Below are 55717 nucleotides of genomic sequence, written 5' to 3' on the forward strand. Positions count from 1 at the left end.
TCGCAAACCCATCCCGCACTCGGCACCGCCCCGCTACACTCCCCACACCCAAGCCGTTGACCAGGCAGTACATCAAAGTCCGGCTGGAGTACTAGGCCTCGGTGGCCGGTACGACCTCGTACTGGGGGCACGGGGCGGCGAAGCACTCCTTCGGGGCGGGCACGCAGACGTAACCCGGCGGAGTCTCCACGTTGAAACAGGGGTCGGCGTCGAGGGCGGGCGTCGGAAGCGGCATCGGCGCGGCGTGCGCCGAGGGTGCGGCGAGCAGCAGCGGTGCCACGAGCAGCGGCAGCGCGGCGGCGACGCGGGCGAGGGGCCGGAGGGGCAGGGCGGTACGGGAGAGAGACATGAGCCGCAGCCAAGCACCTGCGGTACCGGGCGTGGGGCAACCCGCCCGAGGATCACCCGAAGGAGGACGGAGCGGGCCGGGAGCGGTCCGGAGGGTGGCGCGCCGCCCCCCACCGGACCGCAGGGGCGGCAGCCGCGTCACGGCTCAGGCGCGGTCCGGCAGGAGGCTGTCGTGCACGGTGGTCAGGTCGGCGAGGCCGGAGATGGTCAGGACCGGCGTGAGCAGCGCGGTCGCCACCAGCGTGACGTGGTCGGCGTGCGCGAACAGCACGCTCAGGCCCGCGCTGTCCAGGTACTCGACCGCGGTCAGGTCGAGGACGAGCGGGCGGCCCGCCGTGCCGTCCAGGGCTGCGGCGAGGGCGGCGCAGTTGCTCATGTCGACCTCGCCCGTGGCCGTCAGGAGGGCGGTGCCGTCCGGGCAGTGGCCGGGAGTGAGAGTGAGCGGTGTCGTCATCAGGGAATCCTCGCGTGCATTTCGACGGTGGTGCCGGACGGGCCGGGGGTGATGGTGACCTGCTGCATCATGGCGCGCATCAGCGTCACGCCACGACCCCGGTGGGCGTTCGCCTCCGGGCGGGGCGTCTTCCAGCGGCCCGAGTCGGAGACGCTCAGACGCAGGGTGTCGACCAGCGCCTCGGCGCGGAGTCTGACCGTGTCGCCGGGGGTGTCGTGATGCCCGTGCCCGTGCTCGACGGCGTTGGCGCAGGCCTCCCCGGCGGCGACCAGGACGCCCTGGAGCATCTGCGGGGGCAGCTCGCACGCGGTGAGCCAACTGCGCAACGCCTTGCGCACCGGGGCCAGTTGGGAGGACTCGGCGGGGAAGGTCATCTCCAGCGGGGCGGGGTGGCGGTACAGCAGGAGCGCCACGTCGTCGTCGTAACCCCCGGCGGGGGCGAGACGCGACATGACCTGGGAGGCGAGGTCGTCGACTGCGGTGTCCCGGCCCTCCTGGACGGCCGCCCCGGCCTGGTGGATGCCGTCCATGAGCGGGCGGCGCCGCCGCTCGACCAGGCCGTCGGTGTACAGGAGCAGGGTGGACCGGGCGGGCATCGTGCAGTCCGCCTCGGGGCGCGGATGCCCCGGGCGCACGGCGAGCGGGGTGGAGCGGCCCGCGTCCAGGAGGTGGGTGTCGCCGTCCGGGTGGGCCAGGATGCCCGGCGGGTGCCCGGCGCTGGAGTAGGTGAGGCGGCCGGTCTCCGGGTCGAGCACACCGCAGAAGACGGTCGTGCACAGGGCGCCCGGGATTCCGGCGGCGAAGTGGTCCAGCGCCATGAGCGTACGCGAGGGATTGGCGTCCTGGAGCAGCAACGCCCGGCAGGCACTGCGGAGTTGACCCATGACGGCGGCCGCCTGGAGGCCTCGGCCCACGCAGTCGCCGACCACGATGCCGATGCGCCCGTCGGGCAGGGCGACCGTGTCGTACCAGTCGCCGCCGACCTCCAGCGGCCGGGTCGCGGGCTCGTACCGTACGGCGAAACCGTCGGGGAGCCGGGACGGGCCGAGGATGGCCCGTTGCAGCTCGATGGCCGTCTCGCGCTGCTGGTCGATCTGGTGCACCCGGGACAGGCCCTGCGCCAGCCGCCCGGCGAGCAGCGACAGCAGCAGCTCGTCCTCGCCGGTGAACTGGCGGCGGCCGCCCAGGTCGATCCACAGGGCCAGCGGCCCCTCCGGGTGCTCCAGCAGGATGCCCGCCCCGGCCCGGTCGGCGACCGGCGACAGCAGGGGGCGGTCGCACAGGTCGGTGAGGGCGCTGCGGCGGTCGGTCGTCAGGTGCTCCCAGCCCGCGACCTGCCCGGTGGCGGTGAGCGCGGGCACCTCGCCCCCGGTGAAGACCGCGGCCAGCACCTCCTCGGCCCGCCACAGGTCGCGCATCTCCCGCAGCGCGCCCGCGAGCGCGTCCGGCAGGCTCGCGGCCTGCGCCAGGCAGGTGCTCAGCGAGCCGAGCGCGCTCTCGCGCTGGATGGCGTAGTGCTCGGCGGTGACGTCGCGGAAGGTGCCGACGGTGACGCGCTTGCCCGAGTCGGGGTCCTGTGCGTGGTTGAAGGTCGCGGTGACCCACAGCCGGTGCCCGTCACGGTGGTTGACGGGGATGGTGTAGGTGCCCTTCGGCTGCCCGATCAGGGTGTCGAAGGCCTCCGCGACCTGCCGGTACGCCTCGGGATCGACGTCCAGGTCGGGCCACCACGGGTGGATCGGCTCGTACGGCAGACCCGACGGACCGTAGCCGAGGATGTCGGCGAACGCCGCGTTGATCTCGATCACCGCGCCGTCCTCGTCGCAGACGAAGAACGCCTCCTGGAGCGAGTCCACGAGCGCGGTGCGCCAGCGCGCGTGGTGGGTGCGCATCCGCGCCAGCTCCACGTTCGCCCGGACCCGCGCGAGCAGTTCGGCCGCCGCGAACGGCTTGACCAGGTAGTCGTCGGCCCCCGACTCCAGGCCCTCGATGGACGCCTCCTGGCCCGCCCGCGCGGACAGCAGGAGTACCGGCACGGCCGCCGTGCGGGGCTCGCCGCGCAGCGCCCTGACCAGGGCGAGGCCGTCCAGGCGGGGCATCATCACATCGCTGACCACCAGGTCGGGCTGGGTCTTCGTGACGGCCTGGAGGGCTTCCATGCCGTCACCCACCGCGCTCACCCGGTATCCGGCCCCGCGCAGCAGCCGCGTCAGGTAGTCGCGCATGTCGGCGTTGTCGTCGGCGACCAGCACCCGGGCGGGGGCGGGACCGTCGGCGGAGGCGGGCGCGGTGCGGGCGAGGGGGGCGCTCGCCGGCCCCTGGTCGCCGTCGTCCTCCGTCGGCAGCCAGCGCTGGGCCTCTTGCAGGTACGGGTCGGCGGCGGTGGACGGCCCGTCGGCGGCCGGGGCGGGCGCGAGGGCGTCCGCGGGCAGGTGGGCGCTGCCGAACGGCATCCGCAGGGTGAAGCAGGTGCCCGAGCCCTCGGTGCTCTCGGCGGTGATCGTGCCGCCGTGCAGTGCGACCAGCTCCCTGACCAGGGCGAGGCCGATGCCGCTGCCCTCGTTGGAGCGGGCGCGGGCGTTCTCGATGCGGTGGAAGCGCTCGAACAGCTTGGGCACCTCGGCGGCCGGGACGCCGATCCCGGTGTCGGTGACCGTGACCACCGCGTGCCCGCCCTCGGCGCGCACCCGTACCGCGATCGCACCGTCGAAGGTGAACTTCAGCGCGTTGCTGAGCAGATTGAGGACGACCTTCTCCCACAGGCCCCGGTCCAGGTGCACCGGCTCGTCCAGCGGCGGACAGTCGACGTCGAAGCGCAGCCCCGCCCGCTCCACCGCCGACCGGAACAGGCTCGACAGCTCCGCCGTGACGGCCGCCAGGTCGACCGGCGCGTACCGGGCCTGCATGCGCCCGGCCTCGATGCGGGAGAAGTCCAGCAGCGTGTTGACCAGCTTGCTCAGCCGCAGCCCGTTGCGGTGTACGGCGTCCAGCTCCTCCCGCACCTGCGGCTCGGCCTGCGCCAGCTGGCCGCGCAGCTCCTCCACCGGGCCCATGATCAGGGTCAGCGGGGTGCGGAACTCATGGCTGATGTTGGAGAAGAAGGTGGTCTTGGCCCGGTCCAGCTCGGCCAGTTCTTCGGCCCGCCGCTGCTGCGCCTGGTAGCTGCGGGCCCCGGCTATGCCCGCCGCGACGTGCCCGGCGACCAGTTCCACGAACGCCCGGTAGTCGCCGTCCAGCGGCCGGTACCGGTTCAGCGCCGCCACCAGGAAGCCGTACGGGGCGCCACCCTGCTGCAACAGCGGTGTCACCAGGGCCTGTTGGGGCGGCTGCGGCCACACTCCGGCCGGCAGACCGGTCAGCGGCGGACTGCCCAGCGCCACCACCTCCGACTCTCCCCGGGCGGGCGCGGCCACCGGCCACACCGGGTCCGGGTCGTCGGCCGGTACGACGGGCGGCGCCGCCGGATGACCGGCCCCGATGCCCGTCGCCCCGGCCAGCCGCGCCGACCCGTCCTCGGCGAAGAGGTACGTCAGCGTGAACGGGAGGTCGTGCAGGTTCCGGCCGAGCTGCCCGCCGATGAAGGCCAGCATCTCCTGCTCGGTGCGGGCCACGCTGGGGTCGGAGCCCAGGTCGCGCAGGGTGGCCATCTGGCGTTCGCCGATGACCCGCTCGGTGTCCTCGCTGACCACGCAGAGCATGCCGACGACACTGCCGTCGTCATTGCGCAGCGGGCTGTAGGAGAAGGTGTGGTACGACTCCTCCGGAAAGCCCGACCGCTCCAGGACCAGCATCAGCGCCTCGTCCCAGGTCGCCTGCCCGGTGGCCATGACCGTGTCGATCCGGGGCCCGATGTCGTCCCAGATCTCCGCCCACACCTCGCTGGCCGGGCGGCCGAGCGCCCAGGGGTACTTGCTGCCCAGGGTGTTCTTCCGGTAGGCGGCGTTGCAGAAGAAGGTCAGCTCGGGGCCCCACGCCATCCACATGGAGAACCGGGACGACAGCAGGATGCTCACCGCCGTGCGCAGACTCTGCGGCCAGGTCTCGGGCGGGCCGACCGCGGTCGCCGTCCAGTCCACCGCCGCGAGGTCGCGCCCCACCTCGTCGTCGGCCGCGAAGACGCCGGGGCCGTGACCGTCGGAGGCGTGGGGGGAGTCGGGGCGGTCCGGGGCGGGACCTTCGCTGTGCGTCACCGGGCACTCCTCTTTCTCCAACGGAGCTCGGCTTCCCCACGATAGGAGAAATTCGCACGCCGTACCGGAAGATGTGAGGATACTGCGAACACCGATCGGCGGTGCAGGGAGGTGGGGGGAGACCAGGTCGGACCGTGCGGCCCGCACATTTCTCACCGAACCGGGTAAGGGAGTCAGCGACGACGCCGCGCTCCTCGCCCCGTCCGCCCCACCCCACGTCGTGCCCGCACAGGAGAACAGGTGAAAAACTCCGCCCTGACCGTCACCCGAACCCCCCACGCCTCCGGCGCCACGGTGCTCACGGTGGCCGGGGAGCTCGACCACCACACCGCGAGCGAGCTCACGGACACCCTGCGGCACACGCCGTTCGGGCCCGCCGCCCCCGTGGTGATCGACCTCGCCGAGCTGGTCTACTGCGACTCGACCGGGATCACGGTGCTCATCCGCGCCTACAACCAGGCCAACGCGACCGGCTCACGCCTCTTCCTCACCGGCCTGCGCCCCGACCTGGCCCACGTCTTCGGCATCGTCGGCCTGGACCAGGTGTTCACGTTCCGTCCGACGGTGGAAGAGGCACTGGCGGCGCTGGCCTCATGACGGAACGCGCACGGAGTTTCGGGGCCGCGGCGGCTGCCTACGAGCGCTTCCGGCCGGGGTATCCGGCCGAGCTGTTCGAACTGGTGGCCGCTTACGCGGGGAGGCCGCCGCGTACCGCACTGGAGATCGGCGCGGGCACCGGCAAGGCCACCCGCCTGTTCGCGGGGCGCGGCGTCGCGGTCACCGCGACCGACCCCGACCCCGCCATGCTCGCCGAACTGCGCACCCACGTACCGGACGGGGTACGGACCGTCTGCGCGGCGTACGAGGACGTGCCGACGGACCAGCGGTACGACCTGGTCTACGCGGCGGCCGCGCTGCACTGGACAACCCCGGAGGGCCGCTGGGAGCGGACGGCGGCGCTGCTGGAGCCGGGCGGGGTCTTCACGTCCTTCGGCGGCCAGTTCCACCTGGCCGATCCGGCGGTGGAGGAGGCCGTACGCAGCGCGCAGGCGCCGTACCTGGACAGCGCCGACGTGCTGCCGCCGGGCGAGCACGAGCCGGAGCCGGGAGGCATGGCGTGGCCCGGCCCGGAGCTCCGGCGGGCACGGTGGTTCACGGACGTGCGGCAGCACACCGTCGAGCGCCGCCCGACGCTGGACGCGGGTGCGTACGTCGACCACCTCTCGACCGTCTCGGCCTACCTGGTGCTGCCCGCCGCCGAGCGGGCCGAGGTGTTCCGCCGGGTCCGGGCGGTGCTGCCGGGGACGGTGGGGCTGGTGGCGGACATCACCGTCCACCTGGCGCGGCGGAGCACGGACGGAAGCGGATGACCGGCTGAAGGGCCCCGGGGGCGATCGGGCGATCATGGTTGTTAGCCTCGGAGGATGACTGCCACGTTCGACGAAGCTGTCCGCGCCCGCCTGAAGGACCCTCACATCTGGTACGTCGGCACGGTGTTCGCCGACGGGGCGCCCCAAGTCAGCCCCATGTGGGTGGACTTGGAGGGTGAGAACGAGCTCTCCTTCAACACCTCCGTGGGCCGCGTCAAGGAGGAGAACCTCCGCCGCGACCCCCGCGTCTACCTCTCCCACGCCGACGCCGACAACCCCTTCGACCGCGTCCAGATCAGCGGCGAGGTCGTCCGCTTCGTGGAGGGGCAGGCGGCCCACGACCATATGGACGGGCTGGCGCGGAAGTACCTGGGCAGCGACCGCTTCGAGTGGACCATGCCGGGGGAGGAGCGCGTCGCGGTGATCGTGCGCCCGCTCAAGGTCCGCCACATCGTGGGCGTCGAGCGCTTCCGCCCCGGCGGTCCTGTTCCCGCCTAGCCCAGGGTCACCCGCGGGGGGCGACCAGCCCCGACTCGTACGCCGCGATCACCGCCTGCGCCCGGTCCCGCACGGCCAGCTTGTCGAAGATGCCGGTGATGTGGTTCTTGACCGTGGACAGGCTGAGGCCCAGGGCGCGGGAGATCTCCGTGTTGTCCAGGCCGGTGGCCATCAGCCGCCACACCTCCGCCTCCCGGGGCGTGAGCCCGTCGCGTCCCGCGCCACCGGGAGCCGGCGACGCTGCGCCGCGCGGTCCCCGTACGTACGTGGAGATCAGCCGTGTGAGCAGGCGCGGGGCGACGACCGCCTCCCCGGCGTGCACGGTGCGGATCGCGGCGGCCAGGTCCTCCGGGGAACTGTCCTTGGGCAGGAAGCCGCAGGCCCCGGCGCGCAGCGCGCCCACCACGTACGCGTCCATGTCGAAGGTGCTCAGGGCCAGCACCCGGCAGCCGGGCAGTTCGGCGGCGAGCCGCGCCGTGGCGGCGACACCGTCCAGGACGGGCATCCGGATGTCCATCACCACGACGTCCGGCCGCAGCCGGTGGGCGAGCGCGACGGCCCGCTCGCCGTCCTCGGCCTCGCCGACCACCTCGAAGCCGGGGTCGGGGGAGAGGATCAGCGACAGCCCGCGCCGCACCAGCGGCTGGTCGTCCGCGATCAGGACGGTGACGGGTGGCGTGGTCATGAATGCGGCTCCTGCTGAGAGGTGGTCAGTTCGTCTGTGGTGTACGGGAGTTGGACGAGCACGCCGAAGCCTTCCGTGCTTCGCGGCCCCGCGCTCAGGCTGCCGCCGTGCAGGGCGACCCGCTCACGCATCCCGACGAGCCCGTAGCCCGGCGCCCCGCCGCGCGTCGTCTCACCCGCTCCGTCGTCCCGTACCTCCACCACGACCGCATCCCGCCGATACGTCAGCCGTACGGTCGCCCGTGAAGCCCCCGCGTGCTTACGGGTGTTGGTGAGCGCCTCCTGTACGACGCGGAACAGCGTCAGGGCGACCGTCGGCGGCAGCGGGCGCGGCGGCCCGTCGGTCGTGAAGTCGGTGGCCAGCCCGGCGGCGCGGGAAGCGTCGACCAGGCCCGCGATGTCCGCGACGCCCGGCTGGGGCAGGGGCGGCGTCGACCTGGGCGCTGACTCGGGCCCTGGATCGGGCCCTGGGCCGGGTCCTGGCCCGGGCTCGTCGTCGGCGCGCAGGACGTCCAGGAGCTGGCGCATCTCGTTCAGCGCGAGCCGCCCGGAGGACTCCAGCGTGATGAGGGCGTCACGGGCCACCTCGGGCCGGGCGAGGTTGGCGCGGGCCCCGCCCGCCATGAGCTGCATGGTGGTGAGGTGGTGGGCCACGATGTCGTGCAACTCCCGCGCGATGCGGCGGCGTTCCTCGGCGACGGCCCGGTCGGCGAGGAGCCGCCGGTTGGCCGCGACCTCCCGCTGCCAGCGGTTTACCACGAGCGCGGTCCCGACGACGAGCAGGACGGTCAGGGGCGGGGAGACGACCTGCTGCCACTCCGGAAGCCGGGGCAGGCGGCCGCCGTTCTGGCTTCCCAGTGTCGCCGCCACGATCGCGACGGCTGTCCACGCGGTCGGCCACCCCGGGCGCGCCCGGGCGACGGTGTAGAGGGCGACCACCAGGACCGCCCCGAAGTGATGGGGCAGCGGTACGGCCACGGCCGCCGTCGCGTCGAGCACCAGCACGGCGGCGAAGGCCGCGACCGGGTGCCGCCGCCGGGCGAGCAGGGGCAGGGCCCCGAGGGCGACGAGCAGGAATCCCACCGCGTTCACACGGTGCGCGGTGCCCGGGGCGTCGCCGGGGGCGTCGAAGAACACGTAGCTCAGCAGGTTCATGACGCACGCCCCGCCGGTCACGAGGGCGTCGGTGCGGGACCACAGGCCGGGTGCGGGCTCGTCGCTACGGGGCCACGGGCCGGTCGCGAGTGGGTCGTTGCGGGGCCGCGGCTGATCGGCGTCCTCGGGCTCGGGTGGCGGCCCGGCCTCCGTCGAGGCCATGCCCCCGGGTTGGTTCCTCGGCACGGCCATATCCCCCCAGCGTCCGCCCCTCGGGGCTCCCCGGCACAGGGTCGCACAGCGCGGTGCCGGGCCCCTGACCAGGGCCGGGAGCGGCCCCGGCCGACCGGTCGTGCCACCCGCAGGCGGGGTGGACGGTGATCATCCCAAAAGGGAGGGGCGGGCGTTCCCCGGTGAGGGCTACCGTGTGCGGGCCGATCAAGGGGAGAGGGATCACGATGAGGGTTGCGGAGAGAGCGCGGGCGGTGGCGGCGGCCGTGGAGATCGCCGCGTCGCTGGGGCTGGAGGCCGAGGACGTGACCGTACTCAGCGACTCGAACAAGCTCGCGCTGCGGCTGCTGCCGAGTGACGTGATGGCCCGGGTGGCGCCGGTGCAGGAGCAGGTCGCGGAGTTCGAGGTCGATCTGGCGGTGCGGCTCGGGGCGGCCGGCGCACCGGTGGCGATGCCCGATCCGAGGGCGGAGCCTCGGGTCTACGAGAAGGACGGGTTCGTCGTGACGCTGTGGAGGTACTACGAGGACACGGGGGTGCACTCCCCGGACTCGTACGCCGACGCGCTCGCGCGGCTGCATGCGGGCATGCGGGCGGTGGAGGCGGAGGCGCCGCACTTCACGGACCGGGTCGCGGAGGCCCTGGGGGTCGTGGAGGACCGGGAGCGCAGTCCGGAACTCCCTGAGGAGGGAAGGGAGTTGCTGGTCGGGGTGTTGCGGGGCGTGGATCGGGGTGCTGGTGGGACGGATCAGCTGCTGCACGGGGAGCCGCATCCGGGGAACGTGCTGAACGCGGAGGACGGGGTCGTCTTCATCGACCTGGAGACATGCTGCCGAGGCCCCGTCGAGTTCGACCTCGCCCACGCGCCCGAGGAGGTCGCCGCCGGGTACCCGGGGGTGGACGCCGAACTGCTGCGGCAGTGCCGGGTGTTGGTGCTGGCGATGGTCACGGCGTGGCGGTGGGACCGGCACGACCAGTTCCCCGACGGGCGGCGGATGGGGAGGGAATGGCTGGAGCGGGTGCGGGAGGCTGTGGAGGCGGGGTCCGCGTAGGGGCGGGCCCCTGTGTCAGGCGCGCCTGTGTCAGGCGCGCAGGAAGGCCAGGGCGGCGAGGACGCGGCGGTGGCCGTCCGTGTTCGCCGGGAGGTCCAGCTTGGTGAAGATGTTGCCGATGTGTTTGTTGACCGCCGCGTCGCTGACGAACAGCCGGGCGGCGATGGTGGAGTTGGAGCGGCCCTCCGCGACCAGCCCGAGCACCTCGCGCTCGCGCGGGCTGAGCCGTTCCAGGGGGTCCTTCCTCAGCCGTACGAGCTGCTGGATCACCTCGGGGTCGACGACCGTGCCACCGGCGGCGATCCGGTCGATCGTGTCCATGAAGTCGGCGACCGCACCGACCCGCTCCTTGAGCAGGTAGCCGACGCCCGTACCGCCGCCGGAGTCCAACAGGCCCAGTGCGTACGACCGTTCCACGTACTGGCTGAGGACGAGCACTGGGAGGCCGGGTATCTCCTCGCGCAGCCGCACCGCCGACTTGAGCCCGTCGTCGGTCAGGGTCGGCGGCATGCGGACGTCCGTGACGACGAGGTCGGGGCGTTCCGCGCGTACGGCCGCCTCCAGTGCGCCCGCGTCGCCCACCGACGCCACCACCTGGTGACCGACCCGCTGCAACAAGCCCACCAGGCCCTCGCGCAGCAGGACGGCGTCATCCGCCACGATCAGGCGAAGCGACAAGGGACCTCCACGTGCAGCAGGGTGGGACCACCGACCGGACTCGACACCCGCATCCGGCCCCGGAGCGCCGAGACCCGGTCGGCGAGCCCGGTGACGCCGGTGCCCGCCTCGGGGTCCAGGCCGCCGTGGCCGTCGTCGGAGATGTCGAGGATCAACACGTCGGCATGGTAACGGCCGTGCACGCGGGCGCTGGTGGCGCCGCTGTGTTTGGCGATGTTCGTCATGGCCTCGTTGATCAGGTAGTAGAGGGGCGCCTCCAGCTTCCGGGGCAGGCGTCCGGGAAGGCTCAGGTCGATGGTGACGGGTATCGGGAAGCGCCCCGCGTAGTCCTCGATCGCGGCGATCAGACCGTGGTCGGCCAGGACGGGCGGATTGAGGCCGCGAATGAGGGCCCGCAACTCCTGGTGCGCGGTGGCGAGTTGCTGCTCCGCCTGGCTGAGCAGCTCGGACTGCGGGGAGCCGTCCGGGGTGTCGAGGCGGAGCATGCCGAGGGTCATGCCGAGCGAGACGAGGTGCTGCTGCGCGCCGTCGTGCAGGTCGCGTTCGATGCGTACCCGCTCGGCGTCCAGCGAGTCCAGCAGCCGGGCCTGCGAGGCGCGCACCTCGCGCAGTTCCTCGCCCAGCTCCTGGTCGCGCGGGGCGAGGAAGGTGCGGGTCATGGCGGCCCGCGCACCCGCCCAGGAGGTGACCGTGTAGGGGGAGGCCAGCAGGACGAGGGCGCCGAAGACCGTCCAGGGCCAGGTCTGTCCGTCCGTCGCCTCGAACAGCACACCGGGCAGGCCGAAGGAGAACCCCAGCACCAGCAGGTCCAGCCACCACAGGGCGGTGGCCGAGATCAGCGTGAACGCCAGCTCCCGCCACGTGGCCCGCTCCGTCAGCCGGTGGGCCGCCCAGGCCCGGAATCCGGTGCCCTCCGGGCGGCGGTGCGGATCGGGTACGGGGTCGAGGTCGACCAGGCGCAGCCGCCGCCGTTCCATCGACGCCACCGAGGTCGAGGCCAGCACCAGGCCCGCCAGGACCACCACGCCGACCAGCGCCATCAGCAGCACGAGCCCGGAGGCGAGCGCCAGACCGAAGCCCGCGACGACGACCGCCCCGAACAGCACGCCGCCCACCAGGTACGCCAGGGACCGCCACGGCCAGGCCGAGGTCAGAAAGCTCACGGGGCGCTGCGCCATGGCGTGCCAGGCGGTGGTGGGTCGCATGCGATCACGGTAGTCCGGCGGCACCCGGCGCACCCTCGCGGGGCAAGGACCTTACCTCCCACGGCACTTGCGAGGCTGTGGGCCATGGGCACGTGCCGCGCAGCCACAGGGCGGAATCGGCACCGCCGGGCGGTCCGCACCGGCGCCTGCCGACGCCGCGAGGCCAGGTCGGGCGGCCGGGCCGCCTCGCCCGTGGGGGTTCCGCCGTGATGCGGTCCGCGCGGAAGCCGCGTGCGGACCGGCGGCGCGGTGCCGTTCGCGACAGCCCCCGCCGTTCGCGACAGCCTCCGCCGTCCGCGACAGCCCCCCCGCCGTCCGCGACAGCCCCCGCCGTTCGCGACAGCCCCCCGTCACCCTTGGGACGCGGGCTGCCTCGCACCGGACGGTTTCTCCCTGCCCGTGACGTACTCCGTCCAGATGCGCTGCGGGAAGACGTTCCCGCGACCCGAGTCCGGGCCGCCCACGCCCTGCATGCCCAGGAGTTGGGGCGTGTTTGGCTTGGTGCGGAACATCGTGACGGCCGTCGTCACGTCCTGCGCGTGGCCCACGAACCAGGCCGACCGCATCCGGTCCTCCACGCCCGTCGCACCTGCCGAGATGCCGAGCATCGTCGCGCTGGACAGGGCGTCGATCTGGCGGTCCCCGGTCAGCGCGTTCCAGGCGACCGCGCCCAGGGCGGCGTTGACGTCGCTCGCCACCGAGGCGTCCATCGCGCGCTGCGGCACCGGCCTCTCGAAGCCCTCGACCTCCTCGCCGTCCCGGGTCACCCCGGTCACCGCGTACGGCTCGGCCCGCATGCCCCGGTTCGCGAAGGCGGTGTACGCGTTCGCCATCCGCACCGCGCTCGGTGTGGACGTGCCCAGCGGGAAGGACTTGTCCAGGCGGGCCAGGCTGGACTCGTGCAGGCCCGCCCGGACCGCGAGTTCCTTCACCTTCTTCAGCCCGACGTGCTTGCCCAGCTGGGTGAAGGTGGCGTTGCCCTGCTTCTGGAGGGCGTCGTAGAAGGTCGTGGGCCGCGCGCCCCGGTCGGCGCGGACACCCGGAGTGTCCACGGGCACCCCGCCCACGGCGACCTTCACCAGCCGTCCCGAGGTGTCGAAGCCGCTCTCCAGGGTGACCGCGTCGTCGTACTGGAGGCCCGCCGCGAGCACGAACGGCTTGAAGGCCGAGCCGACCGGCACGCCCGCCGTGTCCGCGTTGTTCACGAAGTGCGTGACCGCGTCGGCCCCGCCGTACACCGCGACCACCGCCCCGTCCACCCGCACGGACGCCGCGCCGACCTCGACATGCTGGTCCTCGGTGCGTTTCTTCGGGTCGAGGTCGCGCTCGCGCACCTTGCGCACCGCGTGCTCCAGCGTCCGTACCTTTGCCTTGTCGAACGTCGTGTGCACCTTGTACCCGCCCCGGGCGAGGTCCTTGTCGGTCAGGCCCGAACGCTTCTTGACGTACTTGTTCGCGATGTCGACCAGATAGCCGGTCTGCCCGCCGAGACTGGTCGGCTTGGCGGTCCTGCGGGGCTCCGGGAACTCCTTGTACGTGGCCCGCTCGGCCCGCGTCATCGCCCCGGTCTCCACCTGCCGGTCCAGAATCCACTCCCAGCGGGCCACCGCCCGGGCGTGATTGCCGCCGCCGCCCGCCGGGTCGTACTCCTCGGCGCCCTTCAGCAGTGCGGCCAGCAGCGCGGCCTGGCTGGGGTTGAGGTCCTTCGCGGGAATGCCGTAGTACGCGTGGGCGGCGGCCTGGACGCCGTTGGCGCCGCGCCCGAACCAACTGGTGTTCAGGTACCCCTGGAGGATCTCCTCCTTGCTGCGCTGGTTGCTGAGCTTCAGCGCGATGAAGAACTCCCGGACCTTCCGCTTCGCCGACTGCTCCTGGCTGAGGTAGGTGTTCTTCACGTACTGCTGCGTGATGGTGGAACCGCCCTGCGTGTCACCGCCCTTGACGATGCTCACGGCGGCGCGGCCGATGCCCGTCAGGGACACCCCGGAGTCCTCGTAGAAGGTCTCGTTCTCGGCGGCGACGACCGCGTGCTCCACCGAGTCGGGTATGTCGGCGAGCGTGACATTCTGCCGGTTGACCGCGCCGACGCTCACCATCTGGCTGCCGTCCGCCCAGTAGTAGACGGTGCCCTGCTGCCGGGCCTCGGCGTTCTCGTCCGGAATCTCCACGGACACGTACACCACCACGAACGCCCCCGCCAGCACCACGCACGCGCCCAGGACCGTGCCGCCCGTCTGCCGCCACGAGGGCGCCCAACGGCGCCAACCGCTCTTGCCCTTGCGGGGGTAGTCGACACGCGGAACACGAAGGCGGGCGGGGCGTCGAACCATGCGGGGGGTCAGCTCCTCGTTCACGGTCCCGCACCGAGGCGGTGCGGGCTTGTGAGAGGAGATGTTCCGTTTCCCGATCCGGTTGTCTCACAAGACCGGTTTCTCGGAGGGGTGTTCGGTACGTTCCGCAGGCTCGGGCCCGTCCGGACGGGGCCGTGTTGCCGAGGGCCGGCCCGGGGCGAGCCACTCCTGCGGCCGCCGGCCCGCCTCGCCGGGGTGTCAGAGGCCGTCCAGCATCTACCGGGAGTGACGAGCTTGAGGGTGCTGTCCGCGGCGCAGTGGTCCTTGGGTGGTGCCGCGCCGGAGATCGAGCCGATCCGTGGGTGGGGCGGTCACCTGCGGGTTCATGAGGGCGGGCAGCGGGTCGAGGAGTCTCTCCAACTGTTCGCGGAGGAGGTGGGGATGCCGTTGTCGCCGGTACGCGCGGACGTACGGGCAGGTGGCGGCGAAGTGGCGGGCCGGGCACCGGGTGACGGGGGGGCGACGAGATGCTCGGTCACCCCGCGGAGCCGGGCGGCCTTAACGGCTGCGGCGTAGGCCGAGCCGGCCACGTCCGAGACCTGACCCCACGAGGTGCGGTCCGGGTGCGCGCGGCCACCAAAGGAGCATGGCCGGCCCGGGACGCTCTGCGGGGCTGCCTGGAGCGGCCTCGGGCCTGGCACAAGGGCCGCTCCGGCGCAAAGCCTCGCAGGCGTCCGCAGCGCATACGGGACAGTGTGCGGGCTTCAGTGACGTGCGACCCGATCGGCGTTGCCGTGGGTGTCTGGTGTCACCCGGAGCAGCACGGTCCCGTGGGCAGGGACCTTCGCCGTCAGGATGTCCTTCGTGCGGCCGGTCGTCTTGCGCCACAGGTCGCGTACCCGGTAGCTCTGGGCCGCGGGCAGACCGACCGCCCTGGCCGTGGTCGAGATGCGCTGCGGTCCGGCGGTCTCGTTGAAGAGCGCCACGGCACGGCTGCCGTCCGCCATCTCCTTGGCGACGACCCACCGACCGCCCTCGGACGTCACCACCACGCCCTGCTTGCCGAGTTTGTCCTGGTCGACCGCGACCACCTCCTTGTTGGACAGGATGGTGAAGGTCTCCGGGGTGGCCTTGCGCAGGTCGGAGCCGATGAGCAGCGGCGCCGCCATGATCGACCACATGGAGAAGTGAGTGCGGTACTCCGTGTCGGTCATGCCGCCGTTGCCGATCTCCAGCATGTCGGGGTCGTTCCAGCCGCCGGGGCCGGCGTACTGCGCCAGCGGCAGGTTCTGCTTCATGATCCCCAGCATGCTGGCCCAGTTGTCCTTGATGTCACGCGTGGTGCGCCACATGTGGCCGACGTCCTTGCCCCACGCCCACGGCTTGTACGAGCCCCACTCGCACAGGCTGTAGAGGATGGGCCGGCCGGTCTCGGCGGAGGCGGCCTTCAGCGCGTCGCGCATGGTGGTGTACCGGAGCATGAAGTCCACGCCCTGGTTGTTGCAGTTGTCGTACTTGAGATAGTCGACGCCCCATGCGGCGAACTGCTTCGCGTCGCTGTACTCATGGCCGAGGCCGCCCGGCATGCCGACGCTGTCGCAGGTCCTCGTGCCCGCGCTGCTGTACAGGCCGAACTTCAGGCCCTTGGAGTGCACGTAGTCGGCGACCGCCTTGATGCCGTTGGGGAAACGCACCGGATCGGGCACCAGCCTGCCCGCCGCATCGCGCTTCGGCTTTGCCCAGCAGTCGTCCAGGTTGACGTACTCGTACCCGGTGTCCTTGAGCCCCTTCGTGACGAAGAGGTCGGCGATCCCCTTGATCATCGCCTCGTTGAACTCGGCCCGGCAATAGGTGGAGTTCCAGTTGTTGAAGCCCATGGGCGGGGTGGGAGCGAGGCCGTCGGGCAACTGCGGCGCACTCGCCGAGACGGGCGGTGCGATGAGGCCCGTCGCGCACAGCAGCGTCGTGGCGAAGGCGGCACGCAAGCCCCTGCGGGTGCGTGGTGTCCTGGGAGCGGTCGGCGGGGTCATGGCGGGTCTTCCTCTGCGATCGGCGGTGTTCCGCGGGGAGGCGAGGGGGAATGCCGGTCTGGACTGTCTGCCCGCTGGTGTCGCATCGGGCTCGGGCCCGGGGGAATTTCACCAGTTTCGGGGGGAAGTTCGCCAGGACGGACGTGGGTGCCGCTGACGATGCGGCCGTCGCCGGTGCTGCCGGCGAGGCACCCAAGGTGCTTTCCCGGCCTGTCCCCGGGCGGTCCCGGAGTCCCTGGTCGTTGACTACGGATTTCCCGGGCTCGAACGGTGCCGTCCCCGCGTCTGCGCGCGCCGACGACAGGACGCTGCTGATCGTGAGCCGTCCGGCCCGGAGCTTCGGGTTTTCCCGCATGCGCACACGAAGCGTGATGGATTGATTTCTTTGGGTGGTCATCATCTCTGTGGCTCGTGACCCCCATGAGACCTCAGGGACGATCGGACAAGAACTCGATGCCTCAGCTACGCACCCTTCAGACAGCCACTCTCGCCAGTTCCCTCGCCCTCATGGCCGGCCTCGCCGGGCCGGCGGCTGGGGCGGAACCGGTCGGCCCCCTGCACCCCGACCTGGCGGTCAGCACGGACCAGCCGCTGATCGTGCCAGGGGCAGGTGGGGTGCAGACGGTGGTGGTGTCGAATGCGGGTGCGGTGACGAGGGGGGCGTCGTTGGTGACGTTCGTGACGCCCGCGTACACGAACATCGATCATTCGGCTGCGTTGCCCGGTGGTTGTTCCATGCGGTACACGAATCCGGACCCGACGGTTCCTGAGGTGGTCAACTGTCTGATTCCGGCGGGGATCGCCAAGGGGGCCTCCGTCCGGCTCCCGATGCCGCTGGCCGTCACCGAACGCGCCCGCCTGACGGGGACCAACCTGGATCTCGTCAGCGTGGTCGCGGCCGAGGGCTCCCCGGACCGCGAGGCCAACATCAACGACAACTCCTCCATGGGCTCCGTCGCGGTTTCCCGTCCCACTCCGGCGACGCCGAAGGGGAACAAGGTGGGGCTCTACCTCACCCACGACGTGCCGGTGCTGGCCGAGGACCGTACGGCCGAGGTCACGTTGACGTACGGCAACACGGGGCCGAAGGCGATGCGCGGGCCGGTGCAGATCACTCTGGTCACGCCCTTCTCCACCAACATCGACCGTGCTGAGCCAATGCCGGACGGGTGCAGGTTCGCCCTGGCCGACGAGTCGATCGGCACACCCGAGATCGTCGTGTGCACGCTGCCCGCCCTCGACGCCGACGAGGAATCCACCCGCCGGGCCGGCGCGCAGCCTGAGAAGCCGCGTACCTGAAGAAGCGGGACAGCTTCTCAGGCGTCCAGGAGCGCGGCCAGGGCGTCGGCCGGGTCCGGGTGGGGGCCGGCGCTCGGCCACCACGTGTCGTTCTCCAGGCGGTAGGGGTACCAGCGGGCGTCGCGGCCGTAGCGGAGCTGGAGGCCGCGGCCGGTGAGTGTCACCCGGTTGTCGGTCGTCTCCAGAGGGGGGAGTTCGTCCTCCGTCCAGTCCGCGGCGAGCGTGGTGCGGGCCCGGGCGAGGTCCTGGTGCGGGGGCGTCCAGGGGGTCTCCAGGGTGTCGAGACCGCAGGGGCCGCCGTACTGCCAGGCCCGGACCGCCCGGTCGAAGTGCTCCGGTGACGCGGACGCCTCCCGGAGGCGGGCGGCGGCCCGCGGGTCGGGGTGCGTGGCGCCGATCCGTACCGCATCCTGCCGGGCGTCCCACGGCGCGGGCGGTTCCGGCCGGAAACCGTGCAGGTGGGCGAGGAGTTCACGGGCCCGGGCCGCCGCACCGGCGACGAGCGGGGCCAGGGGGTCGGCTGCGAGGCCGGACGCCGGGCCGGAGCGGCGGGCGGAGGGGCCGGGGAGGGGCGGGAGCGGCGGCAGGGGGGCCAGGGGCCCGGCGTAGGCGTCGTGGGCGGCGGTGCCGTCCGGGAGGGGAGCCGGTGCGGCGTCCTCCTCGTCGGTCGCTCCGGTCATCGCCTGGAGGAGGACGGCGGACTTCAGCTCCTCCCGTGCCTCCCGCAGGTCCCGTCCCCGGACGAGGAGGAGCAGGGACGGCTCCTGGTCCAGGAGCCAGGAGACCTGGTAGCAGAGCGCCGCCGCGTGCGAGCACGGGTCCTCGAACTCCTCGCAGCCGCAGTCCGCTTCGAGGTCCCCGTAGCCGGGGAGCAGGCGAACGCGGGCGTCCTCGGCGGCCTCCAGCAGGTCGGGCGGCAGATCGCCGGGCTCGTCGGACAGCAACTCCGCCAGTACGGCCGGGTGTTCGGTGACCTGTCCCCACAGGCGCTCCCACTCGGCCTCGGTCAGCTCGACGAAGGTGACGGCGGTGGTGAACGAGGTGTCGCCGTCGTAGGCGTGCGCGGCGATACGGCCGGGGCTGACCGTGATCGGGCCGAGGCGGCCCGAACGGGCGTAGGCGCGGCCCGCCTTGAGGGCCTCCGTGCTCAGCGAGGTGTCCTCCACGGCCTCGGTCCAGGTCCGGCCCCACCAGGACTGGCCCCGGAGGCGGCCGCCCTTGCGGGCGGGGAAGGCGGCGAAGCCCCGCGCGGTGTCGTGTGCCTCGCTCATCAGGCGCTCCTCAGCTCGACCAGGTTGGCCAGTTCGTCGTTGGTCAGGTTCGACAGGGCCTGCTCGCCGGAGCCCAGGACCGCGTCCGCGAGGCCCTTCTTGGCTTCGAGCAGGGCAGCAATACGGTCCTCCACGGTGCCCTCGGCGATCATCCGGTGGACCTGGACGGGGCGGGTCTGCCCGATGCGGTACGCGCGGTCGGTGGCCTGGGCCTCCACCGCGGGATTCCACCAGCGGTCGTAGTGCACGACGTGGTCGGCGCGGGTGAGGTTGAGGCCGGTGCCCGCCGCCTTCAACGACAGCAGGAAGACCGGCACTTCGCCGTCCTGGAAGCGCCGCACCATCTCCTCGCGGCGCGGCACCGGGGTGCCGCCGTGCAGCAGCAGCGTGGGCACGCCGCGCTCACGCAGGTGGCGTTCCAGGAGCCTGGCCATGGTGACGTACTGCGTGAAGACGAGGGCCGCGCCGCCTTCCGCGGTGATGGTCTCCAGCAGTTCGTCCAGCAGTTCCAGCTTCCCGGAGCGGCCCGCGAGCCGGTCCGGGGCCTCCTCCTTGAGGAACTGGGCGGGGTGGTTGCAGATCTGCTTGAGGCCGGTGAGCAGCTTGAGGACCAGGCCGCTGCGGGCGATGCCCTCGGTGGAGCGGATCAGGCCCATCACCTCGCGCACCTGGGACGCGTACAGCGTCTGCTGCTCGGCGGTGAGCGCGACCGGGCGGTCCGTCTCGGTCTTGGGCGGCAGTTCGGGCGCGATGCCGGGGTCGGACTTGCGGCGGCGCAGGAGGAAGGGGCGGACGAGCTCGGCGAGGCGCTGGGCGGTGTCGCCGTACTCCCCTTGCGACTCCCCTGGTGTCGGCCCGAACGCGGCCCGCTCCGCGCGCTCCGCCTCGATCGCGGCGATCCAGCGGCGGCGGAAGTGGGCGTGCTTGCCGAGGAGGCCGGGGGTGGTCCAGTCCAGGAGGGACCACAGCTCGGAGAGGTTGTTCTCGACCGGCGTGCCGGACAGGGCGATCTTCGCGTCGGCGGGGATGTCGCGCAGCGCCTTGGCGGTGCCGGAGTGCGGGTTCTTGACGTGCTGGGCCTCGTCGGCGACGACCATCCGCCAGCCGTGCGTGGCCAGGAGTCCGGCGTCCAGGCGCATCGTCCCGTACGTGGTCAGCACGAACCCGGAGCCTTCCAGGGTGCGCCCGGGCCCGTGGTAGCGGTGCACGGGCGTGCCCGGCGCGAACCGGGCGATCTCCCGCTGCCAGTTGCCGAGCAGGGACGCCGGACACACCACCAGGGTCGGGCCCGCGGTCTGAGGGTGCTCCTGGCGCAGCAGGTGCAGGGCGATGAGCTGGACCGTCTTGCCCAGGCCCATGTCGTCGGCGAGGCAGCCGCCGAGGCCGAGCGAGGTCATGCGGTCCAGCCAGCGCAGGCCGCGCAGCTGGTAGTCGCGCAGGGTGGCGTTCAGCGCGGCGGGCGGGCGCAGGGGCTCGGTGCCGCCGTCGGGGTCGGCGAGCCGTTCGCGCAGGGCGAGCAGCCAGGGGCTGGGTGCCACCGTGACCTGCGTACCGGCGATGTCGGTGCGGCCGGTGAGGGCGACGCTCAGCGCCTCGATGGCGGTGAGCGGCGCGAGGTCGCGGTCCCGGGCCCGGCGCGCGGTGTCGGCGTCCACCAGGACCCAGCGGCCGCGCAGGCGCACCAGGGGGTGGGGGGCGGCGGCGACGGCGGCCGTCTCGGCCTCGGTGAGCGGGTCGCCGTCGAGGGACAACGCCCAGCGGAGACCGACCGTGCCGTCCCCGCCGAAGAAGGAACGCAGGTCGGACGGGGGCGTCCGGTCCGCGCCGACGACCGCGCGCACGCTCAGCGCCCGGGACGCCTCCTTGGGCCACTGGACCTCGACCCCCTGCGCGCGCAGTCGCGCCGAGGCGTCGCCCAGCAGCTCCTGGAGCTCGCGCCCGGTGAGCGCGAGCGAGTCCGGCACCGGCAGCAGCCGTCCCAGCGGGGGCCACGCCTCGGCGGCCCGCCGCACCGCGAGCACCGTGTCGGCCTGCGCCCGCGGCCCGAACCCGGCGGCGTCGGCCCCGGCGAACAGTTCGGCCGCGTCGGCGGACAGGGTGGCGTCGGCGAGGCTGGACAGGTGCGGCACCAGCAGCAGCGCCGACTCGCCCGCGTCCTCGGCGGGGGCCACCTCCACCCGCAGCGCCATCCGGATGCCGGAGTCGACCCCCGCCGACAGCTCCCGCGCCCAGTCCCGCAGGTGCGGCACGTGCTGGGGCTCGACGGCGGCGAAGGCGAGCCGCCCCGCGGCCGTCGCCGCCGCCGGGGTGCGGGGCAGGGCGTCCGCGACCGCCGCGAGGAAGTCCCGTACGAGATCCGTCGCGTCCGGCAGCAGCACGGGACCGCCCTCCGGCACGGGCAGCGGAATCGCACGCGCCTCGCCGGGCAGGGCCGCGGCCAGCTCGTGCACGTGCTGTACGTCCGCGAGGTCCAGCGGCCCGGCCCGCCAGGCGTCGTACCCCCCGTCGGAGACCCCGGGCAGCAACCGCTCCCGCGCCACGAGGTGCAGGGCGAGCCCGGCGGCGGCACCCCAGAAGGCGGCGGCGGGGTGGGCGGGGTTCCCGGTGGGCGGGGCGGCGGGCCGCCCCGAGGCGGACTCCGCCCCGGGGCCCGCGTCCTCGGGCCGGTGCGCCCGCCGGCCTGCGGCTTCCGCCGCTTCGCGCGCGGGGTCCGCCGGGCTGCCCGCCCGACCGCCGCCGGACCCGTCGCCGCCCGTCCGCTCGCCGCCCACCTGCTCGCCGTCCGCCCCCGCCCCGTACAGCCGACGTGCCGTGAGCAGGGCGGGCAGGGACTCCTCCACGGGCAGGCGCAGTACGGGGACCTTGCGGACGGACACCTCCGCCCCGTCCCGTACGGCCATCGGGGCCTCGCCCGGCTCGCCGCACGGCAGGTCGGGCAGGGGAGAGCCGGTCGGGGACCAGAAGGCCAGGCGGCCGGTCCTGGCCGGGTCGCCGGGTTCGAAGACCGCCGCGTACCGCGCCAGCAGGTCCGCCTGCTCCCGCGTCATCCACACCATGCGTGCTTGCCCCTCGCGTCGTTCCACCCCTGATTCCACCCCCGGGAGACGTGCGGCGCAGGGGAAGGGTTGTGCCGTTCGGGACATCGGTGAAAAGTTTTTCGGCGAGGATGGCGAAACGATGTCGAGAAGCCGGACCCCGCTCCGTCCCTGGTATGAACGCGGCAGTCGCACCCGGCGAGTGACCGCACCAGCACCGAGGAGAACCGTCATGGCCAAGTACCTGATGCTCAAGCACTACCGCGGCGCCCCGGCGGCCGAGAACAACATCCCCATGGAGAAGTGGACGCCCGAGGAGATCACCGCCCACGTGCAGTACATGCGGGACTTCGCCGACCGGCTGGAGAAGAGCGGCGAGTTCGTCGACGGCCAGGCGCTCGCCCCCGAGGGCACCTGGGTGCGGTACGACGGCGAGGGGCGGCCGCCGGTCACCGACGGGCCGTTCGCCGAGACCAAGGACCTCATCGCGGGCTGGATGGTCATCGACGTCGACAGCTACGAGCGGGCCGTCGAGCTGGCCGGGGAACTGTCCGCCGCCCCCGGCGCGGGCGGCCGGCCGATCCACGAGTGGCTGGAGCTGCGCCCGTTCCTGGCCGAGCCGCCCACGGTCACCGAATGAGCGCCACGCTGGACGAGGCCCTGCTGAGGGGCCTCATCCCCGGTGTGCTCGCCGTCCTCGTCCGCCGCGGAGCAGACTTCGCGGCGGCCGAGGACGCCGTACAGGAAGCACTGCTGGAAGCGGTGAGGACCTGGCCCGAGGACCCGCCGCGCGAGCCCAGGGGCTGGCTGGTCGCCGTCGCCTGGCGGCGCTTCCTCGACGCGACCCGCTCCGAGGCCGCCCGCCGCAGGAGGGAGGAACGCGCCGAGGAGGAACCCGAGCAGGGGCCCGCGTCCGACGCGGACGACACCCTCCAGCTGTACTTCCTGTGCGCGCACCCCTCCCTCACTCCCTCGTCGGCGGTCGCGCTCACCCTGCGCGCCGTCGGCGGGCTCACCACCCGGCAGATCGCCGCCGCGTACCTGGTGCCCGAGGCGACGATGGCGCAGCGCATCAGCCGCGCCAAGCGGACCGTCTCGGGCAGCCGCCTGGACCGGCCCGGCGACGTGGCCACCGTCCTGCGCGTCCTCTATCTGGTCTTCAACGAGGGCTACTCCGGCGAACTCGACCTCGCCGCCGAGGCGATCCGGCTCACCCGGCAGGTCGCCGCCACCGTCGACCACCCGGAGGTGGCGGGCCTGCTCGCCCTGATGCTGCTGCACCACGCCCGGCGGGACTCCCGTACCGCACCCGACGGCAGCCTCGTCCCGCTCGCCGAGCAGGACCGGGGCCGGTGGGACACCCGGGCGATCGCCGAGGGCGTCGGCATCCTCCAGGCGGCCCTGGCCCGCGACCGGCTCGGCGAGTTCCAGGCACAGGCGGCCGTCGCGGCGCTGCACGCGGACGCGCAGCGGGCACAGGAGACCGACTGGGTGCAGATCGTGGAGTGGTACGACGAGCTGGCCCGCCTGACGGACAATCCCGTCGTACGTCTCAACCGCGCCGTCGCCGTGGGGGAGGCCGACGGCCCGCAGGCAGGGCTGAAGGCCCTCGCCGAACTGGACGCCTCCCTGCCGAGGCACACGGCCGCGGCGGCCCACCTCCACGAGCGCGCCGGGGACCTCGCGACGGCGGCCGAACTGTACGCGGAGGCCGCCCACAAGGCACCCAACCTGGCGGAACGCGACCACCTCACCCGGCAGGCCGCCCGTCTCAACGCGGCCTCATGACCACCCTCTTCCTCACCGTCGGCCTGCCGGGCGCGGGCAAGACCACCCTCGCCCGGCACCTGGCCGCCGAACACCGCGCGTTGCGCCTCACCCCCGACGCATGGATGCTGCCCCTCTTCGGCGCACCCGAGACAAACGGCAGACGCGACGTCCTGGAGGGCCGCTTCCTCGCGCTCGCCCTGGACGCCGTACGCCTCGGCACCAACGTGATCCTGGACTTCGGCTGCTGGACCCGCGACGAACGCACCGCGATCCGCAGCCTGACCCGGGCCGAGGGCCTCGAGGAACCCGACCGGGCGGAGACCGACGGCCGCACACCGGACGATCCGCCTGCCGGGAGCGGGAGTTGGCGGGAGTGGGCCGAGGTGCGCCGGCCGGGCCTCGCGCAAACCTGACCCCGTACGCAGACGCATTCCGTGCAAACCTGAGCCCCGTACGCAGACGCATTCCGTAGTGCATTCCGTGCTCACCACGGAGGCGCGCGAAGGGCGCTCCGAGGGAGGCTGTGACCACAGCGAACGGCCCGCCGGGGCCACGGACGCCACTGACAATGACGCCACTGACACTACGGAGTGACCATGACCAGCTCTGCCACGTCCTTCGACGGATTCAGCGAAGAGGAGCGGGCCGCGATGAAGGACCACGCCCGCGAGCTGAAGGCGGCCGCACGCCGCCAGTCGCAGGCCGACAAGGACGCGCAGGCGGAGCAGGACGTCGTCGCGAAGATCGCCGAACTCGACGGCACCGACCGGGTCCTGGCCGACGGCTTCCACCAGCTCCTCAAGAAGATCGCCCCGGAGCTGAACGCCAAGCTCTGGTACGGGATGCCCGCGTACTGCCAGGACGGCAAGATGGTGTGCTTCTTCCAGAGCGCGGCGAAGTTCAAGGCCCGGTACGCCACGATCGGCTTCAGCGACCAGGCGGCGCTGGACGAGGGCGACCTATGGCCCACCACGTACGCGGTGACGGCCCTGACGCCCGCGACGGAGTCCCGTCTGACGGACCTGGTCGTGCGGGCGCTGGGCTGAGGCCGGGCGGAGAACGAGACGGAACACTGCGGCGGCGTCACCGGATCCGGTGGCGCCGCCGCAGTGCTTGCCCCCTTGTCGTGTGTCACTAAGTGACGTACTGTCGTTGAGTGACGTCGAGCGATGAGGAAGGGTGAGCGTGATGGCCGCGCAGCGCAGCACCGGTGGCGGGATGAGCGACCAGCGACGAGAGCGGCTGCGGCTGGAGATCTCGCGGGAAGCGGCACGCCTGTTCTGGGACCAGGGCGTGGCCGGGACCAGCGGCGACCAGATCGCCGAAGCCGTCGGGCTGTCCACGCGCACCATCTGGCGGCACTTCCGCAGCAAGGAGAGCTGCGCCGAACCGATCGTCATGCAGGGCGTCGTCACGCTGCTGAGCGTGCTGCGCACCTGGCCCAGGGAGAGTTCCCTGGAGGACCACCTCACCGCCGAACTCACCCGGCTCCGCCACGAGGCACCGCCCGTCGGCCTGCCCGACGAGCTGCTGGCCATGAAGATGATCCGGCTCGCCGACACCGAACCCGCACTCCGTACGGCCTGGCTGATGGCCTGCGACCAGACGGAACAGCAGATGCGGGCGATCATCGGCGACCGGCTGGGCCGCCCGGCCGACGACCTCGACGTGCGGCTGCACGCTGCGGCCACCGCGTCGGTGATCAGAGTGCTGGACGAGCACATCGGCGCGGCCCTCCTCGCGGGTGCCGACCCCGCCGAGTTCGGCGACCTCCCGGCCCTCGCCGGGCGCTTCGCCCACGCGATCCGCACCGCCACCGGAGGCGCTGTCGGCGACCCCGTCGCCTGAGGGGTGCGCGCGGCGCGTGGGCCCGGGGAGCCAGGGGTGCCGGTGCGCCCGGCGCGTGACGCTCGGGGCACTTCCGGGGGCGCGGCTCTCGGGCTGTACCCCGCGGCGTAACGCGGGGGCCGAGTCCGGTGACGTATCGCTCCGCGTGTCCACGGCGACGTAACGCTGCGCACGTGCACGGCCAGGTCATTACTGCGTGACGACGCGTCCGCCGTCCGGCATGCGCGTGCCCCCCGCCCCCGCCCTCGATCTCGCGGCATCCGACAACCGGCAATCTCCCCACTCACAAGGAGTGTCCGTATGTCCACCGTTCCGTACGCATCCGCTGACCGGCGGCCCGCCGGTCAGCCCCCGTTCCTCGCCGTCGAGGACTTCTTCGCTTCGCCCGTCCGGGCCGCCGCCTCGATCTCGCCCGACGGCACCCGCATCGCCTACCTCGCCCCCTGGCGGGACCGGCTCAACGTGTGGGTGGAGGGGCTCGACACGGGGGAGCCCGCGCGCTGCGTCACCGCCGACGAGCGCCGCAGCGTGCACACCTTCCACTGGACCGACGACCCCCGCTGGCTCCTGTACGCCCAGGACGGCGACGGCGACGAGAACTGGCACCTGTACCGCGTCGACCTCGACGACCCGGACGCCGAAGCCCTCGACCTCACCCCCTTCCCCGGCGCGACGGCCATCGGCGGCGAGACCTCGCCCGACCGGCCCGGCAAGGTGCTCCTGCACCTCAATCACCGCAACCCCGTCGAGTTCGACCTGTGCGAAATCGACGTCGCCAGCGGCGAGTTGACGACCGTGGCGCAGAACCCGGGCCGGTTCACCGGACTCCTCGTGACGCCCGGCGACGACCTGTACGCCCAGACCTGGAAGCCCGACGGCGACATCGACCTCGCCCAGTGGGACCCCGCGACCGACTCCCTGCGCCCCGTCACCACCTTCGACGGCACCGAACACCCCCTGGGCGTCGACCCGTTGCACCCCACCCCGGACGGCCGAGGCCTCTGGATCGCCGACTACGGCGACACCGACCGCCTCGGCCTGGCCCGGCTCGACCTGGCCACCGGCACCCGGACCGAGGTCTACCGGCACCCCGCGTTCGACCTCGACACCCGCTCCAGCGTCTTCCCCGGCATGCCGGACCCGCTGATCCTCGACCGGCGCACCGGAGACCTCCTCGGCGTCCGCCACCTCGGCGAACGGCAGGTCGTCCACCCCCTCGACCCGCACTTCGCGGCGGTCCTGGAGCAGCTGGAGAAGCTGGCCGAGGGCGAAGTCGCCGCCCTGTCCAGCGATCTGAGCGGCACCCGCTGGGTGGTCAGCTTCAGCAACCCCCGCGACCCGGGCGTCACCTACTTCTACGACCACTCCACCGGCGAGAGCCGCTTCCTCTTCCGGCCGCTGCCCGCGCTCGACCCCGAGACCCTCGCGCCCATGGCACCGGTCACGATCACCTCCCGCGACGGGCTCAACCTGCACTCGTACCTCACCCTGCCCCTCGGCCTCGAACCGCGCGGGCTGCCCCTGGTGCTGCTGGTGCACGGCGGCCCCTGGCACCGCGACAGCCTCCGCTTCGACCCCACCGCCCAACTCCTCGCCAACCGCGGCTGCGCCGTGCTCCAGGTCGACTTCCGCGGCTCGACCGGGCACGGGAAGGCCTTCCTCCAGGCGGGCGTCGGGGAGCTGGCGGGCAAGATGCACGACGACCTGATCGACGCCGTCGACTGGGCCGTCGCCGAGGGGTACGCCGACCGCGACCGGGTCGCGATCTTCGGCGGCTCGTACGGCGGGTACGCCGCCCTGGTCGGTGTCAGCTTCACCCCCGACGTGTTCGCCGCCGCGATCGACTTCTGCGGCATCTCCAACCTCGTCACCTTCCTGCGGAACGTGCCGGAGTTCGTGAAGCCGTCGCTGTACAACAACTGGTACCGGTACGCCGGGAACCCCGAAGACCCCGCCCAGGAGGCGGAGTTGCTGGCCCGCTCGCCGATCAGCCGGGTCGACGCGATCCGCGCGCCGCTGATGGTCATCCAGGGCGGCAACGACGTCCGCGTCACCCAGGCCGAGTCCGACCAGATCGTCGACGCGCTGCGGGCGCGGGGCGTGGAGGTCGCGTACCTGGTCAAGGACGACGAGGGCCACGGCTTCGTCAACCCGGAGAACAACATCGACATGTACCGCGCCGCCGATCGCTTCCTCGCGCAGCACCTGGGCACCCGGACGGCCTGAGACGCAGGCGTTCGTCAGCACATGCCGGACTCCCCCCACCACTCAGTGAGTTGATCCTGTGATGACTGATCCGATACGTCCCACCGACCCCCACACCGCCGAGCCCGACCCCCAGGCCCCCGCCCCCACCCCGAACCCCGCCCCCGCCAAGCCCACCGCCCTGGAGCAGATGGGCGGCGCCACCGGCATGGTCTACACGATGCTGCCGGTCGTGGCTTTCGTGGTCGCCAACGCCTCACTCGGCCTGACCGCCGCCATCGCCACCGCGGTCGGCGTGGGCATCGCGCTCACCGTGCTGCGACTGGTCCGCAAGGAACCCGTACAGCCCGCCCTCTCGGGGCTGTTCGGCGTCGCGGTCGCCTCGTTCGTCGCCTGGAAGACCGGCTCGGCCAAGGGGTACTTCCTGCTCGGCATCTGGACGAGCCTGCTGTTCGCCGGGATCTTCCTCGTCTCGGTACTGGTGCGCCGCCCCCTGGCCGGAATCGTCTGGGGCGCGCTCAACGGCACCGGGACCGCCTGGCTGAAGGACAAGCCGTCCGTCCGCTACTACGACATCGCCACACTCGCCCTCACCGGCGTGTTCGCGGCCAGGTTCGTCGTCCAGCAGTGGCTGTATGAGGAAGACTCCACGGGGTGGCTGGCCTTCGCGCGGATCGCCATGGGCTACCCGCTGCTCGCCCTGGCCCTCCTGGTCGTCGTCTGGGCCGCCCGGCGCTCGGGCAAGCGGCTCAGGGCGCAGGCCGGACCGACGCCGCCGACCACGACGCCGTAACTCCCCCTACTTGGAGGCCGGAAGATGCGACTGACCCTGCCGCAGCGGCTCTACCTGCTCTGCTACACCGTCGACAAGGGCAGGTTCGAGCTCACCAATCTCCAGGGCCGGGGCCAACTGCTGCGCGCCGCCGCCCTCCACGAACTGGCCCTCGCCGGACTCCTGAGCGTCGAGGGGAAGAAGGTCCGCCAACGCGGCACCGCCCCCAGGGACGACGGCTTCCTCGCCGAGGTCTGGCGCGACCTGCCCGCCGAATCGGCCAAGAGCTGGCTCCAGTTCGTGCACAACAAGGCCGCCACCGCCGAGAAGCCCGTCCGCGAGCAGCTCGCCGCGGCGGGAGCGATCACCGTCGAGCGGCAGAGGAAGCTGGGCGTGCTGCCCTTCGACCGGGTCTACGTCAAGGACCCGCAGCAGGTTCTCGACCTCCAACAGGGCCTCCGGGACGTGGTGTTGACGGGTACGAGCCCGGCCTCGGCGGTGACGGACGAGCTGACGATGGCGTGCTTCGCGGTGGAGGTCGAGGTGACGAGCGTGTTCACCGCCAAGGACCGCCGCGAACACCGCGACGCCCTCAAGGCCCTCGCCGCGTACTACGACACGCACCTGGTGCCCGGCCTCCGCAGGGCCCTGCGCGACTCGTACCTGTCGAGCAGGGCGGTGGGCGGGGGCTGGGGCGCCTGACCGGAAGGACGACGAAGGCTCCGCAGACGTACTTCCGTCTCCGGAGCCTTCGTCCGTCCTCAGAACTTCCCGTAGTTCACCTGCCAGGTCGGCAGTCCCATCCGCCGCCACAGCTCGACCACCCGGTCCCGGTCGTCCAGCGACACCCGCACCGCGAACCGCTCGCGGACGTGCGCGTCGAACAGCTCGGCCTTCACGACGTCGTCCCGCCGCTGGTCCTTCGCGGGCCGCATCCACAGTTCGTCGTACGGTACGTCGTTGCGCTTCAGCCACTCCTCGGTCTGCTCCCGGAACTCCTCGCCCCGGCCCGACAGCAGGACGAGCGTGTCGCCGTGCGTCTGCCGGAAGGCGAGCAGCGCGTCCCGCACGGAGGGGTTCAGGATGTCCAGGCCGCAGCGCGTGAAGTCGTACGGGCCGCGGTCGCCGGTCAGCGCGAGCGTGCCGTCGATGTCGCACAGCACGGCGGACGGCAGGGCCGGGTCCGGGACGTACGGGGTCACCTCCACCTGGTCGTTGAACCAGTCCGCGGTGAGCCGCCAGCCGCCCTTGGTCGCCTTCGCGTGCTTGTCGGCGAGGATGCGGATGATGTCCTCGCCGACCGGGTTCGCTCGGGCGGCGTCGCGTCGTACGCACTCCTCCACCGGTACGTCGGTGAAGTCGTGCACCACGAAGCTGGCCAGGCCCGCGACCGCCGCCTTCAGCCGCTTGGGGATGTGCGGGGTGAGGTGCGTGTTGTCGACGACCACGTCGAAGCCGCCGTGGACGGCCGCGCGGACCGCCTCGTCCTGGACGGCCAGCACGGTCTGCTCACGGGCCCAGGAGCGGGCGCGGCCCTCGGGGGACTCGTCGCGCTCCCGCTTGGCGGGCAGGTCGAGCATGGCGCGCAGGTCGTCCAGGTTGACGCGTCGCATACCGCCGTCGGACTCCGCCTGGAGGGCGCGGGCGGCGGTGGTCTTGCCGGAGGCGGGCAGGCCGGTCATCACGTGGACGACGGGCAGGCGGGTCGGGGCGTCGGCCTCGGACTGGGTCTCGGTCTCGGTCTCGGTCTCGGCGAGCGTCTCGGTCTCGGCCGGCGTCTCGTTCTCGTTCCCGGCCTCGGTCGCGGCCTCGGGAAGGGGCGTGTCGGGCATGGTTCAGCTGTCCTCATCGGTCTTGAACGGGTCGGCGGCCACCGGCTTCAGCGCACGCCACACCACGAGGTCGGTCGGCCGTCCTTCCAGCCGCTGGAACATGGCGGCCTTCACCGCACGGTCCGGCAGCGCCTGGGCGGCGCGGGCGAAGGCCGCCCGGTCGTCGCCGAGGTGGGAGATCGTCGCATACGCCTCGTCGATGGCCCGCTCCCGGTCGGCGAGGGCCGCCTCCAGCCGGTCGATCACGCCGCGCACCCACGCGTCGAACTCGTCCGGCACCTGTTCCAGCAGGTCGTCCAGCGGGGTCGCGCCCGTGGCGTCCGCGACGGAGCTGCCGACCGCCTGGGCGACCAGCTTCGGCGGGCGGCCCGCGTCCCGGAAGCGCTGGATTCCGTAACCGCGCCAGATGTCCCGCTCGGTGATCCCGGTGAGGATCCTGTGCAGCCGTACGTACTCCGCGATCTTCACCTTGGCGCGCAGGCCGGAGGCGAACCGGATCACGAAACCCTCGGCGTCGGTGCCGGTGGAGGCGCCGCCGCCGGGCAGGGTGCTCGACGCGGTCAGCTCGACCAGTTCGGCCAGCGGCATCGCGGGCCACACCCGGACCACGGAGCCGATCGGCGCCCACGCCTCGGCGGCCTCGGCGAGCGGCACTTCCGTGCCGTCCGGGCCGTATGCGGCGAGGAGGACGAGGTCGCGGCGGTCGCCGTAGTTCACGACGATGCGGTTCTCGGGGTAGAGGATCTCCGCGAGGTACGTCGTGCCGGGCACGAGCGCACCGGTGTCCTTGCCCGTGAGCCAACGGCCCGCCCAGGTCGCCTGCTCACTGGTGAAGGACCCCTTGGACGCGACGTGCCAGCGGCCCGAGTGGTGGAAGACGATGGCGAGGCTGCCGTCGACCTTGTCGTACACCTCGAAGGGCTCGTCGGGGAGGCCGGGCGCGTACGGGCGGCCGAGCGCGTGCTCGGCCGCGTTGAAGAACTTCGGCAGCGGCAGCGCGGCCACCTCGCCCGTCTCGTCGTCGACGACCAGTCCGCGGCAGCGCGAGGTGACGTCCGTCCAGGCCTGTTCGTACTGGCAGGTACGGGTGTACGCGTAGATCGACAGCGGCAGTTCCGGGTGCGTCCGGCGGGTGACGTGGCCGATCTCGACGGCCTTGGCGAGGTCGCCGGGCTGCATGAGGTGGTCGAGACGAAGACGGGTGGAAGACATGGGATCACTCCTGGTGAGGTCCCCCGCATCTTCTCGCGCCCATTGATCCGCACGAAAGCGATTAACGCCGTGGCGCGGGGCGAGGGGCGTTGTGCGGCGCGAGGGCGTTGCGCGGTGCGGCGCACCCACCTCCACGGCACCGCGCCACGCCGCGCGTAGGGCACCGCTCCGCGCACAAGTCCCGCGCATACTGCCCGCCCGGCCGCTGCGGGTGCCGCTCGGACCGCGCGCGTGCCGCTCGGACCGCACTGAGTGCGGGCGAGCTGGGCGGGCTCGGTCACCGGTGCCGGGCCGCGCGCCCAGGCCCGTGCATCGAGCGTTGTGCGTCGGCTCACCGGCACCTCGCGGTGCGTGTCCAGACCCACGCCGATTCGAGAAGCGCGGGCCCGGACACCCGCGTTGAGGGGGCCGGGCCTCGCGCCGTGCGGGGCAGGGCACCCGCCTCAAGCCGGAAACGTGACCGCCCGGTCACGTGGCCATGAGGTCACCCGGCACCCGTTCACAAGGCCATCCGTCCACCCGCACCGGGTCCCGTCTCCGACAGTCGCCCGCACCGGGCCGGGCCCCCGCCCGATCAGCGGACCGCGTGCGGCAGGCGGACCCGGACGAGCGTGGTTTCGATGTTGCTGTCGACAAGTCGGCCCTTCGCGTCGAAGGCGGACGGGCCGTCCGTCATGCCGAAGTCGTTGTCGTTCAGCAGGACCAGCGTCTTCGAGCCTTCGAGCGCGACGCCCTCTATCTTGCCCGGTACCCCCTTGACCGTGTTCATGTCGACCACCAGCCGCTTCGGCAGCACCGGCACCCCGGCCGCCGCCGGGTCGGGGAGTTCCTCCACCGAGGGCTTCGCGGCGGATTCCCACCGCGAGCCCAGGATGTCGTTGCCCGGCCGCAGCCGCACCTCGTGCAGGCGGGCGGACTTGTCCGTGCGTTCCTGGACCAGGAGTCGGTCCCCGCCGAGCGCCACCAGCGCCGAGATCTTCAGCTCGGAGGTCTTCTTCTGGCCGGGCTCGACGACTCCGACCGGGTCGAACCGGTACACGTACTCGGCCGTGACCTTGCCCTTGCGGGGCGAGAAACGCAGCAGGCGGGTCGCCCGGGACTCCTCCCCGGCCTCCTTGCCCGGGTTCAGCAACGGGCTCTGCAACCCCAGCACCAGATCCCCGCCGGGCAGCAGCGCCAGCCCCTCGAAGCCGCGGTTGATCTTCCGCTTCAGGAAGACGGACGGCAGCGACTCGATCACCGGGTAGCCGGCACCCGTCAGCTTCAGCCCCTTCGGCACGTGCCGCTCCAGCACCCGCCCCCGCGCCGACACGTGCACCAGCGACGGCCCGTACTCGTCGACCAGCCAGAAGCTGCCGTCCCGGTCCTGGACGATGCCCTCGGTGTCCAGACCGTTGGGGTTGTACGTCAGGGGCTGGGAGGCGTCGAAGTTGTACGGGGCCTCGTCGCGGCCCGCCTGGTTCGGCAGCCCGGTGACGGGGGAGCCGTTCGACGTCGTCAGCGGGATGGCGCGCAGGACCTCGATGCGCCCGCCCGTGGCGCGGATCTTCACGATGGCCGGGTTGAACCCGGGCACGGGGAAGGTGCGCCGCTTCTCCTTGCCGATCTCGATCTGCCCGTTGGGGCCCCGGTCGGTGACCGTCCAGAACTCCCCGCGCCGCCCGGCCGGGTACAGGTCGCTGCCGATGCCGCCGAGGTCCACCCCTCGGTCGTCGCGCACGGTGCCGGGCAGCAGACGGTTGCTGAACTGCGCGAGCGGAATGTCCGGCAGCGTCGCCGTCGACACGACCCGCGCCCCTTCGGGCCGGTGCCGCGTCGGGGCGGCCGCGTCGGCGGAGCCCACCACGGTGGTCAGCGCGAGCGCGGTGGACAGCGGCAGCACGACGGCGACGGGACGACGCAGGGCACGCGGATTCATGAGCAGGACAACTCCCTCGGACAGCACAGCACTTCGCACATGGTGGAAGCCCACGGCGACAGCGCCATGATCGGCGGCACCGTCCAACGCCGGGCGACGCGTACATGACGTCGGGGCGATCCCTGGGTGAACGCAGACCGGGACCCGACCCAGGGAGCCCCCTACGCGCGCGGCCGCATCAGCAGCAGGTCCTCGCCCCACGCGTCCAGCACCCCACCGTGCCCCGCCCGCCGCGCCACCGCCTCGACCCGGGCGAACAGCCGGCGCTGGGCGGTCGCGTCACCCGTGCGCGAGACGTGCTCCACGGCGTCCAGCAGCGGCCCGGTCTCCCAGCCGGGCAGCGGGAACCGGGCGAGTTCCCACTCCAGGTACTTGTTGTACGGGCGGGGGCGCCGGTCCAGGGCGAAGAGCAGCTCCAGCAGGAAGCGGACACTGTCGACGGCATCGAGCCGCGCGGCGAGCGGGTGCCCGTCGCGGTCGTTCTTCACCGAGCGGTAGAGGGAGTTGGCGTAGGCGTCCAGCCACTCGCCCGCCTCCCGGAACGCCTCGTCGGCGCCGAGCCGCGCCTTGTCGGCCAGCAGCCGGGCGATGCCGCCGTCGAGCCGGTCGAGCACGACACGGGCCCGGGAGAGGGCGTACCGCTCGAAACCGGGCATGCCGACCGCGCGGAAGGCCGCGAGGGGCAGGACGACGAGGTCGAGTTCGGGGCTGCGGTGCCCGGCGTACCGGGCCAGACCGGTGGCCTCCCGCTCGGCGCCGTCGGCGAGGACGACGTACAGATCGTGGTCGGAGTGCTCGGTGGCCATGCCCTCGTGGGCCCGCGACCCCTTGAGGACAAGACCGACGACCGTCGGATCGGCGACGGCACGTGCCACGAACGCGTCGTAGGTCAGGGGGAGTTGTGCGCTCATCGGGAGGACTCCGGTCGGGTCGGGACGGGTGCTGCGGCGGGGCGGTCCAGTCTCGCCGGAACGGACCGCAACCTTCGCTGAATCCTTTTCGGGGTCCGGTGCCTCTTGTCTGCGTAACCGGTCGGACGGGCCGGTGGAAACAGGAGGAGACACCCGTGGTGATCACTGGCATCGTGGTCGGCGTCCTGCTCGTGGGCGCGTGCAGCTGGCACCTGGTGCGGCGGTACGGCAGGCGGGGCTGACGTGGCGGCCGTCGAGGAGGGGAGCAGTCCGTGAAAGCGCGTTTCAGCTGGCCCGACGAGCGGCTGATCAGGGCCGCGCAGGGCGGGGACGTCACCTCGCTGACGACAGTCGTGCTGGAGTCGCAGCCCCATGTGCGCAAGTTCGCCCTGTCGTTGTGCGCCTCGCGGCAGGACGCCGAGGACGCCGCGCAGGAGGCGCTGATCATCCTGTACCGGAAGATCGGCACCCTGCGGGCGACCGGGGCGCTGGCCTCGTGGATGTTCCGGATCGTACGGAACGAGTGTCTGCGGCAGGTGCGTTCGCCGGCCGTACGGAGCGAGGAGGCACCGGCCGAGACCGCCGGGCCGTCCGCCGAGGAGGCCGTGCTCCAGCGGCTGGAGGTGGCGCGGATCGCGGCCGCCGTCGGCGCGCTGCCGCCCGACCAGCGGCAGGTCCTGGTCCTGCGGGACCTCCAGGGCCTGCCGGGCCGGACCGTCGCGCACGCGCTGGGGCTGAGCACCGCGGCGATGAAGTCCCGGCTGCACCGGGCGCGTGCCACGCTGCGCCAGGAGCTGGCATCGGCGCGGGCGACCGAGGGAGAGGTACGACCGTGAGCCCCCGGACCACCACCGCACCCGCGCCCGACTTCGCCAGCCGGTCCGTCCCGCGTCACCTGGCGCGCGGCGCCATCGGGCTGGGGCTGATCGGCGGCGCGCTCGCCCTCGTACCCGTCGTCGGACCGGTCGCGCTGCTGGCAGCCCCGTTGGCGCTGGTCGCCTTCCGGGGCTGCCCGACCTGCTGGGCGATCGGCCTGGTGCAGACGATCTCGCGGGGGCGGCTGGAGCGGCGCTGCGAGGACGGGGTGTGCACCCTGGAGAAACGGCCCCCGGCAAACGCCGGCAGCGGTCTCAGCAGCAGTCTCAGCAGCAGTCTCAGTAGCGGTCGAGGATGAGCTGCGTCTTCAGGATGTCGCCCCGGTACAGCCACCCGTTGGCCTCGGCGACCGCGACGGACTCCCGGTGCAGGTCGGCGGCGGCCGTCCGGGAGTCCGTCTTGAACGACAGCTCCACGACGTACTCCGTGCCCGTGCCGCCCGCGCCGACCACCGGCAGCACCTCGATGCTCGCGTCGTCCGAGGCACCCCACGCGCCGCCGTACACCTTCGCCGTCACCGGACCGTGCGCACGCGAGGTGCCCAGCGCGTTCGTCGCGTCCTTCAGCTTGCCGGGGGCGTCGGCGACCAGCCAGCCCCGGCCGGTGTCGCCCGCCGGGAGGGAGGTGTTGGGGTAGTCCTTGGCACTGCGCTTCTTCTCGTTGCTGAAGCTCAGGGTCTGCTTGGCGTAACCCCAGTCGACCTCCGTCTTGTAGGCGGAGTCGGCGCTGTCGAAGCCCGCCGCACGGGCCGTGCTCAGGGCGGCGTCGAGGTCGCCGCCGGTGACGGGGAAGCGCTTCTTGTACGTCTCCTCGAAGGACGAGCCGTCCTTGTGCCGCAGCCGCACGCTCCACCCCTGGGCGTCGAGCGCGCGGCCGTCGGTGTCGTAGTAGCTGTACGAACGCGCCTTCGCGGCACCGGTGATGCCGAAGGCCTGCCGTACCGCCGCGCTCGGCGCGTGCGAGGCGTCCAGCGCCGAGACCGTGAGGTTGATCTTCACCTCGTACGAGACGGCAGCATCGGCGGCGTGCGCCGGAGCGGCGGGGGACAGCAGCGCGGCCGCGACGGCGAGCGCGAGGGCGGGACCGGCGGTGGTGGCGGGGCGCAGGGCCCGGGGGAGGGCCTGGGTGAGGGAGGTCATGGGGCCGATGATCACGGGGCCGCATGACCTCCCGGCGAGGAGTGGATGAACCCGGGGCGACCAACAGGCCCCGCCGGGCACCTACTTCCCGGCGGACGCCTGCGGCTCGCGCCACATCCCCCACAGCGTCGGGCCCCCGCCCGGCAGCTCGAACTCCTCGCGCACCCGGAAGCCGAAGTGCTCGTACACGGGCACGTTCGACGGCTTGGACGATTCCAGGTAGACCGGCTGCCCCGCCGCGTCGGCCTGCGCGAGCCCCGACCGCAACAGTGCCGACCCGTGCCCCTGCCCGCGGGCCTCCGGGTCCGCGCCGATGAGCGCGAGCGACCAGTGCGGTTCCTGCGGGGCGTGCCGGGCGGCCGTCTCGACGGCTGCGCCGAACTGCGCGGCCCGCTCCCCGAGGATGCCCGTGAGCACCTCGATGGTCGCCGCGTCCGGAACCGCCTTCTCCTGCGCCTCGGCCGGCACCCAGAACGCCGCCGCCGAAGCGGTGCGCTCGCACAGCCCGTGCAGGACGTACTGCCGGGTGAACAGGGTCTCGAAGTACCGGGCGAGGGAGTCTTCGCGCGTGGCGTCGTCCGTGAAGAACGACAGCATCATCGGGTCGTCGACGAAGGCACGGGCCAGGGTCCGGCCGATCCGGGCGGCGTCGTCGGCGGTTGCCGTCTGAGGGGTGATCGTTTTCGGCATGGCCCTCATTCTGCACACCGCTGATCTGCGCTGGTGCGAGGGGTCGCGGAGCCCTCAACCAGACCGCCAAGGGTTGCCCTTGACGTCGATCGTGGCCGAAGCACGTCACTTCGGCAGGGCCGCCGAGCAACTGCACATCGCGCAGCCTCCGCTCTCGCAGGCGATCCGTCGCCTGGAGGGGGAGCTGAGGGTCGAGCTGTTCGCCCGGACGACCCGGCAGGTCGCGCTCGCCGGTGCGGGCGAGGTGTTCCGCACCGACGTGGCCGGGGCGATCAGGCTGCCGTTGACGAGGGGCTGTCCTCGAACTCCGCGAGCTTCCGGAGTACGGCCTCCCGGCGGACCGCCGACCGCTGGGCGGGCCGTTCGACGCGGGCGTACGGGCGCTGCGGGAGGGCGACACCGAGACCGGGGGCCGACTGCTGCACGAGGTCGCGCGGGCCGGGGTGCCCGAGGCGGCGATGCTCCTCGGGCTGCTGCGCGCGCAGTCCGGCGACCGGGACGCGAGCCGGGACCTGCTGCGCGCGGCGGCCGAGGGCGGCGACCCGGAGGCGTACCTGTTCCTGGGGCACTTCGCGCTGCACGACGACGTCGACGGCGCCCGCCACTGGTTCGAACGGGCGGCGGCGGACGCAGCAACCACGCCCGGCTCAGGCTGGGAACGGACCTGGCGACGGACGGCGACCCGGACCGGACCGAGGCCTTCCTGCGGGTGGCCGCCGCGGAGGGCCTCGCGGACGCGTTCGGACCGCTCGCCGAGTTCGCCAGAGTCAGGGGCGACACGGAAGAAGTGCAGCGGTGGCAGTCGGAGGCTGCCCACGCGGGCTCCGCCCCCGGCCCGTACGCGGAGGCCGCAGCCACCGGGGAGCGGCACGGGTCCACCCACCTGATGCCCCGGGCCGCCTGCGCGGGCAGCACCGCCGCTGCCCGCCGACTGGCGGACCGCTACGAGCGGACCGGCAACCGGGAACACGCTGCCTGGTGGCGTGACCCTGAGGAAGATGGATTGACGAGGGCATGCCGACCGACGCCCCAGGAGCTGTCACCCGTCACAGGCATCGGGCAGTGTGTGCCGTGAGCCGTGTCTCAACCGCCCCCTCCGCCTTGTTTGTGCAACAAGTTGCATAGCAAGATCGACCTGCGAGAGCCCCTCGACGTACGCGGACCGTACGAAGCCCGCCGCCCTCCCCGAAAGGCACCCCTCATGGCCGCCCCCCTCCTCTTCAACCCGCAGACCTACGACCCCCAGGGCTTCGACGCCGAGACGAGCAGGCTGCTGCGGGCCACCGTCGACTGGTTCGAGGCGCGCGGCAGGCGCCGGCTCATCGAGGACTACCGCACCCGCGCCTGGCTCGCGGACTTCCTCGCCTTCTCCGCGAAGGAGGGGCTCTTCGCGACCTTCCTCACCCCGGCCGCGGCCGCCGGGGACAACCCGGACAAGCGCTGGGACACCGCCCGCATCGCCGCGCTCAACGAGATCTTCGGCTTCTACGGGCTCGACTACTGGTACGCCTGGCAGGTCACCGTCCTCGGCCTCGGCCCCGTCTGGCAGAGCGACAACGCCGACGCCCGCGCCCGCGCCGCCGAACTCCTCGACCAGGGCGAGGTGTTCGCCTTCGGCCTCTCCGAGAAGTCGCACGGCGCGGACATCTACAACACCGACATGCTGCTCACCCCGGACGGCGACGGCGGCTTCCGTGCCACCGGCTCCAAGTACTACATCGGCAACGGAAACGCAGCAGGGCTCGTCTCCGTCTTCGGGCGGCGCACGGACGTCGAGGGCCCCGACGGCTACGTCTTCTTCGCCGCCGACAGCCGCCACGACGCGTACCACCTGGTGAAGAACGTCGTCGATTCGTCGAAGTACGTGAGTGAGTTCCGCCTGGAGGACTATCCGGTCACCGCCGCCGACGTCCTGCACACCGGCCGCGCCGCCTTCGACGCCGCGCTGAATACCGTCAACGTCGGCAAGTTCAACCTGTGCACCGCCTCCATCGGCATCTGCGAGCACGCGATGTACGAGGCCGTCACCCACGCGAGCAACCGCATCCTGTACGGCCGCCCGGTCACCGCCTTCCCGCACGTGCGCCGCGAGCTGACCGACGCGTACGTCCGCCTGGTCGGCATGAAGCTCTTCAGCGACCGCGCCGTCGACTACTTCCGCACGGCCGGTCCCGACGACCGCCGCTACCTCCTCTTCAACCCGATGACGAAGATGAAGGTGACCACCGAGGGCGAGAAGGTCATCGACCTCATGTGGGACGTCATCGCCGCCAAGGGCTTCGAGAAGGACAACTACTTCGCCCAGGCGGCGATCGAGATCCGCGGCCTGCCCAAGCTGGAGGGCACGGTTCACGTCAACCTCGCCCTGATCCTGAAGTTCATGAAGAACCACCTCCTGGACCCGGCGCCGTACGAGCCCGTCCCGACCCGCCTCGACGCGGCCGACGACGACTTCCTCTTCCGCCAGGGCCCGGCCCGGGGCCTCGGCTCGGTCCGCTTCCACGACTGGCGCCCGGCCTTCGACGCGTACGCGAGCCTGCCCAACGTGGCCCGCCTGCGCGAACAGGCCGACGCCCTCTGCGAGTTCGTCAAGACGGCCGCCCCCGACGAGGCCCAGAGCCGTGACCTGGACCTCCTCCTCGCCGTCGGCCAGCTCTTCGCGCTCGTCGTGCACGGCCAGCTGATCCTGGAGCAGGCGAAGCTGACGGACCTCGACACGGACGTCCTCGACGAGCTGTTCGCCGTCCTCGTACGGGACTTCTCCGCGCACGCCGTGGAGCTGTACGGCAAGGACTCCGCCACCGAGGCCCAGCAGAACTGGGCGCTGGGGGCCGTCCGCCGCCCCGCCGTGGACGAGGAGCGCTCGGCCCGCGTCTGGCGGCAGGTCGAGGCGCTGTCCGGAACGTACGAGATGGCTCCCTGAGCCCCGAAAACACACCCGTGCGGGGAAGGCACCCGGCCCTGTACCTTCCCCGCATGGCGACCATCTACGACACCACCGTGACCCCCACCAAACTCGAACTCTTCACCGCGTGGCTGCCCACCCGCCCCTGGTACCAGGGCACTTCGGCCACCCCCGACCTGGCCAAGGCCGGCGGCTTCCGGCTGGACGACCCCGAGGGCGAGGTGGGCCTGGAGTTCATGGTGATCACGGACGCGTCCGGGCCGAGCCCGGTCGCGTACCAGATCCCCGTCACCTACCGCGGCGCGCCGCTCGAAGGGGCCGCCGCCGAGCGGGCCTTCATCGGCACGATGGAGCACGGCGTGCTCGGCACGCGCTGGATGTACGACGGCCCGCTCGACCCCGCCCTCGTGCCGCAGCTGCTCGCGCTGCTCCAGAACCGCGCCGAGCCGCAGCACCAGAACATCAGCGACACCCCCGACCCGGCCGTCACCGCCCGCACCACGGGCCCCGCCCTCCCCGCCGAGCTGGTCCCCGGCGACGTACGCGACGAGAAGCTCGCCACGACGGTCACCGTGGCCACGGGTGAGCCGTCCGGCCCGCTGACCCTGTCGGTGACGCGCGTGCTGGGCACGGCGGCGACGGACGGGTCCCGGGCACACGTCGTCGCGCACTGGGAGTCCCCGGAGGGGGAGAAGCGGGACGGCGTGTTCGCCGTGCTCGGTCCCATGGCGGGCTGATACGTACGGCTGCTGTTGAGGGCGTCGGGGCCGTGCGGCGTGTCGCGACGATTGTGTCGCGGCCCCGACCTGCCGGGGATTCAGCAAGTGGCGGACTCCGCCGCGGACGTGAGGTCGCGCAGCCACTTCTCCAGGCCCTCGCGCAGGATCGCCCGCGCGGCGTCCTCGTTCGCGTCCACCACCGCGCCGGTGTGCGTCTCCTCGGTGGTCACCCGGACCCCGCCCCTGACCTTGGTGAACGTCCACACGTGTACGCCGTCGATGCGCAGGCCACCCGCGCCGACGGCAGGTCCGGTCCAGCGGATGCAGGAGCCCTGCCGAAGCTGTTCGACGGTCGACGTGATCTCCAGGCTGGTGGCGGGCGTCTGCGGATTGGGCGGGATCGGGGTCGTCCAGCGGAACGCCGAGCCCGCGCGGAACGGGCCGTGGTCCAGGCGCTTCACGTCGGTGATGCCGGGCTGCCAGGAGGGCCAGCGCGCCACGTCCGTCTGGAGCTTCCAGATGGTGTGCAGGGGGGCGTGGACGACCGTCTCGGTGCGGTGGCGGACGCGGGCGTCGGGGTCGACGCCCTTGCCCTGGCAGGTGAGGGAGGTGGTGGGTGTGGTTGCTGCGGCCGCGGTCGGTGCGGCCACTGTGCCCAGTAATCCGGTGGCGAGCAGCGAGACGGCGAGCAGAGCGGCGCGGGTGCTTCGGTTCGTGAACATGGGGACCCCTTCGGCTATATGGCGGCTCGTTCGTTACAAGGTATAACTCGACCGTGCGTGAGGGGTCAACAGTTGCGTGATAGGTTCTAACAAAATTCGGGCTGGGTGGGAGAGAAGGCACACCGTGGCGAAGGCCGAGGCGAAGAAGACGGACGCGGAGACCCCCCGTGAGCGCTACCGCGCCCAAGTGCGCGCGGAGGTCAAGGAGCACGCCTGGCAGCAGATCGCCACGGCCGGAGCCTCGGCGCTCTCCCTCAACGCGATCGCCAAGCAGATGGGCATGAGCGGCCCCGCCCTCTACCGCTACTTCGCCAGCCGCGACGACCTGATCACCGAACTGATCAGGGAGGCCTACCGAAGCCTCGCGGACACCCTCCGCGCCACCGCCGCCACGGGCTCCGGTCTCACCGCCCTCGCGCACACCCTGCGCGACTGGGCGCTGGAGGACCCCCACCGGTACCTGCTCCTCTACGGCACCCCGGTGCCCGGCTATCACGCCCCCGACGACGTCACCGGCATCTCCGACGAGATCATGAAGACGCTCCTGGACGCCTGCACCGCCGCCCTCGCCGCCCGCAGGGCCGCGCCCTCGGCGCCACCCGCCCCCGCCTTCCTGGCCGAGCACCGCGAGTGGGCCGCCGGGCATCCCGCCCCGCCCGCGGCCCTGCACCTCGCCCTGACGTTCTGGACGCGCATGCACGGCGTCCTGTCCCTGGAACTCGCCGGCCACTTCGCGGGCATGGGCTTCGACCCCGCCCTCCTGTTCACCGCCGAACTCGACGCCCTCGCCCCGCGCTGACGCCCGCGTTCCCGGTCGCCCGGTCAGGCCCCGCGTTCCCGGTCAGACCCCCGCGCCCGCCCTGCGGTGCCGCAGGTTGACCACCGACGCCTTCGCCAGCGCCGCCGGGCTCAGGAACCGCGCCGGACCGATCAGCCGTGACGCGAACCGGTGCATGTGCTGCGCCACGGCGGTGTCACGTGCCGCCGCCGAGAACATCAGCCGCTCCAGCGGGTTGAACGGCCGCGACACCGCGAAGTCCGCCGCCAGGAACTGGTGCCCGCGCAACCGCTTCCCGTGGTCACGGGCGTACACCAGCAGCGCCTTGTCCAGATCGGCCCGACCGGCGACCGCCGGGGCCACCGCCCGCGTCAGCCATTGCGCCGACTGGAGCGCCCACCCGCACCCCACACCCCACAGCGGATCACCGGTCAGCGCCGCGTCCCCGACGAGCGCCAGCCCCGGAGCGGTCGGCCTGCGGCTGTGCAGCGGGTAGTCGACCGTGCCGGTGATCTTCGTGACGCGCTCGGCCGCGTCGACGTCCGGTGCCTCCGGCAGCGCGCGCACGAAGGCGAGGAAACTGCCCTCCAGGTCCGCCCGGAAGGCCGGGAGGTGCTTCTTGTCCGGGAGCACCGCCAGCACCGTCACCCCGTCGTCGTTGGGGAACGCGTACGCCATGTCCGGCTCCAGGAACCAGGCGTGGCTGATCCCGTCCCGCAGCGGCAGGTTCCGGTAGTGCGCCAGATACCCGAACCGGCCGTTCCTGTGCTCCCGCACCGGCACACCGGCGAACTTCGCCACCGCCGAGTCCTTGCCGTCCGCCCCGACCACCAGCCGCGCCCGCAGCTCCCGCTCCCCGTCCGCCGCCGAAGCCCGCACCCCCACGACACGGGACGCGGCGCCCCCGCCCTCCCGCAGCAGCCCCGTCACCCGGTGGCCCAGCAGCAAATCCACCCCCGGCGTCTCGGCCGCCAGCGACCTGATCAGCGGGTCCAGCGTGCTGCGCCGGACGTTGTACCCGATCGGCAGCTCGGCGTCCGAGGCCGCGCCCCACGGCTCGATCCACCCCCAACGGGTGTGCCAGCGCGCCTTGTTGGGGACCGCGCCCGCCTTCTCCAGGGCCGTGACGAGTCCCAGCTCGCGCAGCACCGGATGGGCGCAGGCCGTCAGGGAGTGCGTGCACAGCGCCTTGTACGCCTCCGGGTCCGAGCGGCGCTCCAGCAGCGCGACGCGCACTCCGCGCCGCGCGAGCAGTATCGCCGCGGCGCAACCGGCCAGGCTCGCCCCGCTGATGACGACATCGTGATCGCGCGACGCACCGGAGCCGCGGGGTGCGCTGTCGGGCCTGTTCATGGGCGGAGTTCTCCTCGGGGCGCGGGCCGTACTGGGGAGTAGTACGGTACCTCCCGCCCCATCCCCACCAACTCCCCTGTTTACACCGGCGAGTTGCTGCACTCCCCCTCCCCGAGGTGCGCGCCCGGTCCTACCGTGAAGCGCGAGGACACGGCGTCGGCCCGCCCCCACCCGTGGCGGCGGCCGCTCCGGTCGAGCAGGAGGAACCCCATGACCATGCACGACGCATCCGGGTCGGCCCCCTTCGGCGAGGGCAGGAACGCAAGCAGGAACCCCGAGGTCAAGATCCCCGGTGACGCGCTGGACGCCCTCACCGACGCCCGCTCCCGCGCGTTCGACGACGACATGCGGCAGCGCGAGGAACGTGCCCGGCGCAACGCCGCCCTCATCGAGGCCGGTGCGGCCGTGCAGTCCGGCACGATCGACCCGGAGGCACTCGCCGCCTGGGAGGAGCAGGTACGCGTACGGCTGGAGCAGACCCCGACGTACGTCCGGCCCCCCGAGACCGCGGCGGAGGCCGCGATCGCCGACCTCCAGCTCTTCCGCCGCCCGTGGCCCTGGCCCCGCGCCAAGGCCTCCGACGGCGGCCAGCAGGCGACCGTCGACCTCGGCGGCGGCGAGGCGCACGTCGGCCTCGGCCTCTACAACCGGACCGGCGCGGCGGGCGGCACCGCCGAGATGGGCGGCCCGTTCCGCCTCCCGTCCTTCAGCGACTTCGAGTTCCGCACCACCGTCGACTACCGCTACGACTGGTTCTTCTCCACCGCGATCGGCAGCGCCGACAGCCAGGGCTGGATCTCCATCATCGTGGACGAACTCCTCGACGCCCCCGGCTCCCAGTGGCACTCCGTGGTCAACCGCAGGGTGCAGCTGTGGTCCGACTCCACCGGCAGCGCGGGCTCCGACGGAGCCACCGAACCCGGCAACAGGCTCACCGTCAACGAACGCTTCCGGGGCCGCCCGGACGCCAGCTACGTGTGGTGGGCCGGCGCCAACGAGACCATCCAGACCCAGTTCCAGGCCACCTCCCAGGCCAACCTCTACATCGAACTCCTCTACCTCGTCGCGTTGGCCCGCGTCTGAGGGACGGGCGGCGGTCGCACGCACGGGTGATGTTGCGTCAAGTCACCCGGAACCGCCCGGCCGGACTTCTACCGTGCTCACAAGGTCGCCGCGCGCCGCCCCCGGCGCGGTGCGCGGCGACGGTGTGCCGTGCGACGTGGAAAGAGGGCCGGTCATGGCCAGTGGGTTCCAGCAACGCAAGATCGACAACATGTTCGCCGCGTTCGACGTGAACGGCGACGGCTACCTCCAGAAGGACGACTTCGAGGCCCTCGTGGAGCGGTGGGGCCGCCTCCCCGGAGCGGAACCGGGCACGGAACTGCGCTCCCGGCTGGAGACCCTGCTGATGGGCTGGTGGGACGGCCTGCTCTCGGTCGCCGACGCCAACCACGACGGCAAGGTCGACAAGTCCGAACTCCTCGTCCTGGTCGACCGGCTCCCCACCCTGCGTGCACAGGTCGAGGCGACCGCCCACGCCCTCTTCGACGCCGTCGACACCAGCGGCGACGGCCGCATCTCGCCCGAGGAGCACCGCCGCCTGGTCGACGTCTGGCACGGCCGCACCGTCGACACCGAGGGCGTCTTCGACGTACTCGACCGAGACGGCGACGGATATCTCAGCCGCACCGAGTTCGCCGAGCTGTGGTGTCAGTTCTGGATCAGTGACGACCCGTCGGAACCGGGCAACCTGATGTGCGGGCGCATCCCGGGGCAGGCGGCCGCGCACGCAGGGTGAATGCACCGGGAAGCCCGGCCGGTGAGACGCAGGGACATCTGCCCGAGACAGAAGGATATTCATCCGCTCGCGCAGCCTTCCTAAGGTCGAGAACAACCGCACCGGCCGGGCGCCCCGCCCGGTCGGCCGACCGGAAGGAACCCCTCCCATGCGCGCAGTGATCCAGAAGTCCTTCGGCGGCCCCGAGGTCCTGGAGACCGTCGAGCTGGAACGGCCCGTCCCGCTCGCCACCGAAGTCCTCGTCCGCGTCCACGCCAGCGCCGTCAACCCGGCCGACCTGGCGGTCCGTTCCGGCGCCTACCCGATCTACGGCGAGCTGCCGTTCGGCGTCGGCTGGGACATCTCGGGCGTCGTCGAGGAGAGCGGCCCCGGCGCCCGCTTCAAGCCGGGCGACGAGGTCTACGGGATGCCGTTCTTCCCCCCGCGCCGCCACCGCCTACGCCGACTACGTCGCCGTCCCCTCCCGGCAGGTGGCCCGCAAGCCCGCCACCCTCGACCACGTGCACGCCGCCGCCCTCCCGCTCGCCGCCCTCACCGCCTGGCACGGGCTCGTGGACGCGGCCGGGCTCACCGAGGGGCAGCGGGTGCTGATCCACCGGGCCGCCGGGGGAGTGGGCCACCTCGCCGTGCAGATCGCGAAGGCACGCGGCGCCCATGTCATCGCCCTGGCCGGCGGGCCCAAGCACGACTTCGTACGGGGCCTCGGCGCCGACGAGGTGATCGACCACCGCACCACCGACTACACCGAGAAGGTCGCGGACGTCGACGTCGTCCTCGACGCCTCCTCGGAGGGCGCACGGGCCCTGGAGGTGCTCAGGCCCGGCGGCACCCTCGTCAGCATCGTCCAGCAGGGGGACCGGGAGCTCGCCGCCCGCATCGAGGCCGCCGGGCGACGCTTCGCGGGCGTCACCGTCGAACCCGATTACGCCGGGCTGGAGGCCATCGCCGCACTCGTCGACGCGGGCCGGGTCCGCCCGTACGTCGCCGAGACCTTCCCGCTCGAAGAGGCCGCCAAGGCACACGAGTTGGTCGGCGGCGGTCAGGTGCGGGGGAAGGTCGTCCTCACCGTCGCGTGAGCATAGGGTTGCACCGGTGGGCACCGGGGGGCACCGGGGGAGCGGCCGAGAGGAAGAGCGATGGACATCCTGACCGAGGCGCTGAGCTCCATGCGTACCGGACAGCCCACCTCCGTACGCACGGAGGGCCGCGCCCCCTGGGGGCTGCGCATCCCCCCGGTCTCCGGGGCCGGATTCCACATCGTGCTCTCCGGAACGTGCTGGCTGGTCCCGCTCGACGGGGCCTCCGGCGGGCGGCCGATCCCGCTCGGCCCCGGCGACGTCGTCTTCCTGCGCGGCGGCGCGGGCTGCGTCCTCGCCGACCACCCCTCGACGCCGTACGCCCGGGAACAGACCGACCAGTACCGGGACTCCCTGCCGATCGGCACGGTCACCGTCGGCGGCGACGGCCCGCGCACCAGCCTGCTGTGCGGGCACTACCGCCTGGACCAGAGCCGCCCCCACCCCCTCCTGCGGCAGCTCCCCGACATCGTGCACCTGCCCGCCGGGCCCGGCCGCCACGTCGAACTCGGCGCGGCGGTCCGCCTCCTGGCGGCGGAGCTGGAGACCCCCCGCATCGGCTCCACCGGCATCGTCCCGGCGCTGATCGACTCCCTCCTCCTCTACATCCTCCGCGCCTGGCTCGACGACCAGCCCCGGACCGGCGGGGCGGGCTGGGCGGCCGCGTTCGAGGACCCGGCCGTCGCCCCGGCGCTGAACGCCATCCACGAGGACCCCGCCCACCCGTGGACCGTCGAGGCGCTGGCCGGGCGGGGCTGTCCCGGGCCGCCTTCGCCCGCCGGTTCGCCGCCCTGACCGGCGAACCCCCGATGGCGTACCTCACCCGCTGGCGGCTGACGACCGCCGCCCGGCTGCTCCGCGAGTCCGAGGCCCCGCTCACGGCGGTCGCCGCCCGCACCGGGTACGGCTCCGAGTACGCCTTCGCGAAGGCCTTCAAGCGGGAGTACGGCCAGGCCCCGGGCGGCTACCGCCGCGAGGCCCGCGCCGCCTGAAGCGCGCCCCCGGTTCAGCCCTCGTCCGGCACCCAGTTCCCGTGGAACCCCACCGGCACCCGCACCGGCAGATGGACCCGCGCCACCGGTTCCGCCTCCAGGTCCCGGGCGTCCAGGACCACCAGGTCCGTCGCGTCCCGCTCCGGCTCGAAGACGTAACTCAGCAGCCAGCCCTCGTCCTCCCCGCCCTGTTCCGCAGGTACGAACACGCCCTCGCCGACGTCGCCGCGCGGGTCGAAGCGGTGCTCCTGCGTCGTGCCGTTGACCAGGTCGTACTTGACCAGGCCGACGCCCAACTGGGAGATGTCCGGCGGCAGCAGCTCGCCGGGCGTCTCCAGATGCAGCCGGGAGCGCTCCGCCCCGTACCCGTCGCCGGGCTGGACGACCCCGTAGCCGAACCGGTGCTCCAGCGTGGCCCGGCGCGGGTCGATGCGCGGGAACTCCACCGGACGGTCGTCCAGTTGCTCCTGCCGGACCGTCCCGGCGGTCAGGTCGACGGTCCAGCGCTCCAGGCACGGCGGCGCCTCGTCGGGGCCGAAGCGGGAATTGCGGTCGAACAGCTTGTCGTACCGCACCAGGTGCATCGTGATCGTCCGGCCGTCGGCCGACTCGTACGCGCCCATCGGATGGAAGACGAAGCACGGGTCGATCCCCAGCCACCGCACGGCCTCGGCCGGGCCTTCGCGCGGCAGCACACCGAGCCGGGCCGGGCGGGCCGGGTCCCAGACGTACGGGAAGTTGTCACCGCTCGACGCGCCCTCCAGGTCGAAGACCACCGGCAGGTCGTACAGCAGGACGTACGACGTCGTCAGCGAGAAGTCGTGCATCATCGGACCGCCCTCGACCGGCACGTCCACCCGCTGCCTGATCCGCCCGTCCAGGCCCGCCACCAGGTACTGGACATAGGGGTACGCCCAGCAGTACGCCACCGCGTGCAGTTCCCCGGTGCCGGGGTCGACGGTCGTGTGCGCGGCGAAGCCCCCGGGGAGGGTGCCGCCGAAGTCGTAGGGGCCCAGGGTGTTCAGCTCGTGGTCCAGCTCGTAGGGGAGCGCCCCGCCCTCGACGGTGGCCAGGTCGTGTCCGGCGAAGTGCAGGATGTGCGTGTTCGGCGCGAAGTCCATGTCGAGGTGGCGCGGACCCTGCGGCCCCTTCTCGCCGAGGCGGGCGGCCACGGCGTCGCTGCGCACCCACCGGTTGCGGTACCACTCGGCGCGCCCGTCGCGCAGCCGCACCCCGTGCACCATGCCCTCGCCGCTGAACCAGTGGTGCGCGGCGGGGTCCTCGATGTTCAGCGGGTTGGGACCGTTGCGGAGGAAGCGGCCGGTCAGGGCCTCCGGCAGGCGTCCGGTGACGGGCAGGTCGTGCGCGGTGACCTCTTCGCTGACGGGGGCGAACAGGCCTTCCAGGTAAGGGTTTTCACGACTGTCGTGGCCCTGGGGACTCTCGTGGCTCTCGTGGCTCTCGTGGGGGATGTTGCGGTCCGTCATCGCGGCCTCCTCGGGGAGGGGCGGGCCCGACGGCCCGACGGCCCTTCCACGCTCCACCCTCCCGCAGCACGCCGCACCCGAACAGGCCCCGCGCACGACCGGCTAGCCGCGGGTGACGGAGCGGATCCAGGCGAGCTGCTGGGAGACCTCTCCGGCCTCCGCGCTCGTCTCCCGGTCCGAGCCGAAGAAGACGCCGAGCAGCACCTCCTCGCCCTGCGGGGTGATGCTCATGACCGGGCCGCCGGAGTCGCCGCCCGCGGGAATCCCGGAACCCCTCACCATGCAGAAGTCCGGGCCGCCCGGCAGGGTGTGGCCCGAGCAGCGGGGGTCGTCCGGCTTCACGACCTTGAGGTCGGCCTGCTTGAGGACGGGGGACTGACAGGCGTTCTCGTCGGTGGTGCAGGTCGCGCCCCAGCCGTACTGCCGAACGGTCTGACCGGGGCGGACGGGTGCGGCGGACAGCTTCGCCGGGGTGACCTTCATCGGCTGGACCTTGATCAGCACCATGTCGGCCTTCGCGCTCCCCGCTCGCTTGCCGGGCAGCGGGCGCACCGTCGTCGTGCCCTTGCGGACGTCGAGGCTGCCGACCTTGAACGAGATCCGCTTGTCGGCGATCGGCTGCGCCTGTTCGTAGAAGCAGTGCGAGGCGCTGAGGACCCACTGCGCGGTCACCGCCGTCCCCGTGCACACCGGCTGCCCGTCGACGAACATGCGCACCGCCCACGGGCCGTACGTGCTCTTCGCACCGCCGATCACGGCGGACGCGGGGGCGGTCGAGAGGACCGAGCCGATCAGGAGCAGCAGGACGGACAGCAGCAGTGCACGCAGGTGACGGGTCATCAGGAACGGTTCCTCTCGGTGGTGCTTCGGCGCATCCGTGCTCGGGCCGTACACGGAGTCAGATGACCGACCGGGACGAACGGTTCCGTACCGCTGCGACACGTCGGCCCGCCCGGCCTGTCCCCACCGGAAGCCGCGTCGCAGCCTGGGCGGGACCTTCGCCCCGACAGCATCGGCGAATGAACCCTGCGCACCGGCTGCTTCTGCAACCCGGGCGTCGGCGAGGCCCTGCCCTGTACCGGGAGCTGACCACCGGACCCCCGCCGCACCGGGAGGTGCTGCCGCCGCGCACCGCCTGCTGATCCCCGCACGGATTGCTGAGCCCCGCACGGGTTGCGCGGCCGATTTCTCGCGGCAACGCGCGCGAAACACTCCGTCCCTACGGTCGCCCCATACCGGTCATGGCTGCAACGGCCGGTGCGCGACCGGGTGTTCACCGGCGCTAACCAGCCGTCTTCCGCCGAGCTCCAGGGAGGAACGATGGCTGTGCCCACGCGCCCCGTCGAGTCCGCCGCACCTCCACAGTCCCCCGCACCTCCACAGTCCCCCGCACCTCCACTGTCCCCCGCGCCCGCCCCGCACCCCGTCGACGTACGGCCGCCGCTGCGCCGCCTGGTCCCGCTCAGCCTTCAGCACCTGCTCGTCGCCTACGCGGGCATGGCGACGATGCCGCTGCTCGTGGGCACCGCACTGCACCTGCCCGAGGACCGGATACGGCTGCTGATCAGCGCGAACCTGCTGGTGAGCGGGCTGGCCACGCTGTTGCAGTCGCTCCGCGTCAAGGGGATCGGGCACTGGGTCGGGGCGCGGCTGCCGATCGTGATGGGCTCCACGTTCACCGCGATCACGCCCGCCGTGCTGATCGGCAAGGAGCACGGGCTCGCCGCCGTGTTCGGGGCGACGATCGTCTCCGGGCTGGTCACGGTGGCGGCCGCGCCGTGGTTCGGGCGATGTCTGCACCTGTTCCCGCCGCTGGTGACCGGGACCGTGATCGCGGTGATCGGGTTCTCGCTGGTGCCGTCGGCGGCGGGGCTGGTCACCGGGGGCGCAGGGGGTTCCGGCGGGGGAGCGGGCCTGGCCCTGGCGGCGGTCACCGTCCTGCTCGTGGTGCTGGTCGAGCGCCTCGCCCCGCCCGCCGTCGCCCGGTTCTCGGTACTGGTCGCGATGGTCGCGGGCACACTGCTCGCGCTGCCGCTCGGGCTGTTCGACGGGTCGGGGGTGGCGGAGGCGGCCCTGGTGTCGGTGCCCGACCCGACGGCCTTCGGCGCACCCACCTTCCTCGTACCGGCGATCGCCGCGATGCTCGTGGTGCAGCTGGTGAACATGGTCGAGTCGGTCGGCGACACGCTCGCCGTCGGCCAGATCGTCGAGCGCGGCGACGACGCCCCCACGGTGGTACGGGCGCTGCGCGCGGACGGCCTGGCCACCGTGGCGTCCGGGGCACTCTCCTCGTTCCCCGTCGTGACCTTCGGGAACTCGGTGGGCCTGCTCAGCGTGACCCGGGTGCGCAGCCGCCATGTCGTGGCGCTCTCCGGGCTGTTGATGGTCGCCCTGGCCTTCTTCCCCGTGCTCGGCGCGGCCGTCGCCGCCGTGCCGGGACCGGTGCTCGGCGGGGTCTCGCTCGTCATGTTCGGCACGGTCGGCGCGGTGGGCCTGCGCATCCTGGCCCGCGCCGACCTCACCGACTCCCGCAACCTGCTGACCGCCGCGCTCGCCTTCGGCCTCGGCATGATCCCGGTCGGCGCACCGGACTTCTACGCGCCGCTGCCGTCGTTCGCCCGCACCGTCCTGGACAGCGGCATCGCCGTCACCGGCATCGTCGCCTTCACCCTCAACCTCCTCTTCCACCACACGCCACGACGCAGCGAGGGCCGCGCCGCGGTCGCCCAGGACAAGGACCACGCCTGATGACGACGTACGACATCGACACGATCACCGACGTCACCGTCTACAGCGGCGGTCACTGGCTCGCGGGCAGGGACGTCCACCTGGCCGAAGGACGCGTCCGGGCGGTTGTCCCGTCGGGTGAACTCCCATGGGGCGTACGAGTGTTGGACGGCACGGACGGACACCTCACCCCCGGTCTCGTCAACACGCACACCCATCTCTTCCAAGCGGGCCTGCGCGGCATCGGCGAAGGCCTGCCCCTCCTCGCCTGGCTCAGCGCCGTCGGCGACGAAGCCGCCCTGCTCACCCCCGAACGCGCCTACGCCACCGCGACCGCCGCAGCCGCCGAGGCCCTGCGCAGCGGCACCACCACCCTGGTCGAGCACATGTGGCCGCACCCCTCGCCCGAGGTCCACGACGCGATCCTGCGGGCCCTGCGCGACAGCGGCATCCGGGCCGTACTGGGCCGGGGCGTCGCCGACCGGGCCGACCCCACCCGCAAGTGGGGCTTCGACCCGCGCCTGATGCAGCCGCTCGACCACGCCCTTGCCCACACCGACACGCTGATCGCGGCGGCACACGGCAGCAGGGTCGGGATCGGGCTCGCCGTGCCCAACCCGCGCTGCCTGACCCCGGACGGCATGGCGCAGGTGCGCGCGTACGCGGACGAACACCAACTGCCCGTATCCCTCCACCTCTTGGAGACGACCACCGACGACACGATGTGCCGCGAACACGCGGGAGTCGGCGCCGTCGACTACCTGGAACGGGCCGGATTCCTTTGGGACCGCCTCCTCGCCGTCCACTGCGTCGAACTGGACGCGGCAGGCCGCGCCGCACTCGCCCGGCACGGGGTCGGCGTCTCGTACAACCCCCTCAGCAACATGCGCCTGGGCAGCGGCATCGCCCCCGTGCCCGAGATGCTCGCCGCCGGACTGCGGGTCGGGCTCGGTGTCGACGGCGCGGCCAGCAACGACACCCAGGACATGAGCGAGGCCCTGCGCATCGGTGCGTACCTCCAACGCGCCGCCCACCGCAGGTCCGACCTGCTCGGCTTCCCCGAGATGTTCGCCCTGGCCGCAGACGGCGCCAACCGCGTCCTGGGCCTGGAGGAACGCCCCGACGGGGTACGCGAGGGCATGCAGGCCGACCTCGTGCTGCACCGCTTCTCCCGGGACTACGCCTGCCTTCCGGTACGGGACCCGGGGGCGACCCTGCTGACCTGCGCCGGCCCCCGCACGGTGGCGGCGGTCCTGGTCGGCGGCGAAGTCCTCGTCCAGGACGGGGAGCATGTCCGCCTGCCCTCGCGGGAGTTGGCGGCCGGGCTCGGATTTACGGCCGCGTAACACCACGACCCGACACGGGAAACACGCACCGCCCAGGCTGAACCCCATCGCGTACGGACCCCTGGCCACGGGGGTCCGTACCAGACCACGGCGCGGGCCCGGACCAGAGCGGGCCCCGCGACCGTGCCCGCGGGCCTCTGAGCGCCCGCGGTGGGGAGAGCAGGGGCGGTGACTGCATCCCGTACCCGAACCACGATCGCTTCGAGGAGCGACAACCGCGATGACACAGACCACACACGAAACCCCCTACGCCATGGACGAGTTGGCGAAGGAGTCCCGCATGGGCGGGGCCGGTACGGAGACCTCCGCCCGGGAGATCCGCCGAATCGACCTCCGCGACTTCGACGCCCGCAGGGCCGAGATCACCGAAGAGCTCTGGGCCGCCGCCACCGACATCGGCTTCTTCCAGCTCGTCCACCACGGCATCCCGCAGGAACTCGTGGACGGCGCCTTCACCGACGCGGCGGCCTTCTTCGCCCTGCCCGAGGAGACCAAGGCCCGGCACGCCCTGAAGAAGGGCCTCAACGCGGGCTGGGAGTCGATGACCCAGGTCCGCCCGTCGATCGGGACACCGGACCAGAAGGAGTCGTACCAGCTCACCCGACCCCACATGGACGGCCTGTGGCCCGACGACGCACTGCCCGCCTTCCGGGGTCGCAGCCTCCAATTCGAGGCGCACTGCCGGGAGTTGGCGATGAAGGTACTGTCCTGCTTCGCGGACCGGCTCGGCCTGCCGGACGGCTTCTTCGCCCGCGCCCACGACCCGGCGAGCGACGCCCACCAGTCCACGCTGCGGATGCTGCACTACTTCGCGGTGCCCGAGGAGGCCGAGATCCCCGCCGACGTCTGGCGGGCCGGTGCGCACACCGACTTCGACTGCCTGACGCTGCTCTTCCAGCGCGACGGGCAGGGCGGGCTCCAGGTGTGCCCGGGCAAGGAGGCCGAGGCGCAGGAGTGGACACCGGTCGAACCGGCCGACACCGTCATCACCTGCAACGGCGACATGCTGACGCGGTGGAGCGACGACAGGCTCCCGTCCAACTTCCACCGGGTCAGGTCACCCGGTCCGGGCGACGACCGCTCGGCGCGGTACAGCATCGCGTTCTTCGCGCAGGCGGACAAGGACGTGGTGATCGAGGGGCCGCAGGGCCGCTACCCGCCGATCACGGCGGGCGACTACATCCAGCAGCGGATCGCCGCCAACTTCGCCCGCACGTAAGGGAGTTGCGTACGACGGAGGGCCCGCCGGTGCTGCACAGCACCGGCGGGCCCCCTTCGCGGTCGGATCAGACCAGGTCGTACCGGTCCAGGTCCATGACCTTCTGCCAGGCGGCGACGAAGTCCTTCACGAACTTCTCGTTGGCGTCGTCGCTCGCGTACACCTCGGCCACGGCGCGCAGCTCGGAGTTCGAGCCGAACACCAGGTCGGCGCGGGTGCCCGTCCACTTCACGGAACCGCTCGCGTCGCGGGCCTCGAACTCGTCCTGCGCGGAGGAGGTCGACTTCCACGTCGTGCCCAGGTCCAGCAGGTTGACGAAGAAGTCGTTCGTCAGCGTGCCGACGCGCTCGGTGAGGACACCGTGCTTGGAACCGCCCTGGTTGGCACCCAGGACACGCAGACCGCCGACGAGCACGGTCGCCTCGGGGGCGCTCAGCGTGAGCAGGTTCGCCCGGTCGAGCAGCAGGAACTCGGCGGGCAGGCGGTTGCCCTTGCCCGCGTAGTTGCGGAAGCCGTCCGCGGCGGGCTCCAGGGCCTCGAAGGACTCGACGTCCGTCTGCTCCTGCGAGGCGTCGACGCGGCCCGGCGTGAAGCCGACCTCGACGTCCACGCCGCCGTCCTTCGCGGCCTTCTCGACCGCGGCGGTGCCCGCGAGGACGATCAGGTCGGCGAGGGAGACCTGGCGGCCGCCCTTGGCGTTGAAGGACTCCTGGACGCCCTCCAGGGTGCGCAGCACCTGGGCGAGCTCGTCCGGGTTGTTGACCTCCCAGTTGCGCTGCGGCTCCAGGCGGATGCGGGCGCCGTTGGCGCCGCCCCGCTTGTCGCTGCCGCGGAACGAGGCGGCCGAGGCCCAGGCCGTGGACACGAGCTGCGAGACCGTGAGGCCCGAGCCGAGCACCTGCTCCTTGAGCGCCGCGATGTCGGCCGCGTCCAGCAGCTCTCCCTCACGGGCCGGCAGCGGGTCCTGCCACAGCAGCACCTCGGAGGGAACCTCCGGGCCCAAGTAGCGGGCGACCGGGCCGAGGTCACGGTGCGTCAGCTTGTACCAGGCGCGGGAGAACGCGTCCGCGAACTGGTCCGGGTTCTCGTAGAAGCGGCGCGAGATCTCCTCGTACACCGGGTCGAAGCGCAGCGACAGGTCCGTCGTCAGCATCGTCGGGCGGTGCTTCTTCTCGGCGTCGTAGGCGTCCGGGATGATCTCCGGGGCGTCCTTGGCGACCCACTGGTGGGCGCCCGCCGGGCTCTTGGTGAGCTCGTACTCGAACTCGAAGAGGTTCTTGAAGAAACCGTTGCCCCACTGGGTGGGCGTGGTGGTCCAGGTGACCTCCAGGCCGGACGTGATCGCGTCCTTGCCGACACCCGTGCCGTACGTGCTCTTCCAGCCGAGGCCCTGCTGCTCCATCGGGGCGGCCTCGACGTCGTCGCCGACGTTGTCCGCCGGGCCCGCGCCGTGGGTCTTGCCGAAGGTGTGGCCACCGGCGATGAGGGCGACGGTCTCCTCGTCGTTCATCGCCATCCGGCGGAAGGTCTCGCGGATGTCGCGGGCGGCGGCGACCGGGTCCGGGTTGCCGTCCGGGCCCTCGGGGTTGACGTAGATCAGACCCATCTGGACCGCGCCGAGCGGGCTCTCCAGGTTGCGGTCGCCCGTGTAGCGGGTGTCGCCGCCGAGCCACTCGGTCTCGGGACCCCAG

Annotated in this window: 46 protein-coding genes and 4 pseudogenes (1 of these 50 cut by a window edge); 27 read left to right on the top strand and 23 right to left on the bottom strand. The window is 72.6% G+C overall.

Going from position 1 to position 55717, the window contains the following annotated elements; all coding sequences use genetic code 11:
- Positions 1 to 91: 91 nt before the first annotated feature.
- The 3 genes from ACIO3O_RS12905 to ACIO3O_RS12915 all read right to left on the bottom strand — a co-directional run bounded on the left by ACIO3O_RS12905 (position 92) and on the right by ACIO3O_RS12915 (position 4899).
- Positions 92 to 349 (bottom strand): hypothetical protein, encoded by a 258-nt coding sequence (locus ACIO3O_RS12905; protein ID WP_401744910.1) that lies wholly within the window; start codon positions 347 to 349, stop codon positions 92 to 94.
- Between the two features lie 144 nt (positions 350 to 493).
- Entirely contained in the window at positions 494 to 802 is a 309-nt protein-coding gene (locus tag ACIO3O_RS12910; RefSeq protein ID WP_401744911.1) for an STAS domain-containing protein, read from the bottom strand.
- Positions 802 to 4899: a SpoIIE family protein phosphatase gene (locus tag ACIO3O_RS12915; RefSeq protein ID WP_401745246.1), complete on the bottom strand. Its 4098-nt coding sequence runs from the start codon at positions 4897 to 4899 to the stop codon at positions 802 to 804. Before ACIO3O_RS12915 ends, ACIO3O_RS12910 begins: the two co-directional genes overlap by 1 nt.
- 333 nt (positions 4900 to 5232) lie before the next feature.
- Between ACIO3O_RS12915 and ACIO3O_RS12920 the strand changes: the two genes are divergently transcribed.
- Genes ACIO3O_RS12920 through ACIO3O_RS12930 form a run of 3 tightly spaced genes read left to right on the top strand, consistent with a single transcriptional unit; the run spans position 5233 to position 6860 of the window.
- Entirely contained in the window at positions 5233 to 5589 is a 357-nt protein-coding gene (locus ACIO3O_RS12920) for an STAS domain-containing protein (RefSeq protein ID WP_401744912.1), read from the top strand.
- Positions 5586 to 6362 (top strand): class I SAM-dependent methyltransferase, encoded by a 777-nt coding sequence (locus ACIO3O_RS12925; protein ID WP_401744913.1) that lies wholly within the window; start codon positions 5586 to 5588, stop codon positions 6360 to 6362. The genes ACIO3O_RS12920 and ACIO3O_RS12925 overlap by 4 nt, the downstream gene beginning before the upstream one ends.
- A gap of 54 nt (positions 6363 to 6416) precedes the next feature.
- On the top strand, positions 6417 to 6860 hold the full coding sequence (locus tag ACIO3O_RS12930) for a TIGR03618 family F420-dependent PPOX class oxidoreductase (protein WP_401744914.1): 444 nt from the start codon (positions 6417 to 6419) through the stop codon (positions 6858 to 6860).
- A gap of 7 nt (positions 6861 to 6867) precedes the next feature.
- On the opposite strand, the gene ACIO3O_RS12935 is transcribed toward ACIO3O_RS12930, so the two are convergent.
- Both ACIO3O_RS12935 and ACIO3O_RS12940 read right to left on the bottom strand, forming a co-directional pair.
- Entirely contained in the window at positions 6868 to 7545 is a 678-nt protein-coding gene (locus ACIO3O_RS12935; RefSeq protein WP_401744915.1) for a response regulator, read from the bottom strand.
- Complete coding sequence (locus tag ACIO3O_RS12940; RefSeq protein WP_401744916.1) at positions 7542 to 8861, bottom strand: sensor histidine kinase; 1320 nt, start codon at positions 8859 to 8861, stop codon at positions 7542 to 7544. Before ACIO3O_RS12940 ends, ACIO3O_RS12935 begins: the two co-directional genes overlap by 4 nt.
- A gap of 236 nt (positions 8862 to 9097) precedes the next feature.
- Here ACIO3O_RS12940 and ACIO3O_RS12945 point away from each other — a divergent pair, with 236 nt between their 5' ends.
- Positions 9098 to 9922 (top strand): phosphotransferase, encoded by an 825-nt coding sequence (locus tag ACIO3O_RS12945; RefSeq protein ID WP_401744917.1) that lies wholly within the window; start codon positions 9098 to 9100, stop codon positions 9920 to 9922.
- Between the two features lie 30 nt (positions 9923 to 9952).
- On the opposite strand, the gene ACIO3O_RS12950 is transcribed toward ACIO3O_RS12945, so the two are convergent.
- The 4 genes and pseudogenes from ACIO3O_RS12950 to ACIO3O_RS12965 form a co-directional block, all read right to left on the bottom strand.
- Complete coding sequence (locus ACIO3O_RS12950; RefSeq protein WP_401744918.1) at positions 9953 to 10600, bottom strand: LuxR C-terminal-related transcriptional regulator; 648 nt, start codon at positions 10598 to 10600, stop codon at positions 9953 to 9955.
- On the bottom strand, positions 10585 to 11805 hold the full coding sequence (locus ACIO3O_RS12955) for a sensor histidine kinase (RefSeq protein ID WP_401744919.1): 1221 nt from the start codon (positions 11803 to 11805) through the stop codon (positions 10585 to 10587). Before ACIO3O_RS12955 ends, ACIO3O_RS12950 begins: the two co-directional genes overlap by 16 nt.
- Before the next feature lie 350 nt (positions 11806 to 12155).
- On the bottom strand, positions 12156 to 14135 hold the full coding sequence (locus ACIO3O_RS12960; RefSeq protein WP_401744920.1) for a transglycosylase domain-containing protein: 1980 nt from the start codon (positions 14133 to 14135) through the stop codon (positions 12156 to 12158).
- Between the two features lie 761 nt (positions 14136 to 14896).
- Positions 14897 to 16126, bottom strand: a pseudogene (locus ACIO3O_RS12965) (glycoside hydrolase family 27 protein); the annotation flags it as partial.
- A gap of 507 nt (positions 16127 to 16633) precedes the next feature.
- Between ACIO3O_RS12965 and ACIO3O_RS12970 the strand changes: the two are divergent.
- Positions 16634 to 17425, top strand: coding sequence for a hypothetical protein (locus ACIO3O_RS12970; protein ID WP_401744921.1), 792 nt, complete (start codon positions 16634 to 16636; stop codon positions 17423 to 17425).
- A gap of 17 nt (positions 17426 to 17442) precedes the next feature.
- Here ACIO3O_RS12970 and ACIO3O_RS12975 read toward each other — a convergent pair whose 3' ends face one another.
- Together ACIO3O_RS12975 and ACIO3O_RS12980 are read right to left on the bottom strand one after the other, a co-directional pair.
- Positions 17443 to 18696: an SWIM zinc finger family protein gene (locus ACIO3O_RS12975; protein WP_401744922.1), complete on the bottom strand. Its 1254-nt coding sequence runs from the start codon at positions 18694 to 18696 to the stop codon at positions 17443 to 17445.
- Complete coding sequence (locus ACIO3O_RS12980) at positions 18696 to 21752, bottom strand: DEAD/DEAH box helicase (RefSeq protein ID WP_401744923.1); 3057 nt, start codon at positions 21750 to 21752, stop codon at positions 18696 to 18698. Before ACIO3O_RS12980 ends, ACIO3O_RS12975 begins: the two co-directional genes overlap by 1 nt.
- Before the next feature lie 211 nt (positions 21753 to 21963).
- On the opposite strand from ACIO3O_RS12980, the gene ACIO3O_RS12985 reads away from it, so the two are divergent.
- The 8 genes from ACIO3O_RS12985 to ACIO3O_RS13020 all read left to right on the top strand — a co-directional run bounded on the left by ACIO3O_RS12985 (position 21964) and on the right by ACIO3O_RS13020 (position 29028).
- The gene (locus ACIO3O_RS12985; RefSeq protein ID WP_401744924.1) at positions 21964 to 22371 is read left to right on the top strand and encodes a YciI family protein; all 408 of its coding nucleotides are present in this window, start codon (positions 21964 to 21966) and stop codon (positions 22369 to 22371) included.
- The gene (locus ACIO3O_RS12990; protein ID WP_401744925.1) at positions 22368 to 23519 is read left to right on the top strand and encodes an RNA polymerase sigma factor; all 1152 of its coding nucleotides are present in this window, start codon (positions 22368 to 22370) and stop codon (positions 23517 to 23519) included. Before ACIO3O_RS12985 ends, ACIO3O_RS12990 begins: the two co-directional genes overlap by 4 nt.
- Positions 23516 to 23914, top strand: coding sequence for an AAA family ATPase (locus tag ACIO3O_RS12995; RefSeq protein WP_401744926.1), 399 nt, complete (start codon positions 23516 to 23518; stop codon positions 23912 to 23914). The genes ACIO3O_RS12990 and ACIO3O_RS12995 overlap by 4 nt, the downstream gene beginning before the upstream one ends.
- A gap of 183 nt (positions 23915 to 24097) precedes the next feature.
- Complete coding sequence (locus ACIO3O_RS13000; protein WP_401744927.1) at positions 24098 to 24547, top strand: iron chaperone; 450 nt, start codon at positions 24098 to 24100, stop codon at positions 24545 to 24547.
- Between the two features lie 142 nt (positions 24548 to 24689).
- Complete coding sequence (locus ACIO3O_RS13005) at positions 24690 to 25349, top strand: TetR/AcrR family transcriptional regulator (RefSeq protein ID WP_401744928.1); 660 nt, start codon at positions 24690 to 24692, stop codon at positions 25347 to 25349.
- A gap of 300 nt (positions 25350 to 25649) precedes the next feature.
- Positions 25650 to 27575, top strand: coding sequence for an alpha/beta fold hydrolase (locus ACIO3O_RS13010; protein ID WP_401744929.1), 1926 nt, complete (start codon positions 25650 to 25652; stop codon positions 27573 to 27575).
- Positions 27576 to 27636: 61 nt separating this feature from the next.
- Complete coding sequence (locus ACIO3O_RS13015) at positions 27637 to 28347, top strand: DUF3159 domain-containing protein (protein ID WP_401744930.1); 711 nt, start codon at positions 27637 to 27639, stop codon at positions 28345 to 28347.
- A gap of 24 nt (positions 28348 to 28371) precedes the next feature.
- Positions 28372 to 29028, top strand: a complete 657-nt coding sequence (locus ACIO3O_RS13020) for a GPP34 family phosphoprotein (RefSeq protein WP_401744931.1) — start codon at positions 28372 to 28374, stop codon at positions 29026 to 29028.
- Between the two features lie 59 nt (positions 29029 to 29087).
- On the opposite strand, the gene ACIO3O_RS13025 is transcribed toward ACIO3O_RS13020, so the two are convergent.
- The 4 genes from ACIO3O_RS13025 to ACIO3O_RS13040 form a co-directional block, all read right to left on the bottom strand.
- Positions 29088 to 30158 (bottom strand): AAA family ATPase, encoded by a 1071-nt coding sequence (locus ACIO3O_RS13025; protein ID WP_401744932.1) that lies wholly within the window; start codon positions 30156 to 30158, stop codon positions 29088 to 29090.
- A 3-nt stretch (positions 30159 to 30161) separates the two neighbouring features.
- Entirely contained in the window at positions 30162 to 31370 is a 1209-nt protein-coding gene (locus ACIO3O_RS13030; protein WP_401744933.1) for an RNA ligase, read from the bottom strand.
- A gap of 574 nt (positions 31371 to 31944) precedes the next feature.
- The gene (locus ACIO3O_RS13035) at positions 31945 to 33288 is read right to left on the bottom strand and encodes an esterase-like activity of phytase family protein (protein ID WP_401744934.1); all 1344 of its coding nucleotides are present in this window, start codon (positions 33286 to 33288) and stop codon (positions 31945 to 31947) included.
- A 161-nt stretch (positions 33289 to 33449) separates the two neighbouring features.
- Positions 33450 to 34199: a hypothetical protein gene (locus ACIO3O_RS13040; RefSeq protein WP_401744935.1), complete on the bottom strand. Its 750-nt coding sequence runs from the start codon at positions 34197 to 34199 to the stop codon at positions 33450 to 33452.
- Positions 34200 to 34471: 272 nt separating this feature from the next.
- Here ACIO3O_RS13040 and ACIO3O_RS13045 point away from each other — a divergent pair, with 272 nt between their 5' ends.
- Both ACIO3O_RS13045 and ACIO3O_RS13050 read left to right on the top strand, forming a co-directional pair.
- Positions 34472 to 35035: an RNA polymerase sigma factor gene (locus ACIO3O_RS13045; protein WP_401744936.1), complete on the top strand. Its 564-nt coding sequence runs from the start codon at positions 34472 to 34474 to the stop codon at positions 35033 to 35035.
- Positions 35032 to 35373, top strand: a complete 342-nt coding sequence (locus ACIO3O_RS13050) for a hypothetical protein (RefSeq protein ID WP_401744937.1) — start codon at positions 35032 to 35034, stop codon at positions 35371 to 35373. Before ACIO3O_RS13045 ends, ACIO3O_RS13050 begins: the two co-directional genes overlap by 4 nt.
- Here the strand turns inward: ACIO3O_RS13050 and ACIO3O_RS13055 are convergent.
- Together ACIO3O_RS13055 and ACIO3O_RS13060 are read right to left on the bottom strand one after the other, a co-directional pair.
- Positions 35354 to 36214, bottom strand: coding sequence for a hypothetical protein (locus ACIO3O_RS13055; RefSeq protein WP_401744938.1), 861 nt, complete (start codon positions 36212 to 36214; stop codon positions 35354 to 35356). The genes ACIO3O_RS13050 and ACIO3O_RS13055 overlap by 20 nt on opposite strands.
- A gap of 81 nt (positions 36215 to 36295) precedes the next feature.
- Positions 36296 to 36913: a GNAT family N-acetyltransferase gene (locus ACIO3O_RS13060; RefSeq protein ID WP_401744939.1), complete on the bottom strand. Its 618-nt coding sequence runs from the start codon at positions 36911 to 36913 to the stop codon at positions 36296 to 36298.
- Between ACIO3O_RS13060 and ACIO3O_RS13065 the strand changes: the two are divergent.
- Positions 36903 to 37136 (top strand): annotated as a pseudogene (locus ACIO3O_RS13065) (LysR family transcriptional regulator); the annotation flags it as partial. The gene ACIO3O_RS13060 and the pseudogene ACIO3O_RS13065 sit on opposite strands and share 11 nt — an antisense overlap.
- Before the next feature lie 40 nt (positions 37137 to 37176).
- On the opposite strand, the gene ACIO3O_RS13070 reads toward ACIO3O_RS13065, so the two are convergent.
- Entirely contained in the window at positions 37177 to 37509 is a 333-nt protein-coding gene (locus ACIO3O_RS13070; protein WP_401745279.1) for a hypothetical protein, read from the bottom strand.
- 596 nt (positions 37510 to 38105) lie between these two features.
- Between ACIO3O_RS13070 and ACIO3O_RS13075 the strand changes: the two genes are divergently transcribed.
- Entirely contained in the window at positions 38106 to 39827 is a 1722-nt protein-coding gene (locus ACIO3O_RS13075; RefSeq protein WP_401744940.1) for an acyl-CoA dehydrogenase family protein, read from the top strand.
- Positions 39828 to 39880: 53 nt separating this feature from the next.
- Positions 39881 to 40546 (top strand): 1,4-alpha-glucan branching protein, encoded by a 666-nt coding sequence (locus tag ACIO3O_RS13080; protein WP_401744941.1) that lies wholly within the window; start codon positions 39881 to 39883, stop codon positions 40544 to 40546.
- Between the two features lie 80 nt (positions 40547 to 40626).
- Here ACIO3O_RS13080 and ACIO3O_RS13085 read toward each other — a convergent pair whose 3' ends face one another.
- Entirely contained in the window at positions 40627 to 41250 is a 624-nt protein-coding gene (locus tag ACIO3O_RS13085; protein ID WP_401744942.1) for an SRPBCC family protein, read from the bottom strand.
- Positions 41251 to 41374: 124 nt separating this feature from the next.
- On the opposite strand from ACIO3O_RS13085, the gene ACIO3O_RS13090 reads away from it, so the two are divergent.
- A complete protein-coding gene (locus tag ACIO3O_RS13090) occupies positions 41375 to 42049 on the top strand; it encodes a TetR/AcrR family transcriptional regulator (protein ID WP_401744943.1) in 675 nt (224 codons plus the stop codon).
- Between the two features lie 42 nt (positions 42050 to 42091).
- Here ACIO3O_RS13090 and ACIO3O_RS13095 read toward each other — a convergent pair whose 3' ends face one another.
- The gene (locus ACIO3O_RS13095; RefSeq protein WP_401744944.1) at positions 42092 to 43381 is read right to left on the bottom strand and encodes an NAD(P)/FAD-dependent oxidoreductase; all 1290 of its coding nucleotides are present in this window, start codon (positions 43379 to 43381) and stop codon (positions 42092 to 42094) included.
- 210 nt (positions 43382 to 43591) lie between these two features.
- On the opposite strand from ACIO3O_RS13095, the gene ACIO3O_RS13100 reads away from it, so the two are divergent.
- The 5 genes and pseudogenes from ACIO3O_RS13100 to ACIO3O_RS13120 form a co-directional block, all read left to right on the top strand.
- Positions 43592 to 44464: a hypothetical protein gene (locus ACIO3O_RS13100; protein ID WP_401744945.1), complete on the top strand. Its 873-nt coding sequence runs from the start codon at positions 43592 to 43594 to the stop codon at positions 44462 to 44464.
- Between the two features lie 154 nt (positions 44465 to 44618).
- Positions 44619 to 45179 carry an EF-hand domain-containing protein gene (locus tag ACIO3O_RS13105; RefSeq protein WP_401744946.1) on the top strand — a complete coding sequence of 187 codons (561 nt, stop codon included), beginning with the start codon at positions 44619 to 44621 and terminating at the stop codon, positions 45177 to 45179.
- A gap of 148 nt (positions 45180 to 45327) precedes the next feature.
- Positions 45328 to 46255 (top strand): annotated as a pseudogene (locus tag ACIO3O_RS13110) (NADP-dependent oxidoreductase).
- A gap of 60 nt (positions 46256 to 46315) precedes the next feature.
- Positions 46316 to 47050, top strand: a complete 735-nt coding sequence (locus tag ACIO3O_RS13115) for a cupin domain-containing protein (protein WP_401744947.1) — start codon at positions 46316 to 46318, stop codon at positions 47048 to 47050.
- Positions 47051 to 47055: 5 nt separating this feature from the next.
- Positions 47056 to 47247 (top strand): annotated as a pseudogene (locus ACIO3O_RS13120) (helix-turn-helix transcriptional regulator); the annotation flags it as partial.
- Positions 47248 to 47261: 14 nt separating this feature from the next.
- Here ACIO3O_RS13120 and ACIO3O_RS13125 read toward each other — a convergent pair.
- On the bottom strand, positions 47262 to 48734 hold the full coding sequence (locus tag ACIO3O_RS13125; protein ID WP_401744948.1) for a carotenoid oxygenase family protein: 1473 nt from the start codon (positions 48732 to 48734) through the stop codon (positions 47262 to 47264).
- A gap of 102 nt (positions 48735 to 48836) precedes the next feature.
- The gene (locus ACIO3O_RS13130) at positions 48837 to 49574 is read right to left on the bottom strand and encodes a S1 family peptidase (protein WP_401744949.1); all 738 of its coding nucleotides are present in this window, start codon (positions 49572 to 49574) and stop codon (positions 48837 to 48839) included.
- Positions 49575 to 50054: 480 nt separating this feature from the next.
- On the opposite strand from ACIO3O_RS13130, the gene ACIO3O_RS13135 reads away from it, so the two are divergent.
- The 3 genes from ACIO3O_RS13135 (at position 50055) to ACIO3O_RS13145 (ending at position 54026) form a co-directional block, all read left to right on the top strand.
- Positions 50055 to 51482: a uracil-xanthine permease family protein gene (locus tag ACIO3O_RS13135; protein ID WP_401744950.1), complete on the top strand. Its 1428-nt coding sequence runs from the start codon at positions 50055 to 50057 to the stop codon at positions 51480 to 51482.
- Positions 51482 to 52807 carry an amidohydrolase family protein gene (locus ACIO3O_RS13140; RefSeq protein WP_401744951.1) on the top strand — a complete coding sequence of 442 codons (1326 nt, stop codon included), beginning with the start codon at positions 51482 to 51484 and terminating at the stop codon, positions 52805 to 52807. Before ACIO3O_RS13135 ends, ACIO3O_RS13140 begins: the two co-directional genes overlap by 1 nt.
- Positions 52808 to 53027: 220 nt before the next feature.
- On the top strand, positions 53028 to 54026 hold the full coding sequence (locus ACIO3O_RS13145) for an isopenicillin N synthase family dioxygenase (protein ID WP_401744952.1): 999 nt from the start codon (positions 53028 to 53030) through the stop codon (positions 54024 to 54026).
- Positions 54027 to 54093: 67 nt separating this feature from the next.
- Here the strand turns inward: ACIO3O_RS13145 and katG are convergent, their stop codons facing one another.
- A protein-coding gene (gene katG, locus ACIO3O_RS13150) for a catalase/peroxidase HPI (RefSeq protein WP_401744953.1) crosses the window boundary here: on the bottom strand, positions 54094 to 55717 show its 3' portion. The gene runs 614 nt beyond the window's last position; 1624 of the gene's 2238 nt are visible here — the last part of the coding sequence; its start codon lies off the right edge, out of view — the gene reads right to left on this strand; its stop codon occupies positions 54094 to 54096.

The organism is Streptomyces sp. NPDC087440, from assembly GCF_044744005.1.
Classification (GTDB): domain Bacteria; phylum Actinomycetota; class Actinomycetes; order Streptomycetales; family Streptomycetaceae; genus Streptomyces.

What these genes read in the sequence shown, in the direction of transcription:
- ACIO3O_RS12905 (WP_401744910.1), bottom strand. Translation starts at nt 349, where the DNA reads ATGTCTCTCTCCCGTACCGCCCTGCCCCTCCGGCCCCTCGCCCGCGTC.
- ACIO3O_RS12910 (WP_401744911.1), bottom strand. Translation starts at nt 802, where the DNA reads ATGACGACACCGCTCACTCTCACTCCCGGCCACTGCCCGGACGGCACC.
- ACIO3O_RS12925 (WP_401744913.1), top strand. Translation starts at nt 5,586, where the DNA reads ATGACGGAACGCGCACGGAGTTTCGGGGCCGCGGCGGCTGCCTACGAG.
- ACIO3O_RS12930 (WP_401744914.1), top strand. Translation starts at nt 6,417, where the DNA reads ATGACTGCCACGTTCGACGAAGCTGTCCGCGCCCGCCTGAAGGACCCT.
- ACIO3O_RS12935 (WP_401744915.1), bottom strand. Translation starts at nt 7,545, where the DNA reads ATGACCACGCCACCCGTCACCGTCCTGATCGCGGACGACCAGCCGCTG.
- ACIO3O_RS12940 (WP_401744916.1), bottom strand. Translation starts at nt 8,861, where the DNA reads ATGGCCTCGACGGAGGCCGGGCCGCCACCCGAGCCCGAGGACGCCGAT.
- ACIO3O_RS12945 (WP_401744917.1), top strand. Translation starts at nt 9,098, where the DNA reads ATGAGGGTTGCGGAGAGAGCGCGGGCGGTGGCGGCGGCCGTGGAGATC.
- ACIO3O_RS12955 (WP_401744919.1), bottom strand. Translation starts at nt 11,805, where the DNA reads ATGCGACCCACCACCGCCTGGCACGCCATGGCGCAGCGCCCCGTGAGC.
- ACIO3O_RS12960 (WP_401744920.1), bottom strand. Translation starts at nt 14,135, where the DNA reads ATGGTTCGACGCCCCGCCCGCCTTCGTGTTCCGCGTGTCGACTACCCC.
- ACIO3O_RS12970 (WP_401744921.1), top strand. Translation starts at nt 16,634, where the DNA reads ATGGCCGGCCTCGCCGGGCCGGCGGCTGGGGCGGAACCGGTCGGCCCC.
- ACIO3O_RS12975 (WP_401744922.1), bottom strand. Translation starts at nt 18,696, where the DNA reads ATGAGCGAGGCACACGACACCGCGCGGGGCTTCGCCGCCTTCCCCGCC.
- ACIO3O_RS12980 (WP_401744923.1), bottom strand. Translation starts at nt 21,752, where the DNA reads ATGGTGTGGATGACGCGGGAGCAGGCGGACCTGCTGGCGCGGTACGCG.
- ACIO3O_RS12985 (WP_401744924.1), top strand. Translation starts at nt 21,964, where the DNA reads ATGGCCAAGTACCTGATGCTCAAGCACTACCGCGGCGCCCCGGCGGCC.
- ACIO3O_RS12990 (WP_401744925.1), top strand. Translation starts at nt 22,368, where the DNA reads ATGAGCGCCACGCTGGACGAGGCCCTGCTGAGGGGCCTCATCCCCGGT.
- ACIO3O_RS12995 (WP_401744926.1), top strand. Translation starts at nt 23,516, where the DNA reads ATGACCACCCTCTTCCTCACCGTCGGCCTGCCGGGCGCGGGCAAGACC.
- ACIO3O_RS13000 (WP_401744927.1), top strand. Translation starts at nt 24,098, where the DNA reads ATGACCAGCTCTGCCACGTCCTTCGACGGATTCAGCGAAGAGGAGCGG.
- ACIO3O_RS13005 (WP_401744928.1), top strand. Translation starts at nt 24,690, where the DNA reads ATGGCCGCGCAGCGCAGCACCGGTGGCGGGATGAGCGACCAGCGACGA.
- ACIO3O_RS13010 (WP_401744929.1), top strand. Translation starts at nt 25,650, where the DNA reads ATGTCCACCGTTCCGTACGCATCCGCTGACCGGCGGCCCGCCGGTCAG.
- ACIO3O_RS13015 (WP_401744930.1), top strand. Translation starts at nt 27,637, where the DNA reads ATGACTGATCCGATACGTCCCACCGACCCCCACACCGCCGAGCCCGAC.
- ACIO3O_RS13020 (WP_401744931.1), top strand. Translation starts at nt 28,372, where the DNA reads ATGCGACTGACCCTGCCGCAGCGGCTCTACCTGCTCTGCTACACCGTC.
- ACIO3O_RS13025 (WP_401744932.1), bottom strand. Translation starts at nt 30,158, where the DNA reads ATGCCCGACACGCCCCTTCCCGAGGCCGCGACCGAGGCCGGGAACGAG.
- ACIO3O_RS13030 (WP_401744933.1), bottom strand. Translation starts at nt 31,370, where the DNA reads ATGTCTTCCACCCGTCTTCGTCTCGACCACCTCATGCAGCCCGGCGAC.
- ACIO3O_RS13035 (WP_401744934.1), bottom strand. Translation starts at nt 33,288, where the DNA reads ATGAATCCGCGTGCCCTGCGTCGTCCCGTCGCCGTCGTGCTGCCGCTG.
- ACIO3O_RS13040 (WP_401744935.1), bottom strand. Translation starts at nt 34,199, where the DNA reads ATGAGCGCACAACTCCCCCTGACCTACGACGCGTTCGTGGCACGTGCC.
- ACIO3O_RS13055 (WP_401744938.1), bottom strand. Translation starts at nt 36,214, where the DNA reads ATGACCTCCCTCACCCAGGCCCTCCCCCGGGCCCTGCGCCCCGCCACC.
- ACIO3O_RS13060 (WP_401744939.1), bottom strand. Translation starts at nt 36,913, where the DNA reads ATGAGGGCCATGCCGAAAACGATCACCCCTCAGACGGCAACCGCCGAC.
- ACIO3O_RS13075 (WP_401744940.1), top strand. Translation starts at nt 38,106, where the DNA reads ATGGCCGCCCCCCTCCTCTTCAACCCGCAGACCTACGACCCCCAGGGC.
- ACIO3O_RS13080 (WP_401744941.1), top strand. Translation starts at nt 39,881, where the DNA reads ATGGCGACCATCTACGACACCACCGTGACCCCCACCAAACTCGAACTC.
- ACIO3O_RS13085 (WP_401744942.1), bottom strand. Translation starts at nt 41,250, where the DNA reads ATGTTCACGAACCGAAGCACCCGCGCCGCTCTGCTCGCCGTCTCGCTG.
- ACIO3O_RS13095 (WP_401744944.1), bottom strand. Translation starts at nt 43,381, where the DNA reads ATGAACAGGCCCGACAGCGCACCCCGCGGCTCCGGTGCGTCGCGCGAT.
- ACIO3O_RS13100 (WP_401744945.1), top strand. Translation starts at nt 43,592, where the DNA reads ATGACCATGCACGACGCATCCGGGTCGGCCCCCTTCGGCGAGGGCAGG.
- ACIO3O_RS13105 (WP_401744946.1), top strand. Translation starts at nt 44,619, where the DNA reads ATGGCCAGTGGGTTCCAGCAACGCAAGATCGACAACATGTTCGCCGCG.
- ACIO3O_RS13115 (WP_401744947.1), top strand. Translation starts at nt 46,316, where the DNA reads ATGGACATCCTGACCGAGGCGCTGAGCTCCATGCGTACCGGACAGCCC.
- ACIO3O_RS13125 (WP_401744948.1), bottom strand. Translation starts at nt 48,734, where the DNA reads ATGACGGACCGCAACATCCCCCACGAGAGCCACGAGAGCCACGAGAGT.
- ACIO3O_RS13130 (WP_401744949.1), bottom strand. Translation starts at nt 49,574, where the DNA reads ATGACCCGTCACCTGCGTGCACTGCTGCTGTCCGTCCTGCTGCTCCTG.
- ACIO3O_RS13135 (WP_401744950.1), top strand. Translation starts at nt 50,055, where the DNA reads ATGGCTGTGCCCACGCGCCCCGTCGAGTCCGCCGCACCTCCACAGTCC.
- ACIO3O_RS13140 (WP_401744951.1), top strand. Translation starts at nt 51,482, where the DNA reads ATGACGACGTACGACATCGACACGATCACCGACGTCACCGTCTACAGC.
- ACIO3O_RS13145 (WP_401744952.1), top strand. Translation starts at nt 53,028, where the DNA reads ATGACACAGACCACACACGAAACCCCCTACGCCATGGACGAGTTGGCG.